Raw genomic sequence first — 57,465 nt, forward strand, 5'->3', positions numbered from 1 at the left:
AAAGAATTTAATTTTAATGTGGAAGGAGCTTCCATCAGCAACACCCTTTCAAAGGACTTAATGGAAGAACCCTTCAGCTATCTGATTGTCAGCAAGGGAAATGAGAAACTGGTAGAGGATATCGACAAGGCGTTAAAAGAAGTGATTGAGGACGGAACTTCTAAGGAAATTAACTTAAAATGGTTTGGATCCGATTACTCCCCATCTTATTAATAAAACCGGAGGAACAAGATGAGCAAAATATTTGACTGGCAGCTGGTGTTCACGGAAATTCCTGCATTGCTGAAATACTTGCCTGTAACACTGCAGCTGACAGGAGTTGCCCTGATAATCGGTTGGGTGATGGGGCTTTTGATTGCCGTAGTAAAGATCCACAATGTCCCGGTCCTGCGGCAATTATGTACTTTATTTGTTTCGGTCGTACGGGGAACTCCGATTATCGTCCAGCTATATCTTACGTACTTTGGAATTCCTATCGCATTGAAATACTATAACTTTTACAATGGAACTTCTTATAACGTAAATGGAATCCCGTCAATTATTTTTGCGATCGTGGCCCTGGGGCTTAATCAATCTGCCTTTGATTCAGAAACCATACGGGCAGCCATACAGTCCGTGGAAAAAGGGCAGGTTGAGGCAGCCAAGGCCCTTGGAATGAACGGGTTCCAGATATTTCGCAGGGTTTTGTTCCCCCAGGCAGTGACAGTAGCCCTCCCCTCCCTGGGAAACTCCCTCATAAGCCTGGTAAAGGGGACCTCACTTGCATTTACCTGCTCGGTCGTTGAGATAACGGCTCAGGGTAAGATTCTTGCTGGAAACAGCTACCGGTATTTTGAAGCATATTGTTCTCTGGCTATCATCTACTGGGTTATGACGATTTTTATTGAGCGGCTGTTTGTATATTTAGAAAAAAAGATGAGCGTTCCGGAAACGGTTTCGGGAGAAGCGTCCTGCAGACATACCTTTACACCCGGTAAAACGGGGTGGGCCCTGTCCAAAAAGCATGGACAGGAACAGGGAAAGGAGGAATAGGTGTGAGCGTCATTGAAATTCGTGGATTAAGTAAAAAATTTGGCAAGAACGTGGTGCTGGATAACATTGATCTGGTCATACACGAAGGTGATGTGGTCGCCATCATCGGACCATCAGGAACCGGTAAGTCCACCCTGCTCCGTTCCATCAATCTGCTTGAAAAACCGGAACAGGGAACTATCAAGATAAACGATCAGGAAATCGACCTTACTACAAGATCAGCCAGGGAAAAACTGGAGTTGCGGAAGAATACGGAAATGGTATTCCAGCAGTTTAATCTTTTCAAGAACCGGACCGCCCTGGAGAATGTAATGGAAGGGCTGATGGTTGTAAAAAAGCTAAAGAAAAACGAGGCCAGAAGCATTGCGGAAAAGCACTTGAAGAAGGTGGGGATGGGGGACCGTTTGTCCCATTATCCCAGGCATTTATCAGGAGGGCAGCAGCAAAGAGTGGCCATCGCAAGGGCGCTGGCCATGGACCCGAAACTGCTTCTTATGGATGAACCGACATCGGCTCTGGACCCGGAGTTGGTGAGCGAAGTTCTGATTACTATAAAAAAGGCAGCCCAGGAGGGCAATACCATACTCCTTGTAACCCATGAGATGAATTTTGTGAGAAACGTGGCCAATCGGATCATCTTCCTGGAAAACGGAAAAATTGTAGCTGACGGAACACCGAAAGAGATCTTTGATAATCCGAAAAACCAACGGTTAAAGGAGTTTTTAGTAAAGATTCACATGTTGGAAAGCGCTGATTATACGATTTAATCGAATCAAGTAAGGCCGCGGATTGTAAATATCCGCTTGACAGGGAGAATGATATGGCAGAAGGAATCGAAGTATTTGAGCGCACATTTCGTCATCAAATTCAGGCGGACGGGGAAATCAAGGTTCAGGATAATTTTTTTAAAAAGAAATTTGGCAAGGAAGAAGGGGAGTGGCCGGTGGAAGCCGGCCGGTACCGACTGCTTTGGATGCCGGCCTGTCCCCATGCGCACAAGGTCATAATAGCCAGAAGGCTTTTGGGACTGGATAAGGTTATCAGCCTTGGAACAACGGGAATTTTCCGTGATCCCAAAGGCTGGGTATTTACAGAGAATCCGGGTGAGAAGGATCCTGTTGTGGAGTATAAGAATTTGTGGCCCTATGCCAGAGATTTATATCAGGTTCCGGATAAAAAATTGAAACTTCAGGAGGTCTCCCATGAATGATATCACCTACAAGATAACAAAGGAAGGGGTTCACTGGCAGGAAGTCGCCGATGTGCTTCGGCGTTCCGGGCTGTCGGACCGGTCTGCAAAGGATCAGGAGACCATTTTTAACAACAGTTATGCTGTAGTGTTTGTCTATGACAAAGAGAGGATCGTGGGGGTTGGAAGAGCCTTATCCGATGGCGTCTGCCAGGCAGCGATCTATAATATTGCTCTTGATGAAGAATATCAGGGATACGGAATCGGCAGAAAACTGATTGAATTGCTGCTTGATCAGGTTAAGGGCCAGAATGTCATCCTATATACCCATCCCAGGACGGTCGCTCTATACGAAAAAATGGGATTTCGCAGGAATAAGACAGCCATGAGCATATTCCGGGGATCAGAAGATTCTTTAAACTGGATGAAAAAAGAAGGATTCCTGCTTCCGGAAAAATACCGCTTTGTTGATGAATACGGCAGAGACGATATGAAACATTAGGCAGGTTTAAAAAAAGAATGAGGTAATTACTATGTCAAAGAAATTTATAAAGGATGAAATCGAAAAAGACGGGAAATTCAACCGGCAGAAAAATCAGTTTACAACGGCATTTGGAACAGAAGAAGGGCAGCTGCCTATAGAAGCAGGAAGATACCGTCTGTTCTGGTCCCCTGCCTGCCCATGGGCCCACCGCTCTGTCATTGTAAGGAGCCTGCTTGGGCTTCAGGATGTAATCAGCCTGGGTACGCTGGATCCTGTAAGACCTGATGTGGAGCGGACCGATTGGGCATTTACTCTGGATGAGAATGAGGAAGATCCGGTGCTAAAGATCCGGTATTTAAGTGAAGCCTATTTAAAGGCAGATCCCGGATATAAGGGAAGGTTTACCGTGCCTGCTGTAGTGGATTTAACGACTGGAAAAGTCGTAAATAACGATTACTTTAACCTGACCAGATACTGGGAGGTGGAGTGGAAGAAGTATCATAAGCCGGGTGCACCGGATTTATATCCGGTAGCATTAAGAGAAGAGATTGATGCATTAAATAATATTCTTTTCCATGAAATTAATAATGGAGTCTACAAAGCAGGTTTTGCCAGAAGTCAGGAAGCTTATAAGGAGGCATATGAACTTGTCTTTCACCGTCTTGACTGGCTGGAAGAGCGCTTAAGTCACAGCCGTTACCTGTTTGGAGATAACATCACGGAATCCGATATTCGTTTGTATGTGACCCTGGCCCGCTTTGATGTGGCCTACTATAATGGCTTTTTATTAAACCGCAGCCTGATTTCCGATTTCCCTAATCTCTGGGGATATGCAAGGGATCTATATGAACAGCCGGGATTTGGCGATACCACGGATCTAGAGGCTATCAAAAAACACTATCATTTATGTGCTGTCTCCACGAATCCATATGGTATCGTACCTAAGGGACCGGACCTTTCCATCTGGAGCACACCACATGGCAGGGATAAAATCAATTTTAATCTCATCAAGTAAGGTCACGGATTGCGAATGTCCGAAGACATAAAGGGAGTGGTGGTTATGAAGGCAGTTCCGTTTTCCCGAGGGAGAAGGAGCGGCTAAAATCGAGCGGGTCAGCGTCCTTAAGGAATACCGGAAAATGGGAGTAGGACGGCTGTTAATCGAAGAGGCCGAACGCTGGATCCGGGAATCCGGGTATAAAAAAGTCTGCATCACCAGCCGGGATGAAGCGGTAGGCTTTTATGAAGCCCTGGGTTATAAAGCGGATTACAGCAGGCAGATGGACACAGGTATTTTTAAGATTATTTATACAGAAAAAATATTGAGCCAATAGGAGGAGATTCATATGTCAAGCTGCAGCATCGGGCAAAAGGTACGCCCAAAGGAAATAGAGAAAGAAATCGATGAAAGAGGAGCATTTATACGTCAGCCCAACCATTTTACAACTCCATTTGGTGATGGTGAAAATGAGTTAAAGGCAGAAAGCGGCCGGTACCGGCTGTTTTGGGCAAAAGGCTGCCATTGGTCCAACCGGGCTTCCATTGTTCGGGAGTTATTAGGGCTTCAAGAGGCGATTGGTATCAATCTGGTTGGCCACAGCAAAGAAAATCGTGCATATGGCTGGGAATTCGTGTATAATGAGGACAGAAAAGACCCGGTCCTCGGCGTTCAGTATTTAAGTGAGCTATACTATCATGCGGACCCGGATTATGAAGGACGCTGCACCGTGCCGGCCCTGGTTGATGTTATTGCAGAAAAGGTAGTAAATAATGATTACCACAGGCTGACCAACTACTTCGAAACCGCGTTCCGTCCATTTCAAAGCCCGGATGCCCCGGATCTGTACCCGGAGGAACTGAGAAAAGAAATCGATGATTACAATGACTGGCTTTTTCCCAATGTAAATAACGGGACCTACCGGATGATGTTTGCGCAGTCCATCACAGCTTATGAAGAGGCATTTGAAGACTTTTATCATGCACTGGACCTCATCGAAGATCGTCTTTCCAAAACCCGTTTCTTATTTGGAGATTATGTGACTGACAGCGATGTGAGACTTTTTGTGACCCTGGCAAGGTTTGATACCCATTATTACAGGAATCTGGGCCCCATTAAGCACAGAATCGCTGATTACGAGAACATCTGGGGATATTGCAGGGACTTATATGAAATTCCTGAATTCAGAAACAATACGTATTTTCGGGATATTGCGGCGCCCCAGTCAGAAAACAAGTCCTTTTTCCAGGATTTTAATTCCCGTTTCGTGAACCAGATTGATTACGAGGGTATCTGGTCTGCTCCGCAGAACCGGAAGGAATTAAGCAAAACACCGGAAGAAAAGTTTAAAAGATATGATAATTAATATATGAACCCATAGGAAAAGAGCAGGTGGCGATATGATTCAAAGAAGCAGGCTGGTTAGCCAATTTAAAAAAATGGTGGAATTCGATTCCGAAACTTATCAGGAAAGGGAAATAGCGGACTATTTAACAGGCGAATTAAAACAGCTTGGATTTGAGATACGGGAAGATGATGCCGGTCACCGGCTGAAAGAAAAGCTGCCGGAATATGGAACCGCTGCTCCCACAGGAAATCTTTACGGATATTTAAAGGGAACCACAGGTTCTGCCCCCATTTTGCTGTCGGCCCATATGGATACGGTAAAGCCTGGCAAGGGGAAACGCGCAGTCCAGGATGCGAAGGGGAAGATTACCTCGGAAGGGGATACGGTGCTTGGTGCCGACGACCTTTCCGGAATCGCCGCCATATTAGAGGCAGTCCGGGTGATTAAGGAAAATAACCTTCCTCATGGAGATATTGAGGTCCTTTTTCCGGTAGCAGAAGAGAACTACGGAAAAGGAAGCCAGCTTATTGATTATTCCAAAATAAGGTCAAAACAGGCTTATGTATTTGATTTAAGCGGGGAGATTGGCCTGGCCGCAACCGCAGCACCCACCCTTCTTTCCTTTGCAATCAAGGTGAAGGGCAAAAATGCCCATGCAGGCTTTTGCCCACAGCTTGGGATCAATGCCATTGAAATCGCAGCTCATGCCATTTCCCAGTTAAAGCAGGGGTGGGTAGACGATGAAACAACCGTGAACATTGGAAAAATAAGCGGTGGAAAGCAGACCAACATTGTTTCCGATGAATGCGTTGTATTAGGAGAGATCCGGAGCTTAAAGGATCATAAGGCTCTGGCTGAATGGAACAGGCTGAAGGAGATCTTTGAAGGTAATGCGGCAGGATATGGCGGAAACCTGGAGATCACTGTGGAAAAGCAGATCGAAGCCTATGAAATAAGTGACAGTGAAGAAGTGGTAGAACGGTTCAAGCGCGTCTGCCGGTCCCTTGGCTTAAAAGGCACCACCCAGTATACTCTGGGCGGCAGTGATAATAACCACTTTGTCAGGGGCGGGATTCGGGGGATCGTAGTGGCCTGCGGAATGAATGAGGTCCATACGCCTGATGAATTTACAACGGAAGATGCGCTTGAAAAAAGTGCCCTCCTGGCCCTGGGTCTGATTACGGAAGGCAATTGACGGGATTCCTGTTAGAATGGGTTTGATAAGTTTTTGTCAATGAGAAGTAATTCTGCTATTTTCAGTTGGAAATCATCATCGATGTCAATGGAATCAAAGGCATTCATCAAATAGGGCAGGGTTTTGCCCTCATAAAAGCTTTTATGCTTCATAAAATAACTGGTCAGAGCCAGGTAAATAGCCCCGTTAATTCTGTATTCCGGCGGCACATCCTGCCTTCTGACCTGTTTTTTATCCGAAAATAAGGCCTTCACCCTTCCTTCCTCCGTAAGCTCTACAGTTAAATAGGAGTGGGAGTCTGACTTGCAGATACTGACGACAGAATCGGCATCATTCTCTAGGAGGATATCAGCGCTTTTCATTATATGTATTTCGTTTCTTAAAGGAGAGGTGGGCTGTAAAAGCATAAAGCAGTCAAACGCTTTTCCAAGCTGCCTCAGCCCATTGATGACATGCAGTATGACATCGTTGGAGGAAGCCTGATCCGCAGCCAGTTCCTTTGGGCGCAGAAAGGGCACGCTGGCCCCGAACCGCTCTGCGATTTCCGCATATTTTACAGAGTCTGTAGATACCACGATATCATCGAATATTCCGGAACGTTTACAGGCTTCCACCGTATATGCCATGAGGGGCTTGTGGTTGATTTCCCGGATGTTTTTATCGATGATTCCTTTTGAGCCGCTCCTGGCAGGTATGATTGCCAAAAAAGTCTTATTTCTATACATTACAGCCTCCATTCCAAATCAAAAAAATGTTTTTCCAGATGAATTCCCTTTTTAAAGGTCTGCTTAATGGTCGAGACGATCTGACTGCTGGTGTCCTGGCCTTCGTAAGGGTTTGGTGCTTCTTCTTTGTACCGGTCAAAGGCCAGGGCTTTCCGGACTGCAGCCACGATTTCGTTTACAGAAGAGCCGCAGCTTATGACAGAGGCAGGTGCTATCCTTCCAGCCTGCCTGTTTCCGATATTCACGGAGGGTACCTTTAAAAAAGGCGCTTCCAGGATTCCGCTGGAAGAATTTCCGATCACAGCCTGGCAGCAGTTCATCAGGCTTAAGTAATGCTTGCTGCCAAGGGAAGGAAACACTGCCGACGTGTCAGGATTCCTGCTTGCGTAAGCATCGATTAATTCGTTGATCCGGTTCCCGCCGGTGTCGGAATTGCTTTTTGTAAAGACAACAAATAAGTCCGGAAAATGCAAAAGCGCATCTTCCAGGGGTTTAAATTGTGCCGAAGGGCTCTCCTGATCCAAAGTGGCAGGGTGAAAGGTGACAAGAGCAATGGGCGGGGCCAGTGAGATCCTTAACTTTTCCTCCAATTCCTGTCTGGTTAATAGCTTCATGGTCTTTATGTTCTCAATACCAAGAGCTCCGACCCAATAGACCCTGTCAGGAGCTTCCCCTAGTTGTATGACCCTTTTCCGGTATTCCATTGTGCTGGTGAAATGAAGATAGCTCATCTTACTGATGGCATGCCTCATGGAGTCGTCGTATGCACCCCTTGTTATTTCCCCGCCGTGTATATGGGCAATGGGAATGTTGCAGATGACGGCGGCGCTTGCTGCAGCAAAGATTTCATACCGGTCCCCAAGAAGCAGAACCATATCCGGTTTTAACCGCTGGTAAGCTTCGGATAAGCTGATCATTTCCAGCCCCATGGATTTGCAAATTCCAAGGGAGGTGTCTGAGGCTAAGTTCATCTCTATTTTTTCATCGATCGTTATGCCGCAGTTTTCCATGTCCTCGCAGCCATGCCCGTATCTGGTATCCAGATGGCTTCCGGTGGCAATGATTTGCAGTTTGAAATCCGGGTCCTGTCTGACACGGTCCAGCACCGGCTTTAATAAGCCGAATTCCGCCCGGTTTCCGGTCACTACGCATAATTTGATCATTGGTCAATCCTTTCGTCTTTCCGATAATCTCTTTGAGCGGCTGTTCCCAACAGGCTGGGTATCTTCATGGGAGATACCCCATATGCGCAGCGTTTTGCGCACAGGTTTTGAAGGGTAAAGGCTTCTCCCTTTTTGATTTCCCTGGAAGCCACCAGGTATTTTCTCACATAATCCCTGTTCTTTTGTTCCGCCTGGGTAGGCATTTTGACCCCATCACCCAGGGCGGCTTCAATATGTCTGATACTGTCCACCATTTGTTGGAATTCATCCGGCTCCAGACTTGCCTTATGATCCGGTCCGGGCATGGTTTTATCCAGGGTCATATGCTTTTCAATGACACAGGCGCCAAGGGCTGCGGCAGCGATGGCAACTTCGATTCCCGGCGTATGGTCGGAATACCCCGCCCGCTTATGGAACTTGTGCTTTAACGAATTCATGGCATTTAAATTCACATCCTCCATCAGAGTAGGATAGGAGCTGGAGCAGTGGAGCAGTATGATTTCCTGTCCGCCTTCCTCCAGGATTTCCAGGGCTTCCCCTACCTCATCCTCTGTGGACATTCCTGTGGACAGAATGACTGGCTTCTTTAATGAAGCTATTTTTTTCAGATAGCCATAATTTGTAATCTCTCCGGAGGGAATCTTTATGAGATCAACCCCAAGCCGGTCAAGAAAAAGGAGGCTTTCCTCATCAAAAGGAGAGGACAGGAACCGAATGCGCCGGAAGGAACAGTACTGAAACAGCTCTTCAAACTCCTGCCAGGATAGTTCCAGGTTTTTTAACATTTCGTATTGTGACATGGTCTGACCGGTATTTTCAATCTGGTAGACCGCTTTCCTCGCATCCGGAACCGCAAGATGCTCAGCCCGAAAGGTCTGGAATTTGATGGCGTCTGCTCCTATGACACTTGCGGCATCCACCAGTTGTTTGGCAATGCTTAAGTCGCCGTTATGGTTTACTCCTGCTTCGGCGATGATCATAACGTTACTCATGGTAAGCTACCTCCTTTGCCGGACTTCCATAAGCCAGCTTATTTGATGATATATTTTTTAATACAAGACTCCCGGCGCCGATTATGGTGTCATTCCCTATGGTCACGCCTTGTATGATGGTGGAATGGGCTCCAATATGGGAATTGGCCCTGACCAGGACATTTCCGCATAAGACGCTTCCGGGTGCGATATGGACAAAGTCTTCAATCCTGCAGCCATGTTCGACGATTGCCCCCGTATTAATAATCGTTCCATTTCCTATGGTAACATTGCAATTAATAAGGACCCCCTTACCGATAAAGTTCCCTTCCCCGATTTTAAGAGTTTCTGAAAGGATGGAGCTTTTATCCAGGATATTGGGAAATTCATAACCTATTTTCTTGCACTGTTCGTATAGAGTCCGCCTTGGTCCCGGATTTCCAATGCTTCCTACGGAGATTACCGCATTCTTAATTCCCCGGTTAAACCAGCCGGCTAAATCCTCATCACTTCCTATGATCTTTATGCCCAGGACCTCTGTACCCGCTTTTTTGCTGCGGTCCAGAATGCCTGTGATCATATATTTTTCCAGTCCTCTGATGGTATCGATGATACTTTCCGCATGACCGCCTCCGCCGATCAGGATCAGTTCCTCTTTCATAATTTCATTTTCTCGGCCATTTTTTTCATTTCGCTGAATTCTCCCATATCCAGCCAGGCGCTATCCATGACCGGATAGGCTCCTACCTGCTCCCCGTTTTTTAAACATTTGCGGATCAAATCTGTCATATCAAAATACTGATCCTGAGGGATGTATTTTAAGATTTCCTCCTCTAATACATAAAGACCGGTACTCACTAACAGCTCATATCTGGGTTTTTCTTTTAAGGCATCAACGGAACCGTTTTCGCCTAAGGTAACCACCCCATAGGGAATCTCATAGCTCTTCATGGCTGTGACAACTGTGATCTTGTTTTTATGGGTTTTGTGATAAATAAGAAGCTTGGTGTAATTGACATCAACTAAAATATCGCAGTTGCTTACAAGAAAACTTCCCTTTATATTCTTTTTGACCAGGTTTAAGGACCCGGCTGTTCCTAAGGGATAATCCTCTTCGATTAGGTGGAGATGATAACGATGGTCATCGTTAAAATAGGCTTTTATAAGCTCTTTTTTATAGTTTATGGTAAGATAGAATTCATAAAACCCATATTCCATCATCTGATTCATAATCCGTTCTACAATGGGGGTATCGCCGATTGGAATCAGAGGCTTTGGAATGATCTTTGTATAAGGATATAGCCGGGAACCCCTGCCTCCAGCCATGATGACTACCGGTGTCTGAGTTTTCTTTTGGCGGCCCGGATTATGATCGTTTAGCTCATTCCAAAACAGGATATCGGTGACCTCATTGTTATCATTTACCAAGGGCAGCCCTTCGATTTGTTTTTCTTTCATGATCTCCAGCGCCAGATGGCTTTTCTCTTTTTTTATAACAACAGGGGCAGTATTCATGATCAGGCGTACCGGCATGGAAATATCCTTATTCTTTAATATCCACCGCCTGATATCCCCGTCTGTGAGAACACCGGCCAGCTTATTATTTTCTTCAACAACAAGGATTTTTCTTGCTGTCTGGTCCAATTGTCTGATTGCCTCCCGAATAGAAACATCCGGAGCAATAATAAATTTACGAACTTCCATGCCTATCCCTCTTTCAGACTGCTATATATAGCTCAATGCTTGAATAACATAATCCATATCCTTTTTTAAAAGACTGGTGCTGCAGGGAATATTGATGACCCGGTTCCAGTAAAACGGAGCCTTTTCGATATAATACGCCTGACAGTTTTCATACATCTTCTGGGTATGGGCGAGCTGCCAGATAGGCCTTGTTTCAATATCCTTTTCCTTTAGCTGCTTTATGACTGCATTCCGGTCCAATCCATCGTTTTTTATGAACAGGGAATAGAACCACCGGTTGTTTCTCGCCTTCTGGTTAAACTTAAGCAGCTCAAAGTTTTCCATTGATGTTATGGCATTATCGTAGTACTCATAATTGTTTTCCTTGATCCGGATAAAGTCCTCCAGGCATTCCAGCTGGCCGACTCCAAGGGCTGCCTGTAAGTTGGTCATGCGGTAGTTATAGCCCACTTCATTGTGAGTATAATGGAAGGGATCATCTTTTGCCTGGGCAGCAAGATACTTAGCTTTTTCCAGGGCCCTGCCATCCTTTGCGGTCAGCAGCCCTCCTCCTCCTGTGGTGATGATCTTATTGCCGTTAAAAGAATAGGTTCCGAAATCGCCTATGGTTCCTGCAAATTGTCCATGGTACGTTCCCTGATTGTAACAGGTCCCCAATGCTTCCGCAGCATCTTCGATCAGCATAAGCCCATATTGTCCGGTCAATGCTTTCAGCCGTTCCATATCCGCCATGTTTCCAAAAACATGGACAACGACGACCGCCGTGATGATCCGGTTTGTACTCTTATTGATCAGCCCTGAAGAGGTTATGACGCATTCCTTTTTCAAAAAATCCTCAAGCTTGTCACAATCTATATTCAGAGAATCATCACAATCCATAAAAATAGGGACAGCACCTATGTAGGCAGCTGGATTGGCTGAGGCAATAAAGGTAAGGGTTGGGACGATCACTTCCTGTCCCGGTTTCACACCGGATAAGAGCATGGCTAAATGGATCGCGGCAGTTCCGCTTTGAACGGCCGCCGCGCCGGAGACATTTAAATAAGAAGCCATGCCCTGTTCCAATTTTGCCACATAGCTGCCTGCTGTTGATATCCAGCCGCTGTCAAGGGCATCTAATATATATTTTTTTTCGTTCCCCGTTAGATTGGGAACCGATAAAGGTATCATATTTGTTCCTCCGCTCCTGATCTGATTCTAAAGGTTATAGATGCCGGTCTTATACTTATCCTGGTTTTTCTCCAACCAGTCAATGGTTTTTTTTAGGCCAAGGGAAAGAGAGTATTCCTGGTTCCAGTCTGTAAGCTCTTTTAACTTTTTATTTGATCCAAGAAGCCTGTTTACCTCGCTTTTTTCAGGGCGCATCCGTTCTGGTTCGCAGACGATCCTGGCCTGGGGATTGATCTGGCGGATCAGCTCCGAAGCAAGTTCGCCGATGGAGATTTCCGTTTGGCTTGCAATGTTGATTTCTTCGCCAATGGTTTTTTCGGATTTTTCTATTTCAATAAAACCGTTTACAGTATCTTTTACATAATTAAAATCCCTGGTGGGAGTCAGACTGCCAAGGCATATCTCTTTGGTCCCAGTCAGCAGCTGGCTGATGATGGACGGTATTACAGCCCTTGCAGACTGCCTGGGGCCATAAGTGTTAAAAGGCCTGACAATGGATACCGGAAGAGAAAAGCTTCTGTAAAAGGATTCTGCCAGACGGTCGGCTCCGATTTTTGTAGCGGAATAGGGCGATTGTCCCTGAAAGGGATGGGATTCGTCAATCGGAACATATTTGGCGCTGCCATAAACCTCAGAAGTAGAGGTGATGAGTACCTTATCCGTACCAAGGCTTCTTGCGGCCTGAAGAACATTTAACGTTCCCTTTATATTGGTATCCACATAGGAATTAGGAGAGTGATAGCTAAAGGGGATGGCGATTAAAGCGGCCAGATGAAAGACCGATTCTATCCCTGTCATGGCGTTCCTTACGCCGTTTGGATCCCGGATATCCCCAGGGTGTATCTCAATTTCCTTCTTTATTTCATCAGGAAGAGAATCCAGCCAGCCCCAGCTATTAAAGGAATTATAAAAGATAAACGCTCTTACATCGTATCCCCGTTCAATAAGTGTTTCTGTTAAATGACTGCCTATAAATCCATCCGCTCCAGTAACCAGAACCTTTTTCATGTTTCCTCCCTTACCTGTGATGATTATCGAAAACCTTTATTTTATAACTGCTCATTTTATCTGAAATAGAAAAGCAGAATTCTCCCTGATCGTTGGTCAGACCATGCTCAAGATAGGTTCCTTCATATTTTTGTTCCTGTACTTCTTCGTTGTATACGGGGACAAGCTTTTCTAAGATAACAATGGCACCTTTAACCGGACAGGAATCTTTATAACGGACCCTCCCTTTTATTAATATACCTTCCATATGATATTCATGATTAATCTGTTCCATAATGCAACCCCGCCTAAGTGTTTAAAAGTGGTTCGAAAATATCCAGCTGGTAACATGCAAATTTGTCTTTTTCCACGGCTATGGCAAACTCTCCGGACTCATTGGTGATCACATAGCCTTTGCTCACCCTCTGGTCATCCCCGGTAATTTTGCTGACCCGGACGACCGCGCCTTCTAAGGCCTCATGGCGTGAATTATAAATAGTGCCTGTTAACAAAACCTTATCTGATTTTTCAATGGTAATGGTTGTTTTTAAAATGTCACGTTTCTTAAAATGCTTTGGTGACAAGATGATCTCTGTATAACCGCTCAATGGGCTTCCTCCTTTCTGCATCAGAGAAGGGGAGCATAGACCGCTAATTCATACTTCATATTGGTCTTTGCTTTCATAGAGAATAAATAATATCCATTCTCATCCGTCAAGGTATAACCCAGCAGGCTACTGGTGTTATCCCTGCAGTCGATCTGGGTGATCCGGACCGCAGCTCCTGCACAAGGCTTCTGGTTCTCACTGTATACGGTCCCATTGATGATCTGGAATTTCTGTTTTTCTAAGTGGATGTCAAAATGATATTCCGGATGGGATTGGAGTTTAGCTCCGTTTATTCTTAAAGAAGACTTTTTGAAGCAGTTCATATAAACTCTTATGCCTCCCTTCGCTTTCCGGGGGTTCCGTAATGCTGCGGGTATATACGGTTACATTTAATTCCTGCCTATCCTTCGTATCCTCAGCATTAATAATGTTTCCCGCCTGTTCCTTCCCATTGACGATCATCTTATTTACTTCCACCTCTTTGTATTTTATATCATTGATTTCTTTACTTCTGCCTTCCATTTCCATAGCCTTATCCCCTTTTTTTATTAAACTATATGCGGTTCATAGAATTCTGTTACCGTTTCCAAAATGGTTTCCTTTACTTCTTCAAGCATTTCTTTCATTTTTTCAAAATATATCTTAAAAGCTCTTGCCTGATGCTGCAGATCAGAAGTCAGCTTCTCATAATCCATAGCAGACATGTTAAACGTTCTTTCCTTCATTTCATAAACGAATTCGCTGAAATATCCTCCTAAATATCCGGTGTCAGCTGCATTTTCAAAATCACTTACAATTTTTAGAATATATAAGATCCGCTGCAGGTCAATATCCGTTTCTTCCATATTGAGCAGACATTTTGTTTGGTTTTCAGAGCATATGATTTCACATAACTCCAGGCCCTGGCTTGCCTTTATCCGGTATTCTTCGATGAAGCAAAGAAGGGAGTCTAAGGTCTTCCTGCTGTCTATCTGGATCTCCTGGTTTGGGAGGCAATTCTTTTTTGGCCTTCCGGAAATTTCTTCCTTAAATACTTCCGAAAGCTCCTTATGGGGTGCGCCTTTTATATCCGATCCATAAGAACAATTGATAAACCGTATTCGTTTCTGGTCTTTATAAATAGCAATATAATGTTCCAGCCTTCTCCTGTAATGATCCAGGGTGACGGTCGTCCCGACCGGATTGCCGTATACATCCTTTACAATGGTTGTGGCCCCATAGAGAAGGCTCTTATCATAATCAAAGACTGCGCTGTCTGCATGATGTTTGTTATAAGTATAAGCGAGATCCTGGCCTAAAAATATGATGGGAGAGCAGCCCATCATGTTTGCAATATCAATACAGGCGTGGGCGACCGAACCTCCGCAGTACACACCCTGATATTGTTCAAAGCCCTTCACTGTTTGAGAAAGCAGGAGCGAAATAAAGACTTTATCTCCCTTATAATTTCCAACCAGATATCGGTTGCTGTATTCATAAAAAGCAAGGGGAACTTCTAAGTTCAGGCAGTTCTTCATCATATCAAAGTTTGCATCAACCGGATCTACGGATACGATCATATCCGGAAGGATCCCATTTTTCGTTAAAGCCTCAGCAGTCCTGCTCCCGGTAATGATAAAATACTGGTCTAACTGATCCTTATGATTGAGCATATCCCTGATGTTTGAATCAAGGGAAGGACCTCCGGATACCACAAGTGCGGGAACATTGAGATTGGTGGACCGGTAGTGGTGAATGGGAGTGCTCTGATTTAAAACCTTCATATTTGCAGTCATGTTTTGGATGAAAATTTTCTTAAATCGTTTTGCAAGCTCCACCTGGGAAGCCGCGTTGATGATGGTCCAATCCAGATGTTCAATCAAACGGTCGTATTCTTCCTTATAAACACTGGAATAGTTGCCGAATGCGTGAAAGTAAATATTATTGATATTTTTAAAATGAATGGTATTGTTAAAAATTTGTCTTACCTGATTTTCCTCAAACGGAACAAGGCTTATATTGTCTGCTAATTTGGAATCGAATTTTTTGCAGATCGCAGGGTTTGGTTCAAAAATGATCACTCTGTTTTTGGCACACAGCAATTTTTTTAAATCTTGAAGGTATTCTCCCGTATCAATTCCGAATAAAAAGATCAGGGAATCAAATTTTAAATCCTCTAATGTATATAACAATTGATTGATTTCTTTTCTGTAATCCAACTGGTCTGCCAGAAAAAAGAACTTCTTATTTTTCTTTATCCGATATACGTGATATCCATCGATTGTTTTATATTTTTTCATGATAATCTCCGTGTTGACTGGTTTTTTATTCCCGTTTAAACGGGCGAATAAGCAATTAATTTGTATTGCTTTTCACTAATCCTGGGAAGTGATATTCCATAAGTACCATCTTGTAGCGTAAAGGTTACGCCTAAGCTTTTTCCCTCAGAAGGGATATGGGAATCATCCACGAGAAGTATTTCAACCGCAGCGTTTGGCAGCGGCTTTCCAGTTGGACTGTATACGGTTCCCGTGATTAATATAAACGCGTTATTTGATAAGGTAATATCTGCTGTCACGATTCCGGAACAAATGATCTGACAACCTGTGAAAAGTATTTTTTGCTGCATTTCTCCCCCTCCTTTGTTTATAAAATCATATTTTTTAAAGAAAGGCGCCTCAAAGGTTCCTTCCCAATCCCATACATGCCAGATATTCTATATATTAGCTTGAATTCGTTCGTATTTGGTGAGCGTGATGTTGGATTTTTAACCTTTGAAGCACCCTTTTTAAATGTTAGTGAGCATAGAACTTAAATATCAGCTTTACCCCGGCTCTGCAGGTAATGCCGTAGATGGCATTTGCATCAGTAAATGTTTCCCGGCTTGGAGCAGCAGTGGTAGGATTTGTACTTTCCCATACCGCTACAGCACCGCTTCTTAGGATTGTATTACTGAATAATGCAGAACCTCTTACTAAAAGTAAACCCCAGCTTGTTGTAGAAAGATTAGCAGGAACCAGTACTCCTGAAATAGCAGAAGCAGCTGAGATTGTTTTCGCGATTGGTTTATAGTTGGCCATAAGGTTGCCCCCTTTTAACAAATTGTAGAAATACGTATTTCTTATATATAGTATGTCCCCAGCTGCAAGAAGTGACTGTCAGGGGGGAGCAGGGGAAAAGAGAGATCAGGACGTTAGAAAGCAAAAAAACATAAGAGAAACAATTACCAGTTTTCACATCTAATTTAAGAATCTTTTATTACTAATGAGACAATTTTTCCCAACAATGGCTTTTATTTCCTAAAAACTATTGTCTTTTATTTTAAATCGGTTATATTACTTTATATGTTATAAATTAATTTTGTAACGATACAAAGGAGGATTTATGAATTTAAAAGGAATTCGGCGGAAGATCATCTTAAATACATTGATTGTCACCATCATTATTTCTGTGGTTACAACCATTGTATTGTCCGTATCCGCCATGTCTCTGACCAATCTCACATTGATGGAAACCCTCATGCCTTTTGCTAAAACTGCTTCAAAAAGCATTGAAAGCAGTCTGCATATCATGGCAGACCGTATATTTATGATTGGGGAAAATCATGAACTGACATCAGAGGAAGCGACTCTTGAGGAAAAACACCAGGTTCTTGACAAGGCCACATCTGGAATAGAATTTGTATGGCTGGCTCTATACACACAGGAAGGCAGACTGTATACGGGCAACGGAAACAGCCCTTCTGATATTTCCGGGGGAGATTTGTTCAAAAAGATGCAGGAAACTCAAAATCTTGTGATCGGGGATACTTCTGTCGGGGAAAATGGACTTGAAGTATATGTGGGAATGCCCATAACCACAGAAAAGAATAACACTTTTTATCTGGTTGGAAGTTATAAGTATGACATGCTTGATGATGTGATCAGCAGTATACATATTGGCTACAGCGGCCACGCTTTTGTTATGAACGAAAGCGGCCAGGTGGTCGCTTACCCTGATACAGATTTAATTAAGAGCGGAGAGAATGTATATTCTCTTTATAAGGATAATGGAAAGCTCCTGGAAGTATTTGATGCAATGAAATCAGGAAGGATCGGATCCGCTTCTGTGTCCTTAGATGGGAAGGATACTCTTGTGGTCTATGCACCTGTACGAGGGGCAAACTGGTATTTAGCCATCATAACGCCAAAATCAGACTTTACGAATATCGTGAACACTGCCGTTATGATCAATATAGGCATTACCATAACCCTTACCCTGCTTGCAATTTTATTTATAGCCCGGTTTGCAGGAAAAATCTCAAAGTCTTTGAGAAGTGTAACAGAGCGGATACAGAAGCTGGCTCAGGGAGATTTGACAAGCCCTGTGGAAGTGATGATGACAAACGATGAGGCCCAGACCCTTTCCAATTCGCTGAAAGAAACAATAGAACAGGTGAGCGGATACATTTCCCAGCTTCAAAATGCCCTGGAACGGCTTTCTGCCGGCAATTTAGACGTCAGCGTCAGCGATCAGTTTGCAGGAGATTTTGTGGTTATGAAAGATTCCGTTCATAATATTACGGATTTCTTAAACCTGTTGATCAATGACCTTCAGCGGTCGGCTGAAACCCTGAACCATGCTGCCCAGGAGGTATCCCAAAGCGCCCGCCTTATGAATGAATCTTCCGGCCATCAGTCCATGTCCATTGACCGGCTCGTGGAGGAGACAGACTCCATCTCAAAAGACATTGTCATTGTGGATGAGCATGCAAGAACCGCCCGTGAACTTATGGAGCAGTCCATGGAAAAGCTGTCAATGGGCGATGAACATATGGAGAATACCCTTCGGGCAATGGAGAATATCAGCCATAATGCGGCCGAAATAACAAAAATCACAAAATTCCTGGAAGAAATAGCATTCCAGACAAACCTTCTTGCCCTGAATGCAAGCGTTGAAGCCGCCCATGCAGGCGAAGCAGGAAAAGGGTTTGCCGTAGTGGCAAATGAAATCCGTGATCTTGCTGAAAAAAGTGCGGAATCTTCAAAGCGTACTGCCGAGATGATCGTACATTCCCAACAGGCGATTGAAGAGGGGGTCAGGTATGCCGATCTTACCGCTCATTTTTTAAATGAGCTGACGGATATCTCCAAGCAGACTTATGAGATAACAGAAGACCTGGAAAAACTTGTGGGAAATGAGAAATTAAGCCTTGAGAATGCGTCTCTTGACATCTCCCAGATATCCCGGCACGCCCGCCAAAACCTTGAATCAAGCGGCGCTGTGGCTTCTTTAAGCGGGGATCTGGCACAACAGGCTCAAAGTCTTGAAGAAATGTCCGGACGTTTCCGTCTTCGTTCCGGTTCCGAAAGGAGGGATGGACAATGATTCAAAGAAAACGCTTTATCATGATCTTCCTGGTTCTTATGACTATGCTTTCCATAAGCGGCTGTAAAAAAGAGGAAAGCAGGCTGGAGGATGGCTTTTACACGGTGGAAATGTCGGATTACATCAATGGCTGGAAGGAATTTGTTACCATCCGGGTCAGCGGCAGTAAAATCGTTACGGTTGAGTACAATGCTAAAAATTCAAGCGGATTCATTAAATCCTGGGACATTCCCTATATGCGCAATATGCTCGATAAAAAAGGGACATACCCTAACCGCTATACACGCACATATGCAGCTAATTTCCTGGCAACACAAAGCGACAAGGGTATCGATGCTGTAAGCGGTGCCTCTGTTTCGGGAGGTAATTTTCAAAAAATGGCCTCTCTTTTGATGGAAAAGGCAAGAAAGGGAGACGACTCTCTCGGTATAGTAGAAACTGACCAATAGATGAAGGGAGAGACCGGCATTATTTTCAAATAAAAAAGACCGCCGCCCATAGATGATTACTCATCGATGTGGCAGCGGTCCTTTTACTGTATTTGATATAAAAGCATCGGAAATAGATGGCAGCAATTCCGGCTCTTATTATTAGGTTGAGCCGGCAAAGAGGCCTTTCAGAGCGACTCTGCCGACTTAGTAAAAACATATATGTAAGCGCCCTGACCGCTTTCTTTTGCTTTTATGTTTATAGTATTATCATACAGGAGAATTGTGAAGGAAATTTGACCAGGTTCTAAAGAAAGTATGAAAGAAATGAAGAAATTCTGACAAAAATTGGAAATGTATCCAAGCCGATGCTGCTTATACTATTCATAACAGAGAAATCCCTGTTATGGGATGTTCCGTAAAGCATGAAAACAGGCGGAGGTATGGATATGCTGCTGGAAAGGAATCTAATTGAATATTGTTCCCCCACACTGGCCTCCATTAAGACGGCAAACTTATTCAGCCATCCCTTTTCCTCGGAGATGGACTTGGAAAGCCAGCTCTCCCTCTTAAACGGCCAGCTGGGAGAGAAGGGAATATCCTTGCTTTTGTTATGCAGGCGAGGGAATAAGGCACTTATCTATGTCTACCGGAAAGCCAATTTGAAGGCTGATTTAAGCCGGCCGGAAGTGGGGAAGTTTCTGCAGGCCTACGGCTATGAGAATATGGAAGTGGAGGCAGCTTTAAAAAGGCTTAAGGAGAGGCTGAATCAGGAAGGGGAATTTCCTCATGAGATCGGGGTCTTTCTCGGCTATCCCCTGGGGGATGTGGTGGGATTTATCCAAAACGGAGGAAAGAACTGCAAATGCACCGGATGCTGGAAAGTGTATTCCGATGAGTGTGAGGCAGTGAAATTATTTGCCAGATACAAAAAGTGCAGGAGAATGTATGTGAACCTGTGGCAGAATGGCAGGACCATCTGGCAGCTCACAGTAGCGTCTTCCGGAAAATAGAGAGAAAAGAAACAAAAAACCCTGATTTTCCTTTTGGAAAAAACCAGGGTTTTTACTTTTTATGACCTATCCGAGAATCGAACTCGGGTTTCCGCCGTGAGAGGGCGGCGTCTTGACCGCTTGACCAATAGGCCGTTTTATGTATGTCATCTCTGACAACTTCATTATGATACCATAGGAATTTCCGTTTGTCTACTCTTTTTTTAATAAAATAAAAAATTTGTCAAAATCGGATTTTATATGCTATACTTTTCTAAACCCAGAGAAAGCAGGGAGGAAAGAGATATGGGGCTTAAAAAGCGGGAAGTGAAATACGATTACTTAAGGACTCTTGCGGTCTTTGCCATCATTATGGTTCATGCGGTTCCTGGGGAGACGCTGAATTTTAAGCAGTGGCTGTTTTCTGCAGCTCTTTCGCCGGTGCTTTTGGCGTTTGTAGGGATTTATTTTATGCTTAGCGGCCTTTTCCTTTTAAAAACCGGAACAGAAGATATTCCGGGATTTTACTGGAGCCGGTTTCAGACAATTGTTCTTCCCTTTGTATGTTACAGCGGGATTTATTACTGGTACTTTGCTATTTATCTGGGAGTGGAGCCCCTTCGGTGGCAGGAACATCTGGCAGCTTTTGGAAAGGGACTTTTTACAGGAACCATTCCCATGACGCCCCATCTGTGGTTTATGTATGTGATCATGGCGCTGTATCTTTGCGCGCCTTTTTTAGCCCGTATGATGAAGGCCATGAGCGACAGGGAATTAAAACTGTTTCTTGCACTTATGGTGGTTGTCCAGGGAATCTGCACCTACCTTCCGGCTTTGGGCCTGGATGTGGGAGAGGGCTTTCAATATATGATATTTAAAGGCTGGCTCATCTATTTTGTCCTGGGTTATGCATTAAAGCGCCTGTACGGCAGCAGCAGCTACCTTCCCTTTGCGGTTCTGGGAATCGCCGGCTTTTGCATCACCATGGTTCAAAAGTGTGTTACGCCATCCTTTACACCGGGAATTCACGACTTAGCTCCTACTATGATAGCAATGGCTGCAGCTATTTTTTTGCTATTTGAACGTTTCGGGGACATCAAGTCGCCTGCCTTTGCAAAGGTTGTTGGCTGTATAAGCAGGTACAGCTATTCCATCTATTTAATTCATTATCTGGTTCTGGGACAGGCAGCCAGAGGGCTGGTGGAAAAGACGTTCTTAAGACATTATTACGTACCCAAAATCGTTTGTGAGACGATCCTTACGTTTGTGATCTCCCTGGCAGCTGCCTGGATCATTGACGGGACCGTAGGAAGGCTGCTGAAAAAAGCAGTGGGTGCGGTTTATGATAGTAGGAAAAAAGGTATGAGGAGAGATTAAAATGGACCAGAAAACGGGTTGTGAATATTGTGTACACTATGATTATAATGAAGAATACGAATGCTATGAGTGTGAGATCAATCTGGATGAGGATGAGATGATACGCTTTCTAAGCAATTCTTTTCAACGCTGTCCTCATTTTAAATTCGGGGATGAATATTCGGTTGTGAGGAAACAGATGTAAGAAGATATGTAAAAAGAAGCCTTAAAAAGGGAGGAGCCGGTATCCCATGGAGGAATACCGGCAATTATGAAAAAAATTTTTATCTCAAAGTATGTTGGCAACATCTTTTTCTGATGTTTTTAGTATATCGATTAAATATGAAGAAAATTTGACCAGGCTGTAAAAAGATTATGACCAGACTGTGAACAATGGACAGACCGGATCAGATCAGTCTCTGAAATGATAGCTTTCTAACAGCTGATTCTTCATATGCCAAAGCTCATTGGATAAGTCTACATGAACCTCGTGAGGATTTACCAGACGGCGGGATTCATCCCAAAGGGTATCCAGTTCCTTTTTACAGTAGGATTGGATGTCCATAACGGCAGGGGTTTCATAAATGCATTTCCCGTCTTTAAATATCTGGACCAGTAGATCCCTGATGGTATAGCTGTTGGGAGCCAGGTGTGTTTTCTTCCATGTTTCAATGGGGTCGAAGAGAAGCAGGGAGTGGTTTTCTTTAAAGATTTCCCCTTCCAGGCAGATTAAGTCCGCAATGATCTTACCGGTCTCCCGGCTATAAATACGTTTGATGGCCTTGTTTCCGGGATTGGTGATCTTTTCCGCATTTTCGGAAAGCTTGATCTTAGGGATAAACTGGCCGGTCTTTTTATCCATAATCGCTGCCAGCTTGTACACGCCGCCAAAGGAAGGACTGTCCTTGGAGGTGATCAAATTGGTTCCAACACCCCAGGAGTTTATGGTAGCCCCCTGGATCTTTAAGCTGTTGATCAGAGTCTCGTCAAGGTCATTGGAGGCGGAGATCACTGCATCAGTAAATCCGGCCTCATCAAGCATCTTCTTGGCCTTTTTGGAAAGGTATGCCAAGTCTCCGCTGTCTAAACGGATTCCATAGGTAGTAAAAGGAATTCCGGCTTCCCGCATTTCCTTAAATACTTTGATGGCATTGGGAACACCGGATTTTAACGTATCATAGGTGTCCACCAGAAGAATGCATGCTGTGGGATAAAGCTTTGCATAGTTGCGGAATGCGGTCAGTTCATCGGGAAAGCTCATGATCCAGCTGTGGGCATGGGTTCCTCTCACCGGAACGTGAAACATTTTTCCTGCAAGTACATTAGAGGTACCGATGCAGCCTGCGATCATGGCAGCTCTGGCACCATAAATTCCGGCATCAGGACCCTGTGCGCGGCGCAGTCCGAATTCCATAACCCCGTCACCGGCGGCAGCGAATACGACGCGGGCCGCTTTTGTGGCAATTAAGCTCTGGTGGTTAATGATGTTAAGCAAAGCGGTTTCAATCAGCTGGGCCTCCATAATGGGGGCAATGACTTTAACTAAGGGTTCGCGAGGGAATATGACAGTGCCCTCTGGAATGGCGTAGATGTCGCCGGAAAATTTAAAATGATGGAGATATTCCAGAAAATCTTCCTCAAACAGTCCGGTGGATCTTAAATAATCCACATCCTCCTGCTCGAAATGCAGCTCGTTTACATATTCAATGACCTGTTCCAAGCCTGCGCAGATCGCGTACCCGTTGCCTCCCGGATTGCTGCGGTAGAATACATCGAATATAACGGTCTCGTTGGCATCTTTCTCTTTAAAATATCCCTGCATCATGGTCAATTCATAAAGGTCTGTTAATAAAGTTAAATTGCGCTGGCTCATAGCTGTTCTCCTTTTTTTTTCCTTTTACTAAACCTTTTCGCACATTATACCATAAGTTTACAAAAAAACAATGGAATTGACAAAAGTTTAACAATGAAATTAACGTCGAAAATATCACACAAGTATTCATAAATGATTAAATAATCTAAATAAAACAATACAATTTGAAAATTAATAATTAACTTATTATTTTTTGTAAAAAAGTCTTGCAAAATATAGAGAGATAGGATATAATAAAGCCATAAACAAAAGAAAATAATTTCAAATCCGACGTTCCAATTTATTTCGGAGAATGACAGAGAAAAGGAGGTTGATTCCGCCGAAAACATAAGTTTCGCCTGAATCAGCAAAGGGCTATTTCAGGCAAAAGGAAAAACCGTTAAACCTTAGCAGAGAACCGTGGCTGAAGCCGGAATGAAAATCTACCAATCTCTTTATATGCCTATAGTTCGTTATAACTGCAGAGAAATATTCATCCGATGGGTAATTTTGATTTGTCCCGATTGAATTTTTATTCGGTAGCTGGATAACAATATAGAAGAATGAAAATAGCAATGCCGAAAATTTAGATTGTAGATGGTTTTATGCGAAAGGAACGGGAAAAAATTCATATAGAGCATCCAGAGAACGCAATGCAAAAAACAAAACGTGAGAGGTATTTAGGAACCAATGGATGAAAGCATGTAGAACGGGTATCGAATTTCATGAAAATGAGTCGGTACCCGTTCCCCTTTATACCTTCCGGACGCCGGCTGAAAATCAAAATAGCCTTGACATTTCTTTTCTTACTCCCTATAATTAAAAAATACGGTAATATTAGTATTATCACATCATAATAGAAAGAAAAACTTTGATGGAGACAGTAGGACCATGGGAAATCCAAAGAGAGCCGGGGAGGGTGGAAGCCTGGCGAAAGTAGCATGGGTTCGAATATCACTCCGGAGTTTCCGGCTGAAGGCATCGGCGGTAGGTCAGGACGTATTTTCTGCGTTAAGGGAAAGCATATGCTGGTATGCGGTAATAGGTGGTACAACGGAGATATAGTGAGGCTTTCGTCCTGATTACGGGATGGGAGCTTTTTTTATATATGGAGAAATGGAGGTCGCTAAAGATGTACAAGAAAGTCCCTACAGACTTGAATTTTGTAGCAAGAGAAAAAGAGGTAGAAAAATTCTGGGAAGACCATGATATTTTCAGAAAGAGCATGGAAAACCGTAAGGGAGGGGAGACATATCCGTTCTATGACGGTCCCCCTACAGCCAATGGAAAACCCCACATCGGGCACGTATTGACCAGAGTTATCAAGGATATGATTCCAAGATACCGGACAATGAAAGGGTATGACGTTCCCCGTAAGGCCGGTTGGGATACCCACGGACTGCCGGTTGAGCTGGAAGTGGAAAAGATGCTGGGCCTTGACGGTAAGGAACAGATCGAGGAGTATGGCCTGGAGCCATTTATCAAGTATTGCAAGGAAAGCGTTTGGAAATACAAGGGCATGTGGGAGGATTTCTCAAAGACCGTAGGCTTTTGGGCCGATATGGATGACCCTTATGTAACGTATGAAAATAATTTTATTGAATCTGAGTGGTGGGCATTAAAGAAAATCTGGGAGAAGGGTCTTTTGTATAAAGGCTTTAAGATCGTTCCCTATTGTCCGCGGTGCGGAACTCCCTTATCCAGCCATGAGGTAGCTCAGGGATATAAGGATGTAAAGGAACGCTCCGCCATCGTCCGGTTTAAGGTAAAGGGAGAAGACGCCTATATTCTGGCATGGACCACAACTCCGTGGACCCTTCCTTCCAACGTAGGCTTATGTGTAAATCCTGAAGAGACCTATGTAAAGGTGCAGACAGGAGACTATACCTATTATATGGCAGAGGCTCTGTGTGAAAAGGTTCTTGGAGAGGAATACACGGTTTTAGAGAAGTACACTGGAAAGGACTTGGAATATAAAGAATACGAGCCTTTATTTGACTTCGTAACACCAAATAAAAAAGCATATTATGTAACCTGTGACACTTATGTTACCCTGACTGATGGTACCGGTGTTGTTCATATCGCTCCGGCCTTTGGTGAGGATGACTCCAAGGTGGGCAAAAAATATGACCTTCCTTTTGTACAGCTGGTCAATGCGGCAGGCGAGATGACAGAGGAAACCAAGTGGGCAGGCACCTTCTGTAAGAAGGCGGATCCAATGATATTAAAGGACTTGGAAGAAAGAGGCCTTTTATTCTCCGCGCCTGTATTCGAACACAGCTATCCTCACTGCTGGAGATGTGACACCCCGTTAATCTACTATGCAAGAGAATCCTGGTTCATTAAGATGACGGATGTAAAGGAAGACTTGATCCGTAATAACAATACGATCAACTGGATTCCGGAAAGCATCGGAAAAGGACGTTTCGGCGACTGGCTGGAAAATGTCCAGGACTGGGGAATCAGCAGAAACCGTTACTGGGGAACTCCTCTTAACGTTTGGGAATGTGAGTGCGGACATCAACATTCCATCGGAAGCATTGAAGAATTAAAGTCCATGTCCCCTAATTGTCCGGAAGACATTGAGCTTCACCGTCCTTACATCGACGCAGTGACCATTACCTGTCCGGAGTGCGGAAAACAGATGAAGAGGGTGCCGGAAGTAATCGACTGCTGGTTTGACTCCGGTTCCATGCCCTTTGCACAGCATCATTATCCTTTTGAAAACCAAGATCTGTTTGAGAAACAGTTCCCGGCTGACTTTATTTCTGAGGCCGTGGATCAGACAAGAGGCTGGTTCTACTCCCTCCTTGCCATCTCTACTTTAATTTTCAACAAGGCGCCATATAAAAATGTAATCGTTCTGGGGCATGTCCAGGATGAGAACGGGCAGAAGATGAGCAAATCCAAGGGAAATGCGGTAGACCCATTTGATGCTCTGGATACCTACGGGGCAGACGCCATCCGCTGGTATTTCTATGTGAACAGCGCACCATGGCTGCCGAACCGTTTCCACGGAAAAGCGGTTATGGAAGGACAGCGCAAATTTATGGGTACCCTGTGGAATACCTATGCATTCTTTGTGCTTTATGCGAATATTGATGAATTTGACCCCACAAAATACAGTCTGGAATACGAAAAGCTTCCTGTCATGGATAAATGGCTTCTCTCCAAGCTGAACACGCTGGTGGACGATGTGGATGCATTCCTTACCGGCTATCAGATACCGGAAGCAGCAAGAGCGCTTCAGGATTTTGTTGACGATATGAGCAACTGGTATGTACGCCGGAGCAGGGAGCGCTTCTGGGCCAAGGGAATGGAGCAGGATAAGATCAACGCTTATATGACACTTTACACAGCCCTTGTCACCGTAAGCAAGGCGGCGGCTCCGCTCATCCCGTTCATGACCGAAGAGATCTATCAGAACATGGTTTGCAGCGTGGATAAGTCTGCACCGGAGAGCATCCATTTGTGCGATTATCCAGTGGCAAATAAAGCCTATATCGATAAGCAGCTGGAAACTGACATGGATGAAGTATTAAAAATCGTAGTCATGGGCCGGGCTGCCAGAAATACTGCCAATTTAAAGAACCGCCAGCCGATTGGCCAGATGTTTGTAAAAGCACCTCATGTACTTCCTGTATTTTACCAGGAAATCATTGAGGAAGAGCTGAACGTAAAAAAAGTGGCATTCACCGATGATGTAAGGGATTTCACATCCTACAGCTTTAAACCCCAGTTAAAGACCGTTGGACCGAAATACGGCAAACAGCTTGGAGCCATTAAAAAGGCCCTTTTAGAGGTCAACGGCAATGAGGCTATGGATACCCTGAATGAAACAGGCGCTCTCACCTTTACTTTTGACGGAACAGAAGTTGTGCTCACCAAGGAAGACCTTCTTATTGATACCGCTCAGACAGAAGGCTACGTATCCGAAGGCGATAACACCATCACAGTTGTACTGGATACCAATTTAACACCTGAGCTTTTGGCAGAGGGATTTGTCCGTGAGCTGATCAGTAAGATCCAGACCATGCGTAAGGAAGCCGGTTTTGAGGTGATGGATCACATTCTGGTGTACAGCAAGGGCAATGAAAAAATTGCCGGTATATTAAAAGACCATGAGGAAGAAGTAAAGAGCGAAGTGCTTGCAAAAGACATCATCCTTGAAACGCCGGCCGGTTATGTGAAAGAATGGAGCATTAACGGTGAAAATGTAACCCTGGGTGTGGAAAAGGTTCAGTAAACGGTTAGGAGGCCTTGTAGAATGAGTATGGGATTTGATAAGGAGATCTTTAAGAAAAGTGTTCTGTTTAACATGAAGAATGTATTCCGCAAGACGGTTGATGAGGCAACTCCGGAGCAGATGTACCAGGCAGTGGCCTATGCAGTAAAAGATGTTATCATAGATGAATGGATCGCAACCCATAAGGCGTATGAAGATCAGGATGTAAAAACCCTTTATTATCTGTCAATGGAATTCCTTATGGGCCGCGCTCTGGGCAATAACATCATAAGCATTATGGCTCAGCCGGAAGTAAAGGAAGTTCTTGAAGAACTGGGCTTTGATTTAAACACCATAGAGGACCAGGAGCCGGATCCGGCTCTTGGAAACGGGGGGCTGGGCCGTCTTGCGGCCTGCTTCCTGGATTCCCTGGCAACCCTCGGGTATCCGGCTTATGGCTGCGGCATCCGATACCGGTACGGCATGTTCAAACAGAAAATAGAAGGCGGATTTCAGGTAGAAGTTCCTGACGACTGGCTGAAAAACGGCTATCCATTTGAGCTGCGCCGCGCCGAATATGCCACTGAGGTAAAATTCGGAGGCTATGTCAATACCATAAGGGAAAATGGAAGGGAACGCTTTATCCAGGAGGGATATCAGTCTGTCCTTGCAGTTCCCTATGATATGCCCATCGTTGGATATGGAAATAATGTAGTGAACACCTTAAGGATCTGGGATGCCCAGGCCATCAATACCTTCAGTCTGGATTCCTTTGACAGGGGTGATTACCAGAAGGCGGTGGAACAGGAAAACCTGGCGAAAACCATCGTAGAGGTCCTTTATCCCAATGACAACCATTATGCAGGAAAAGAACTCCGTTTGAAACAGCAGTACTTCTTTATATCCGCCAGTGTACAGAGGGCGGTTATGAAGTACATGGAAAAGCATGAAGATATACATAAGTTCTTCGAAAAGACGGTTTTCCAGCTGAATGATACCCATCCCACCGTGGCAGTCCCGGAGCTTATGAGAATCCTTCTTGATGATTACAGCTTAAGCTGGGATGAAGCATGGGAGATCACGACAAAGACCTGCGCCTATACCAACCATACCATTATGTCGGAAGCTTTGGAAAAATGGCCCATTGAGCTGTTTTCCAGATTGCTTCCCAGAATCTATCAGATCGTAGAAGAGATAAACCGGAGATTCCAGCAGAAGATCATGGAGATGTATCCGGGCAGCCAGGAAAAGCTTCGGAAAATGTCCATCGTTTACGATGGTCAGGTCCGCATGGCCAATCTGGCCATTGTGGGAGGCTTCTCGGTAAATGGTGTTGCCAGACTTCATACAGAAATTTTAAAGAACCAGGAGCTAAAAGACTTCTATCAGATGATGCCGGAGAAATTCAACAACAAGACAAACGGCATCACCCAGAGGCGGTTCCTTCTGCATGGAAATCCCCTTTTGGCCGAATGGGTGACAAGAAAAATCGGAAACGACTGGATCACCAATCTGCCTCATATACACCGTCTGGCAATCTATGCCGATGACCCCAGGTGCCGGCAGGAGTTTATGGACATCAAATACCAGAACAAGGTGCGCCTGGCAAAATATATAAAAGAGCATAACGGCATTGAAGTGGATCCCAGATCCATGTTTGATGTTCAGGTAAAGCGTCTCCACGAATACAAGCGGCAGCTTATGAACATCCTGCACGTAATGTATTTGTACAATCAGCTAAAGGATAACCCAAACCTTGATATGGTTCCCAGGACCTTTTTGTTCGGCGCAAAGGCTGCGGCAGGCTATGAGCGTGCAAAGCTGACCATTAAGCTGATCAACGCGGTGGCTGATGTGATTAATAACGACAGAAGCATCGGCGGTAAGATCAAGGTTGTGTTTATTGAGGACTATAAGGTTTCCAATGCAGAAATCATCTTTGCTGCGGCAGATGTAAGCGAACAGATATCCACGGCAAGCAAGGAGGCCTCCGGTACGGGAAATATGAAATTCATGTTAAACGGTGCTCTGACCCTTGGAACCATGGATGGAGCCAATGTGGAAATCGTAGAGGAAGTGGGAGCGGAGAATGCCTTTATCTTCGGTATGTCTTCAGACGAGGTGATCCGCTATGAGAACGAGGGCGGATATAATCCCATGGAGATTTTCAACAACAACTACGAGATACGCAGGGTGCTGATGCAGCTGATCAACGGCTATTATTCTCCCCAGAACCCGGAACTGTTCCGCGATATTTATAATTCCTTATTAAATACACAGAGCAGTGACCGTGCGGACACATACTTTATTTTAAAGGATTTCCCATCCTATGCAGAAGCTCAGCGCCGGATCGACCAGGCGTACCGGGATGAAGCGTGGTGGGCGAAGGCTGCCATATTAAATGTTGCAAACAGCGGCAAGTTTACCTCAGACCGAACCATCGAAGAATATGTAAAGGATATCTGGCACTTAGAGAAGGTAAAGGTAGAGCTGGAAGAAGTATAAGATTGTAAAAACGTTCCGGAAGTGATTCCGGAGCGTTTTTTTGCATATATTGAACAAGGGGACAGGAAGATGGAAAGGGTGGTGATTCGGAATGATAAAAAAAGCGGTTATGGCGTGTATTCTTGCGCTGTTGTTTCCATACATAATTACCATGGCATGGACGGGTAAGATCGAGGAGAAGAAGGAGTTCCCCATGATCACCAGCGGTAAGAAGATCATTCTGGACCGGAAAAGCGGAGAATCCTATATGGATGTGGAAGAATATCTGCCCGGCGTGGTGGCTAAGCAGATGCCGGCCGATTATGGCAGGGAGGCTTTAAGGGCCCAGGCGATCATTGCCCGGACATACATCTACGGAAAAATGAACGGGCAAAATGAAGTGAAAGAATCGGAACTTCACATGGAGTATCTGGAGGAACAGCAGATGGAAAAGCTGTGGGGAAGCGAATCCTTTGTTGCCAGCTATCAGGCAGTGGAAAACGCAGTCCGGTCTACCACGAAAATGGTCATGATGTATGACGGGAAGCTGATCGATCCCTTATTCCACCGGGCGAGCACCGGAAAGACCAGAGCAGGAGATGAAAACCATCCGTATTTGCAGGAGGTTGCCTGTTCCAAGGATGTGGAAGCGGAAGGTTTTCTCACTATGGTTGCATATAAGAAAGAAGATTTTGCGGAAAAAATCAATCAGATTTCCGGCGACGTACCTGTGAAGGCAGATCAGATTCCGGGAAGCATTCAGATTGTACTCCGGGATGAGGGGGGATATGTGGGGCAGATCCAGATTGGTACTAAGGTATATACGGGAGAGGAAATTCAGCGGGTTCTGGGACTTCCTTCCGCAGCCTTTAGTTTTGAAGAATATGAAGAGGGAATCCGGGCGGTCTGCCAGGGAATTGGGCACGGATATGGCATGAGCCAGTTTGGAGCCAGGTGCAAAGCAGAGGAAGGCTGGACGGCGGAACAAATTCTTCCTTATTTTTATAAAAATATTGCTTTAAATTCTGAATAAGTAATGGAGGGCATTATTATGCCTCAAGATTTCACAGAGAATCTCCTTTATTGGGTTTGCAAATCAATCGTTGTACCAGCTGCGAAATGGAAACATATTCCAGATGCATGAAAATAATAACAACACTGTGGCAGCAGTTGGAATCATGAAATTTATTGGATAAAATTTGTAATGAGCACTGTAGTTGCAGGGGGTACAGTATCACTACAACAAATTTGAAAATTTTTCTTTTATTTCTGAATAACTCTTTCACTCTTGGTAAGAATATTATCGAGGTGATAAACGTGAAGGAAAAAATAAGTCAATTGTTCAAGGATAAAGTATTCCTTGTCCTGTTGGTTCTAGGCCTGCTGACTATAGTAGCTGCAGCAGGAGTCATTACCATTCAAAGAGGAAATGGTGGAGGAGAAAGCCCTTATCTGCAAGTACCGGATCAGAGCAATATGATTGTTGAAGAATCAGTCCCCCAAGAAACACAAGTGGCAGTTGCAGGAGATTCCAATGCAACAATGGAAGAAGAAATGCAGGTGGCTGATTCCAATAAAGCCTCTGCAGCTCAGGAAACACAGGCTCCGGCAGTAAAGACCGGAACAGACAAAAGCGCGGCAACGTCTCTGGTACTTAATTTTAATGATGCAACCAGAATGACCTGGCCAGTACGCGGAAATGTCATTTTAGACTACAGCATGGATACCACAATCTATTTTCCGACTCTGGACCAGTATAAATGCAATCCAGGGCTTGTGATCCAGGGAGATGTAAGTACTCCTGTTGTGGCTCCTGCCAATGCAAAAGTTGAAAAAGTCGGCTCCAATGAAGAAATCGGAAGCTACGTTGTCTTAAATATGGGCAACAATTATACAGCTATCTGCGGCCAGTTAAAAGAGCTGCAAGTTGTAGAAAATGAATATGTCAAAGAAGGTCAGGTCTTAGGCTATGTAAACGAACCTACCAAATATTATTCCGTGGAAGGCGCCAACGTATACTTTGAATTAACTCATAATGATAAGGCTATTGATCCCCTGGATCAAATGCAGTAAGCCGAAAAGAGGAAATCTCAGGAAAAAGTTATAAAAAAATAATAAAATGTTCATACGTGATTAAGAGTCATCTGCTATACTATAACCGATCAGTCAAATACCCGCAGCAAACTGTGGAATATTTGACCCCGTGGGCAGCCGCCAAAGTCAGGTTCGCTTGACCTTGGCTTGTTGCCTTCACGAGAATCAACGGGGAGTGTGGCTATGAACATTTTATTTTTTTTAACACCTAAGAATGAGGTGGCTTATATTTTTGAGGATGATTCTCTGCGCCAGGCGCTAGAGAAGATGGAGTATCACAAATACTCTGCAGTGCCCGTTATAAACAGACGGGGGAAATATGTAGGAACAATCACGGAAGGGGACATGCTTTGGGGAATCAAGAACAAATTCAATCTTAACTTAAAGGAAGCGGAGCAGGTAACGGTGGCTGCCCTTGACAGAAGGTCAGATAACCGTCCCGTATATGCCGATTCCAATATGGAAGATTTGATTGATAAGGCATTAAACCAAAATTTTGTGCCTGTTGTAGATGACCAAAAGAATTTTATCGGGATCATTACCCGCAAGGATGTCATTCGTTATTTTTATAACAAGTCCCTGGAGGTGCAGCAGCCGGTGACAAACTGTCAGACTGCAGCTATTCAATAAAAATAAAAAAGCATTTTCCGCCAAATTCCGGCAGAAAGTGCTTTTTTTAATTTAAAAACACCTTTTGAATCCTCGAATTTTGAAATCTATTGAAACTCATCGCATTTCTTGCTATAAGAAAAAAGTGAAAAATAAGAACCTTAAGGACAAAATAAATATAGAAAGTAATAAAAATAGAGCTTAATAATTATAAATACACAAAAAAATTACATTGTATAAAAAAATACCTCCATAAACTAAAACAATAATTTCATGCCAAAAAGCAATTTCTGTACATTAAAAAGCAAGATTTGTAAGGCGAAAAGACATCTTGTATGATACACTGAATTTACAAGTCAACACAGAAAGTTTTTTGCAGATTATGAAAAGGAGGAGGAATAAACATGAAAAAACGGTTTATTATGCTGGCAGGTGCGTGTGTGCTGGCAGGAGTGTTATCGGGATGCAGCGGCGGTGCAAAGAGCGGATCCGCGGAAACGGGGGCAAAGAACGAATCTACAGAAACAGCAGCAAAGAGCGAATCCACGGAAAAGGCAGAAACGTCGGAACCTGGAAAAAAGGTGATCAATGTCTGGGCATTTACGGATGAAGTGCCTAAAATGATCGAAAAATACAAAGAATTGCATCCGGATTTTGATTATGAAATCAATCCTACGATCATTGCCACAACGGACGGCGCTTATCAGCCGGCACTGGATCAGGCACTGGCGGCAGGCGGGACCAATGCACCGGATCTGTATTGTGCAGAAGCCGCATTTGTACTTAAATACACGCAGGGAGATGCCGGCCAATATGCGGCTCCCTACGAGGACCTGGGAATTGACGTAGCCGCAAAAGTGAAGGAAGCGGATATCGCCAAGTATACCATGGACATAGGAACCAATCAGGATAACAAGCTGGTTGCCTTAGGATACCAGGCGACTGGCGGTGCATTTATCTATCGCCGTTCCATTGCAAAGGATACTTGGGGAACCGATGATCCGAAGGAAGTCGGTGCTAAATTGGGAGCGGGAAGCAATAGCTGGGATTCATTTTTCAATGCTGCAAATGATTTAAAAGCCAAAGGCTACGGGATCATATCCGGTGACGGTGATCTGTGGCACGCAGTGGAAAACAGTTCTGATACAGGCTGGATTGTGGATGGCAAGCTGAATATTGACCCGAAGCGGGAAGAGTTTTTGGATCTGTCTAAGAAGCTGATGGATGGAGGACTTCACAATGATACCAGAGACTGGCAGGATGCCTGGTTTGCGGACATGAAGGGCCAGGGCTCTAAACCGGTTTTAGGCTTCTTTGGTCCGGCATGGCTGATCAACTATGTGATGGCTCCTAACTCAGGCGGCGAGAAAATCGGAGAAGGAACCTTTGGTGACTGGGCAGTATGCGAATCTCCTATCGGCTTTTTCTGGGGCGGCACATGGGTAATGGCAAATAAAGATTCTGAGGTGAAAAAAGCAGTTGGTGATATTATCCAGTGGATCACTCTGGAAACTTCCGAAAACGGCTTGCAGTACATGTGGGCAAACGGTACTATGAATGATGCGGGAACAAAGGACACCGTAGCTTCCGGTACAGTTATGGCCAAATCCGACGGCTCTATTGACTTCTTAAACGGACAGAATATGTTTGACGTATTTGTTCCGGCAAATAAATATGCAAAGGGTACGAACCTGACACAGTACGATGAAACCATTAACATGTATTGGAGAGATCAGGTACGGGAATACACCGCAGGAAACAAGAGCAGAGAACAGGCGATTAAGGATTTCAAACAGCAGGTAGCAGATAATCTGGATATCACCGTTGAATAAATAATTTTGAGCGGGCAGGAGGGGAGGATCTTTCTTCTTGTCCGCCCAATTGCGTTGAATGGAGGAACTTACATGAAACGAAAACATTCTGGTTATGCGAAATGGGGATACATTTTCTGTCTGCCCTTTACCATTGCATTTCTTATTTTCACTTTATATCCGATTATTTTTACTACTGTTATTGGATTTACGGATTGTAAGGGATTGGGTACGGTAAAGTTTCATTTTCTGGCGGACGATCCATTTTTAAACTTTAAGAACATTTTAGCAAATCCCTCGTTCCAGAAGTCATTTCGGAACACTTTAGGCATGTGGATATGCAACTTTATCCCTCAGATAGGTCTGGCCCTGCTTTTAACGGCGTGGTTTACGGATAACCGGAATCACATCAAAGGAAAAGGACTGTTTAAGGTATTGTTTTATATGCCCAACATTATTACTGCAGCTACCGTCGCCATTCTGTTCAACGCCCTTATCGGCTATCCCATGGGACCGGTCAATGATATTTTAATGACCTTAGGGATTACGGACCAACCAATTAATTTTCAGGTCAACAAAGCCGTGGCAAGGGGAAGCGTATCATTTATTCAGTTCTGGACGTGGTATGGCTATACCATGATTATTTTGATATCCGGCGTACTGGGAATCAGTCCTGAAATCTTTGAATCCGCAGAGGTAGATGGGGCAAACCGGATTCAGACCTTTTTCTATATCACGATCCCCAACTTAAAAACCATTCTGCTGTTTACATTGGTAACCAGTTTGATTGGCGGTTTACAGATGTTCGATATTCCAAAGCTGTTTTTACTTGGCGGACCGGACAATGCCACCTTAACCACCAGCGTATTTATCTATAATCAGGCCTTTAGCGGCAGTTACTTATACAATCGGGCTTCCGCCGCCAGTATGATCATGTTTGTGATCATTTGCGCTGCATCTGCAATTTTGTTTTTTGCAATGAGGGATAAGGACGAAGCAGAATTGGAGAAGCTGACCAAACAGCAGGAACGGGAATATAGGAAAATGCAGAAGGAACGGAGGAAATCACATGAATAAAAAGCGCAGCTCATTGATATTGAAAGTCATTATTTACGTGGTATGTGTTTTCCTTGCAATTTTAAGCATTGCCCCGTTTTACATTATGGTGATCAATGCCACCCGTTCTACGGTACAGATACAGCAACACGCAATTTCGCTTCTTCCTTCTACTTATATGATGAAGAATATAGCTATTTTGTTGGGAAAAAGTTTTAATCCTGCCAATGGTTTTTTGAATTCCCTTATCATTTCCACAGGAGCAACTCTTTGTGCGGTGTATTTTTCCAACATGACCGCATACGGGCTGGTGGTGTACAACTGGAGATTCCGTAAACCATTTTTCAGCTTTATCATGGCAATTATGATGGTTCCGGCCCAGATTACGATGATCGGTTTCTACCAGATGGTTTACCGGATTCATATGACGAACAATTTCCTCATGCTCATATTACCGGCCATTGCCTCTCCTGCTATGGTGTTCTTTATGAGGCAGTATATGCTGCCTTCTTTGTCACTGGAAATCATTCAGGCTGCCCGCATTGATGGGGCAGGGGAGTTCTATATCTTTAACCGGATTGCTATGCCAATTATGAAACCGGCCATTGCAACACAGGCGATCTTCTGCTTTGTGTCCAGCTGGAACAATTTGTTTACCCCTCTGGTGCTTTTGACGGATCAGAAGAAGTATACCATGCCCATTATGGTAAGCCTGCTTCGCGGGGATATTTATAAGACAGAATATGGCTCTGTTTATATGGGGCTGGCTTTGACGGTGTTGCCCCTGATTGTGGTTTATCTGCTTCTTTCCCGTTACATAATTTCCGGTGTTGCGTTAGGTGGCGTTAAGGGATAGACGAAAGGGAAAATTGGCTGCGAAACTCGGTAGGATTGTATTTTGTATACTTCTTAAAGCACCGGCTAAAGGAAGCCGGATTGTTGAACCCGGTTTGGAAGGCGATTGAGGTGATCGATTCGCCAGCCAATAACATTTCCTGAGCCGCCTGAATGCGTTTGCGGCTTAAATAGTCATAAAAAGTAGAGTTGGTATGTTCTTTAAACAGGCGGGAAAAATGGTATTTGGAAAAGCCTATGTGGGCGGCCATTTTTTCTAACGTTAAGTTCTCCCCGTAATGGGCGTCAATGTAGGACAAAAGGCCTGTGAACTTCTGGTAATACTCATAATGTTTTTCTTGAGAGGTTTGTGAATTGGCGGAGAGGGCATGATAGTACTCTCCGCCGATTGTCGTTAAGAGGTTGATCAGGATCGCATAAATAGAATATTCCCAAAAGATCCCGCCTGGAAAATAGATGTCGTTGATCTCCATGAAACCGGAATAGATCCGTTCATAAATCCGGCTATGGTTTTGCTTGTTCATAAGGCAAGGTTCTAACAGAACCACATCCAAAAAGGAGGAATCGTAAAAACTGGACAGTGGTTCCATGTTGAACATATAAATGAAGCGGGAACCGCTGGTAGCCGGAAGGATCTCATGGATGGAAAAGCGGGGGATAAAGAGAATGTCGCCCGGATGTAAGGTGAAGGATTTTTTGTTGATGATGACGGTATAGTCACATTCCACGGGTATGAGAATTTCCAATGCACTGTGCTGGTGAGGTGCGTAGCCTTCCATTTGAATGTTATGCCAGATACGGATATTGGAATTAAGGGAATATTCAACGTTTTCTAACAGGCCTTCCACTTGTCTGCCCTGGAAGGAACGGTCTTCGGGACGTTGGTAGTATGCGGATTTGGTCATATGGGGGTCCTCCTTCCTGTATGCCGCTGTTTATGTAATGATACTTAATTTTTTTCTGAGTTTCTACTGGAAGATTAGCTTAGTTTCCCCATTTTTTCCTTTTCCTCTGCTAAGAGCTGATGAGATTCTGTTAAGGAAGTGCCGAGGATTTTTAACAGAGTGTCTTTTTCCAGGGTAGGAGAATAGTAAAACCCCTGCTGGTAATTGCAGCCGGCTTCCGAAAGTATTTGGTTCTGGTTTTCCGTTTCCACGCCTTCGGCAATGATGGTCATATCAAGATCTCTTGCCATTCGGACCAGCCCTTCAATGACGGACCGGGACCTTGGATTCGTCTCAAGCTGCCATACGAACAGGCGCTCAAGCTTTAAGGTATCCACTGGAAGCTCCAGGATTGAGGAGATTCCGGAGTGGCCGGAACCGAATTCATTGAGGATGATCTCTACGCCCATTTCCTGCAATTGCTGAAGGGACACGTTGATGTTTAAATAAGCCATGGTCAGGGCACTTTCCTGGATCTCCAGGGCAAGCTTTCCCTCAGGTATGTGATAGATATCCATCATGCGCTTCACTTCGTCAAGGAAATCTTCCTGTAAAAAAAGAACGGGAGAAATGGGAAGAGCAATGGATTCAAAATCGCAGCCAGCTTCAAGCAGCCCGTGGATGCATTGGGCTGCTTTTTCCAGTGCATAGTATTCAATGGCCCGGATCTGCCCGGAATCCTCTGCAACAGGAAGAAATTCGCTGGCTCCGATCATCCCAAGGCCTTTAATAAAGATGCGCATATAAAGCTCTGCCCGGGTAAAGGTCCCCGTATCAATTTGAAGAGTAGGGCGGTAACGAACCTCCACCTCTTCTTTTTCCAGGGCTGTCTTTAGATAAAGAACAATGGTCTGGCGCCGCTGCAGCTGTTTCTGCAAAACGCTGTCAAAGACGACCGCCTGATTGGGACCTCCGTCTTCTGCCTTTATAACGGCCAGATCCAGACACTTTAACATCTGGTCCGGAGAATCGGCGTGTCCGGGATAGGTGCAGATGCCCATCTGTGCGGAACATAAGCAGTCGGTCCCGCTGACTTTCCAGACATGGTCAAACCTGCCGGCAATCATCTCAGCAAGCTCATAAGCCTGTCCCTGGGTATATTGTTCCAGTATGATGATATATTCCACACCAATATAATGGTAGACGTCTTTTCCTGTCACTTCTTTTAAATAGGTAAGGATCTGTTCAAGAAGGTATTCGCAGTATTCATAACCAAATACCTGGTTTAGCCGTTTAAAATTCTCTATGTGGAGCTTTAGCACAGTGCCCCGTTCCATAGAGCTCATTACCAGGCTCAGATGCTTTAAACAGGCTTCTCGTTCCGGTTTGCTCTCTAATAAAGGATCTTCTAATACCTGGCTTTTGGTCTCTGTCTCTGTCTGAAGGGGCAGAGCTGTTTTTTTTCTAAACCAATTCATATGGATTTCCTCCCTTTTATCGGCCATTTGATTTTATTGTATTATAAAAGCATAGTGAAATCAAGAAATAATTGGAAGAGTGAAAACAGGCATTAAACTGGAAATAGAGAGAATAATAAGGATAAGAAAAACTTTTTTTTAAAATGTTAGCTATAAAGGCAAGAGGTGGAAAGAATGAAATCAATCTGGACAGAATCAGCCAGAATTCCTGGCAGGAATCCATTGACAGGAAACAAACGGACAGAGGTGGTAGTAATAGGAGCTGGAATGGCAGGAATCCTTACTGCCTTTTATTTGCAAAGGCACGGGCTTCACGTGGTGGTGCTGGAGGCAGACCGCATAGGAAGCGGGCAAACGGGATATACAACGGCGAAAATCACTTCCCAGCATAATCTGATTTATGAAAAGCTGGCACGAACGACTGGAGAAGAAACGGCAAGGCTGTATGGAAAGGCAAACCAGCTGGCAGTGGAAGAGTACGGAAAACTCATTAGACGTTATTCCATACAGTGCCATTATGAGCAAACGGATGCATATCTATATTCGGTTCAGGAGTCAGAGGTGCTTTCAAGAGAGGCGGAGTGGGCTGCAAGGTTTGGGCTTCCGGCTTCTTTTGTCAGGGAGACCGGACTTCCGTTTTCTGTGCATGGAGCGGTTCGTTTTACCGGACAGGCCCAGTTTCATCCTCTGGAATTTCTTAGAGATATATCTGCAGGGCTTACGATTTTTGAGCGGACAAAGGTTCTCAAGGTTCAAGGGCATGAAGTCGTGACGGATAAAGGGGTGGTAAAGGCAGAAAAAGTAGTATTTGCCTCTCATTATCCTTTTGTTAATATCCCTGGATTTTATTTTGCCAAAATGTATCAGGAGAAAAGCTACGTTCTGGAGCTTGAGCCTGTTGCATCTTTAAAAGGCATGTATATTGGAATTGACGAAAGGGCATATTCCTTTCGGAATGCCGGTGATAAGCTTTTATTGGGTTATGGAAGCCACAGGACCGGAAAGGCGCCAAAGGAAAATCCCTTTACCACGATGAAACGGGCAGGGGAACATCTGTTTCCAGAAGCAAAGGAAATCAGAAGATGGACGGCCCAGGATTGTATGACTTTAGACGGAATTCCCTATATCGGGCCGTTTTCTGCCCTAAGGCCGGATTGGTATGTTGCTACAGGCTTTGGAAAATGGGGCATGAGTTCCTCCATGGTGGCAGCAAAGATACTGAGTACACAGATAACAGGAAGGAAAACACCCTATGATGAAGTGTTTTCTCCCAGAAGGCATCATCTGAAGGCAGCCGCGGGCACACTGGTTTCCCATGGTATGCAATCAGTGAAGGGACTTTCAGCCGGAACCATGCCTGGAGCCGTAAACTGTCCCCACATGGGATGCCGTCTGGTATGGAACCGGTTTGACAAGCGCTGGGAATGTCCATGCCATGGATCTTCTTTTGAAATTAATGGAAAAATTTCAGCAGGCCCTGCACAACAGGGTATTCCTTTCATAGATTGATATTAGAAACTTTCAATAGCGAAAGGAGTCATACATCCTATGGATTTTTATACGAAGCAATGGTGTCCTGAATATATGACCGGCACCGGTTCAGCCGGCTGGGAATATGCCATGGGGCTTGACATGTCTGTAAGTCCTGGTACGGTAATTCGCCCTGACATGCCGCTTGGTTCGGGTCCGGCAAAGTCCGCAGAAAATGGGACTGATCCCATACTTATGAAACAGCAGGATATGGCCTCAGGTTCCGGCCCTTGGATGCCGCCAAAAAGACCAAGATGTTCGGAAACAAGAGGTAAATCTGAGGCAGCACCTATGCCGATGAATTGCCAGCCAATGCTGTTATGCCCAATGCCGGAAAGAAGCAGGGAGATGCCAGCCCATACGATGCCGGAGAAATGCATGCCGGAAAAATGCAGAGTGATGCCAACCTGCCCGATGCCGGAGAAATGCATGCCGGAAAAATGCAGAGAGATGCCAGCTTGCCCAATGCCAGAAAAATGTATGCCGGAAAAATGCAGAGTGATGCCAACCTGCCCAATGCCAGAAAAATGTATGCCGGAAAAATGCAGAGTGATGCCAACCTGCCCAATGCCAGAAAAATGTATGCCGGAAAAATGCAGAGTGATGCCAGCTTGCCCAATGCCAGAAAAATGTATGCCGGAAAAATGCAGAGTGATGCCAACCTGCCCAATGCCAGAAAAATGTATGCCGGAAAAATGCAGAGTGATGCCAGCTTGCCCGATGCCGGAGAAATGCATGCCGGAGAAATGCATGCCAGAGAAATGCATGCCGGAGAAATGCATGCCGGAGAAATGCATGCCGGAGAAATGCATGCCAGAGAAATGCATGCCAGAGAAATGCATGCCAGAGAGATGCATGCCAGAGAAATGCATGCCAGGGAAATGGAGGGAGATGCCAGCCCGCACAATGCCAGAGAGATGCATGCCAGAGAAGTGCAGAGTGATGCCAAGCTGCCCGATGCCGGAGAAATGCATGCCAGAGAAATGCTGGGAGATGCCAACCCGTACAATGCCAGCCCATACAATGCCAGCCCATACAATGCCAGCCCATACAATGCCAGCCCATACAATGCCAGAGAATTGTATACCAGTATGTGTCATGCCGGTACAATGCCCAGAAAAAGAGAAGGAAGCTATGGCGCCTATGAAATGTCCGAATATGGCAACAAGTCCCGCATTTGTGAAGTGCCCTGAAATGCCGACATGCACAGCACCGGCCATGCGTCCCAGCAAGCCCGCACCGGCTCCTTGCCCAGCCGAAAATATTGACCAGTTTCCAGTTGGAATGGCATATGTACCATGGCAGTGCTGGCAGGAATTGTATCCGTTAGATACTGCCATGAACATGGGAACCATCTTCCCGGATCTGTTTAAACCATTTATTATGGGGGGGTGCCAGTGATGATGGGTTATAATGTTGATTGCGATATGCTGTTAAAACAGGTATATGAATCCAGCTTTGCAATGGATGATGTGGTTTTGTATCTTGACACTCATCCAGATGATCAGGAAGCATTAAACTATTACTTTTATGTAGCAGATATGCGGCAGCAGGCAATGCAGGCTTATGAAGAGCAGTGCGGCCCTCTGATGGTTGATGGAGTCATGGATGAGAATTACTGGACCTGGATCAATGATCCATGGCCATGGGAAGGAGAGTGCGGCTAATGTGGAGGTATGAAAAGAGATTACAGTATCCGGTAAATATAACGACTCCCAACCCCAAGATTGCTTCCTTTATTATCAGCCAGTATGGCGGCCCAGATGGAGAAATGGGAGCTTCCATGCGTTATCTTTCCCAACGCTATTCCATGCCTTATAAGGAATGTAAAGGTGTTCTTACGGATATCGGAACGGAGGAGTTAGCACATCTTGAGATCGTAGCAACCATTGTTCACCAGCTGACAAGAAATTTAACACCGGAACAGGTTGTAGAATCAGGGTTTGGTCCTTACTACATTGACCATACAACAGGCATCTGGCCTCAGTCTGCCGGTGGAGTCCCGTTTACTGCCAACCAATTCCAGTCAAAGGGAGATCCAATTACCGATCTTGTGGAGGATATGGCAGCAGAGCAGAAAGCAAGGAGTACTTACGATAACATTCTTCGTGTTATTACTGATCCAGAAATCTGTGATCCGATTCGATTCTTGAGAGAACGGGAAATCGTTCATTTCCAGAGGTTTGGGGAAGCTTTAAGAATTACCCAGGATAATCTGGACAGCAGGAATTTCTATGCATTCAATCCAAGCTTTGATATTAGAGATCAGTGCTGATAAAAACAGGCCGCAGCGTAAGTCCTTAAGCTGCGGCCTGTTTTATTGTGTCAATTTACATGCTTTTACTCCAAAATTTTCCTTTATTCGATTGACGGAGGCTGTTTATACTAGTAGAATAAAAGACAAATATACAAGAGAATGGGGCATTATTTATGGATAACAGACATAGTATTTTGACAGACACACTTCCGGATCAGGCTGTTTTCGCTCTGGATATTGGAACCCGGAGCATCATCGGTATGGTGGGCATGCCTGACGGGGACAGAATTCATATCGTTGCCATAGAGAGAGCCGAGCACACAAAACGGGCGATGATTGACGGCCAGATCGAGGATATCGATCAGGTGGCAAAGATCGCAGGCCAGGTCAAGGACAGGCTGGAAAAAAAGCTTGGGTGCAGGCTTGACAAGGTCTCTGTAGCTGCCGCCGGAAGAGCGCTGAGGACAGAAAGCGTGACATATGAGATGGAGCTTTCCAGACCTCAGAAGATCGATATAGAATCCGTCAGCCGCTTAGAGGCAGGTGCAATCAGTGAAGCAGAAAAATTATTTATGAATAGAGAAGACAAGGATTCGGACCGGCAGTTTTACCTGGTTGGCTATACGGTAAGCCGCTATTACCTGGATAACTACATGATATCCAATCTGATCGATCATCATGGACGGGTTCTGAAAGCCGATATTATAGCAACCTTTCTTCCTACAGAGGTGGTGGAAAGCCTTTATGCGGCCATGAATAAAATCGGCCTGGAGGTAGCGAGCCTTACTTTGGAGCCCATTGCCGCCATCAATGCTGCAATACCTCAAAATATCCGCCTGCTGAACCTGGCAATGGTAGATATAGGAGCAGGAACTTCAGACATTGCAGTCTGCAGGGATGGCTGCGTGACCGGCTATACCATGGCCATACTTGCCGGAGACGAGATCACAGAAACCATTATGAAGGAGTATCTGGTTGATTTTGATACCGCGGAAAAGATCAAGTCAGAGATTGACGAAGGGGCTGAGCTTCATTTTACGGATATCCTGGGATTTGAACAAGTAATCACGCGGGAATCCATCTTTGAGTGCATCAAAGAAGCGTCTTCCAGGCTTTGCGAGGAAATATCAGCAAAAATCCTGGAGGTAAACGGAGGGATGCCGTCGGCCGTATTCCTGGCAGGGGGAGGAAGCAGGCTATCCGGTTTAAAAGAGGGGATTGTAGAGCATTTAAAGATTGACCCCAAACGGGTTGCCATTGCAGGAAACAATTTTAAAATCAATGCCTATTCCGATGAGTATGACCTTGAGAATCCGGAATTTGCAACTCCTCTCGGTATCGTTATTTCTGCAGGCTTCAGCATTGTCAATGACAGCTTCCGCGTCATATTAAATGACAGGCCGGCCAAGCTCTTTCGAAACGGCAGCTTTACTGTTATGGATGTGCTGATGATGAACGGATATAATTATCAGGATATGATCGGGCGTTCCGGTCAGAATCTGGTGGTGAGTGTCAATGGAAAAAGAACAGTCTTTTATGGAGAGAAAGCAGAGCCGTCTGTCTTAACGCTCAATGGAGAAAAAACTCAGCTTTCTGATCCGGTACATACAGAGGACTGGATCGTATTCATACCTGCCACCCGCGGAAAAAACGCTTCCGCTATGCTCTCCGACGTGGCAGAGCTTGGAAAAGGAAACAATGTTCTGGTAAACGGCGAGGAGGCGAAGGCAGATGCGCCCCTGGAATCCGGTGACAGCATTGTAATAGAAACAACGGCAGCTGAAATAAAGGAAGAGCCGGAGGAAGCCGATTCCAGCCTTCATAAGTCGTCCTCCGGTACAGATCAAGACCGTCAGACAGGTAATAAACAGGGAGAAAAGAGCCGTGAGAGTAAGGGGAAAATCACGTTTTTTCTGAATAACAACCCCCTGACTCTTCCCTTAAAGCCGGATCACCGGCCCTATTATCTGATGGACATGCTGGAATATTCCGGACTGGATTTTAAAAACGTAACCGGACAGGTGGTATTAGAGGTAAATGGGGAAAGTGGATATTTTCAGCAGGAATTACATAGCAGGGACCAAATCATGATCTATCAGGTCAAATAGGATTTAAAGGAGAAGGATTAACATGTTAATGGTTATGAAAAGGGATGGCGCGGAAGCGGACTTTGATTTATCAAAGGTCAAGGAAGCCATGAAAAAGGCATTTACTGCAACCGAAAAGTATTATACGGATAGCATTGTGGAATTGCTGGCCTTAAGGGTTGCCTCTGATTTTAAGGATAAGATGAAGGAGGGGCTGATTGCTGTGGAGGATATCCAGGATAGCGTGGAAAAGGTGCTGGAAGAGACTGGATATACAGATGTGGCAAAGGCCTATATCCTGTACCGGAAGCAGAGAGAAAAGATCAGGAGCCTGGGAGCAACCACTCTTGATTATAAGGATGTGGTGGATAACTACGTAAAGGTAGAGGATTGGCATGTAAAGGAGAATTCCACGGTCACCTATTCTGTGGGAGGCTTGATCCTTAACAATTCCGGAGCGGTGACGGCAAACTACTGGCTTTCTGAAATTTACGATAAAGAGATCGCGGATGCTTACCACAGAGGTGATATCCATATCCATGACCTTTCCATGTTAACAGGATACAGCTGCGGCTGGTCTTTAAAAAAGCTTCTGCTGGACGGGCTTGGAGGGATTACCGGAAAGATTACAGCCTCTCCGGCAAAACATTTGGCTACTCTTTGCAATCAGATGGTTAATTTTCTCGGAATTATGCAAAATGAATGGGCTGCTTCCCAGTCCTTTTCATCCTTTGATACATACCTGGCGCCTTTTGTCAGGGCTGATGGTCTTTCTTATGACAAGGTTAAAAAATGCATGGAGGCTTTTGTGTTTGGAGTCAATACGCCAAGCCGCTGGGGAACCCAGGCACCGTTTTCCCATATTTCCCTGGATTTAACGGTTCCTGAGGATATGAGAGAGGAAAAGGCCATTGTCGGGGGGCGGCGAATGGACTTTACCTATGGGGACTGCCAGACCGAAATAGATATGGTAAACCGGGCGTTTTTAGAAACCATGCTGGCCGGAGATGCAGGCGGTATGGGATTTCAGTATCCGATTCCGGTTTATGGACTGTCTGAGGATTTTGACTGGTCCGACACTGAGAATAGCCGACTTTTGTTTACTTTAGCATCTCATTATGGAACGCCTTACTTTTCCAACTATATCAGGGGCGGCCAGGTACCGGGGGATGTGAGGATCTCCTATCATGGCGTGACTCCGGATTTTACGAAGCTGCGCAATAAGGCAGGGGGGTTCTTCGGATATGGAGAGAATACCGGATCCATTGGTGTGGTCACCATAAATCTTTCCCGAATCGGATATTTAGCCACCGATGAAGCAGATTTTTACAAACGTCTGGATCAGGTGGCGGATATTGCGGCCAGATCCTTGAAGATTAAACGGGATGTCATCGGCAGACTTTTAAAGAATGGGCTTTATCCATACACGGCTTGTTATCTGGAAAACTTAGAAAACCATTTTTCTTCCATGGGCGTGATTGGAATGAACGAGGCAGGGCTTAACGCTTCCTGGCTTAAATCCGGATTGCAATCTCAAAGGACAAGAGATTTCGCGGCGGATGTGCTGATGCATTTAAAAAAGAAGCTGATCGGTTATCAGCTGGAGTATGGAGATTTGTACTGCCTGGAAGCGACTCCGGCGGAATCGGCAGCCTACCGTCTGGCAATGATCGACAGGAAGGAATTTCCGGAGATTAAGACAGGCGGAATGGCAGGAGATGTTCCTTATTATACCAACAGCACCAAGCTTCCCTCTGATTTTGGAGGTACACTTAAAGAAGTTCTTGAAAACCAGAATACTGTCCAGCCTCTTTATACGGCCGGCAACGTATTTTCCGTCTACATGGAACAGGAAGCAGAAGATTGGAAAAAGATTCGGGACTCTTTGAGGAAGATGGCGGAGAATTACGATATTCCATATATGACCTTTACACCGGTGTATTCCATCTGCCAGACCTGCGGATATCTTTCCGGAAGAGAGGAAACCTGTCCGAAATGCGGGAAACAGACAGACGTATACAGCAGGATCGCCGGATATTACCGTCCCGTACATGACTGGAATGAAGGAAAACTCCAGGAGTTTAAAAATCGGAAAATGATGAAGTTGGAAGACTGAAATCAGAAGCCGAACCTACATAATGAGCAGGATTTCATGATCAAAATCCCGGTTTTTTTTAGGAAAGCCGGGATTTTCTTCGTTGTCAAAGGGGATGATAGGCCGGTGCCTGGAAAAGAAAGTGGTGCTTGGAAAATTATAGATAAATAAAAGTGTCATTGTTTGTTAAATATGTACATTGAAAAAAGAGTAGGGATATGCTAGCATATATACAAGGTGTTAGGTTTGTATACAAATTTTATAGTTTGGATACATATCGAAACACAGATAAGATGAAATAACTGACCCCAAATAATAAGTAAAGGAGAGATTGAATCATGAATTTAGCAAACCAGTTTTCCCTTGATGGAAAAGTTGCATTAGTTACAGGTGCTTCCTATGGCATTGGATTTGCCATTGCAAAAGGTCTTGCAGCAGCAGGCGCAACTATTGTTTTTAATGATATCAAGCAGGAATTAGTTGATAAGGGAATTGCCGCATACAAGGAAGAGGGAATTAAGGCTCATGGTTATGTATGTGACGTTACCGATGAAAATGGCGTAAATGCTATGGTAGCTCAGATCGAGAAGGAGGTCGGCGTGATCGACATCCTGGTAAACAATGCAGGCATTATCAAGCGTATCCCTATGTGCGATATGACCGCCGAACAGTTCAGACAGGTAATTGACGTTGATTTGAACGCTCCATTTATCGTTGCCAAGGCTGTTATTCCGTCCATGATTAAAAAAGGCCACGGAAAGATCATCAACATCTGCTCTATGATGTCCGAGCTTGGCCGTGAGACCGTATCCGCATATGCAGCTGCAAAGGGCGGACTTAAGATGCTGACAAAGAACATTGCATCTGAGTACGGTGAATTCAACATTCAGTGTAACGGCATTGGACCTGGTTACATCGCAACTCCTCAGACAGCACCGCTGCGCGAGACTCAGGCTGATGGTTCCAGACATCCATTTGACCAGTTCATTATTTCTAAGACTCCGGCAGGACGCTGGGGAGAAGCAGAGGATCTTTCAGGTCCTGCAGTATTCCTTTCCTCTGACGCTTCCAACTTTGTCAACGGACATATCCTGTACGTGGACGGCGGTATCTTAGCTTACATTGGCAAACAGCCACAGTAATAGTCAGTTTTCAGTAATCAGATCCGGCCCTTTTTCCCCGGCCGGCTCTGGAGTTAAAAATATGACCATGATGTCTGCTTTCAGGGCGGAGGTCATGGCATATTTTTTAACAGGCCTAATATAGAGGACGGAGAGGGTTCAATGGAAGGAAAGACCAAAACCTATAAAAACCGCGGTGAGTTGGTGTTTGAAACGTTAAAGCAGGAGATTCTGGACCTGGAATTAAAGCCCGGACAGATCATAAGCGAAAATGAAATCTGTGAACGGTTTGGCGTATCCCGGACGCCTGTCAGGGAAGCAGTAAGAAGGCTTCAGGAACAGGGCTTTGTCAATTCGGTTCCATATTCCGGCACACAGGTAACGCTTTTGAATCTGGATACGATTAAGCAGATGATATACATGCGTGTTGCGGTGGAAACCATGGTCATGCGGGATTTTGTGAATATGGCGACGCCTCTCTGGATGGAAGAAGTCAGGTATCTGATCCGCAAGCAGCAGGCTCTGATTCAGGAAAAGGGATTTGAACCGGAGCAGTTTTACCGTATGGATGCGCAGATGCATGCCATTTGGTATCAGGCTACCGGCAAACAAAAACTTTGGGATATGATACAGGCCCAACAGTTACATTATACAAGGTTCCGTATGCTTGACTTTGTAACTGAGACGGATTTTACCAGAATCATCAGGGAGCACACAGAGCTTTTTGAACTGCTGGAGAAAAAAGACATCGATGGCCTGGAGCGGTCCCTCAGAGAACATCTGTATTACAGTATGAAGAGAATGAAGTATCAGATAGAAGTAGAATATAAAGACTATTTTGAGCAGGAAGAGCAGGAGGACTGATCATGGCGAATGTATCAATAGCTATAAGAAACCAGAATGGTGAAGTAAAGGCAACCGTATTGGGAGAGGATCAGGCAATCCTCGTGTTTGAAGGAGAATACGTAGAAGGAGATGCCATCGTATTCAAAACAGATAAAACAGGCGCACATTATGTAGTACGCATTGATGACTGCATGGATGAATCCTTTGTTTATCTGACAAAGGAGGAAGTAGTTTATACCATACCTTTTGGTGAGAAAAAGATTTCCTATAACCCGGAAGCCTTTACAGGGGAGCGTCATTATCTGACCATTCGGGAAGCCTTTGACTATGAGGCAGACATTTACAGGAACCTGGCAAAGAATGTCATGGACCAGCACGGAGATACAGGCTGTTTCCCTCATGCTTTTGCCAATGTGGAAACCAGAGGAGAAGCGGTGTTTGCGGCACGCAATGCCATTGACGGCGTTCTCGCCAACGAATCCCATGGTGCATGGCCTTATGAATCATGGGGAATCAACCGTCAGGATGATGCGGAAATGACCCTGGACTTTGGCCGCCCTGTAGATTTTGATAAGATTGCTTTGTATACACGCGCAGATTTCCCGCATGATAACTGGTGGGTAAAAGCGAAGCTAACGTTTTCCGATGGAACGGAAGAGGTAGTGGAAATGGAAAAGAGCGTGAAGCCTCATCTGTTTTCTTTGGAAAGAAAGAATATCACATGGGTGAAGTTAAGCGAACTGATAAAAGCAGATGATCCTTCCCCATTTCCAGCCCTTACTCAGATTGAGGTTTACGGAAAAGATTCTAAATAAGAATGTAAGAATGGAAGGAAAAGTGTCAGAATGAATCCGGATGACGGTCATTCCGGCACTTTTTTTCATAAGCTGAACATTCCCTTATAGCTTTGCAGATTCTTTGTTTCTAATTTTGGCATTCTTGAGAAAAAATAGAAATACCTCTTTTCCTTTTCCATTTATTCAGGTAAAATATAGGCAGTGTTCATTAATCACTCATAAGGAGGAAAACAGATGGAACTTTTGTTTCTGGAGCCTGTGTTTATGGAGGCCATCTGGGGAGGTACCAGACTTCGGGATGTATTTGGCTATGAGATACCAAGCGATACTACCGGAGAATGCTGGGCGATCAGCGCCCATGAGAACGGGGAATGTAAAATTGCAGGAGGCATCTATGACGGCAGGCGGCTTAGCGACCTGTGGAAGGAGAAACCGGAGATATTCGGGAATTATCCCGGAGACAAGTTTCCCCTTTTGGTTAAGATTATTGATGCGAAAAAAGATTTAAGTATCCAGGTTCATCCCGATGATTTATATGCCAAAATCCATGAAAACGGCTCCCTTGGAAAAACAGAGTGCTGGTATATTCTGGATTGTGAGCCGGGAACTGAGATTGCGATCGGCCATCATGCCAGGGACCGGGAAGAGATGGAAGCCATGATACGGGATCACCGGTGGAAGGAATTTATCCGGACTGTTCCAATCAAAAAAGGAGACTTTTTCCAGATCGAGCCTGGCTGTCTGCATGCCATCAAGGGTGGGACTCTGGTATTGGAGACTCAGCAGAGCAGTGATATCACGTACCGTGTATATGATTATGACCGTTTATCCAATGGAAAACCAAGGCAGCTTCATGTGGAACAGAGCATTGCTAATATAAGAGCGCCTTTTGAGGAAGAACAGGCTGTTCCGAAAACAGAGAAAGTACCAGGCGCAGTGCACACGCATTTAGTGACCTGCAAGTTTTACTCCGTAGATAAATATGATATTGACGGTGTCTTTACAAAAGAGTTCGGAAATTATTTTACCAATGTAAGCGTGATAAGCGGAAAAGGGTCGGTAAACGGGATTCCTTTGGAGGCAGGACAGCATTTCATCGTACCGGAAAAAAGCGGAGAGTGCAGATTTGAGGGAAAGATGTCTATCATCTGTTCCAATCCAGAGTAAAAGGAGGCAAATGAATATGAGACTTGGAGCATTAGAGGCAGGCGGAACAAAGATGGTTTGTGCCATAGGTAACGAAAACGGTGAGATTATTGAGCGTGTTTCCATACCTACTGAGACACCGGAGATCACCATGCCGAAGCTTATTGAGTATTTTAAAGATAAGGAAATAGAAGCCCTGGGAATCGGCTGTTTCGGCCCAATTGACTTAAACCGGAATTCGGAGACCTATGGCTATATCACTACCACCCCAAAGCTTGCCTGGGCCAACTATAACATTGTAGGAGTCTTAAAAGAAGCCCTAAATGTCCCGGTTGGATTTGACACAGATGTGAATGGCTCTGCTTTGGGGGAAGCTACCTGGGGGATTACAAAGGGCCTGGAAAACAGTATGTATATCACCATCGGAACCGGTGTCGGGGCAGGAATCATCACCAATGGAATGCTGCTTCACGGCATGCTGCATCCGGAAGGAGGGCATTTGCTGCTGGCAAAGCATCCGGATGATGATTATGAGGGAAAATGTCCTTATCACAAGACATGTATGGAAGGCCTGGCCTCAGGACCTGCCATAGAAGCCCGATGGGGAAAGAAGGGCGCAGAGCTGGCTGACCGAAAAGAAGTGTGGGAATTAGAAGCATATTACATCGCTCAGGCTCTGGTGGATTATATTATGATTCTTTCTCCTCAGCGCATTATTCTGGGCGGAGGAGTCATGCATCAGGAACATATAATGCCTTTGGTAAGAGAAGAAGTGAAGCGCCAGCTGGCCGGATATATCAAGACAAAAGAGCTTGAGGACATCGAGCATTACATCGTTTTTCCCAGCTTAAATGATAATCAGGGAATCATGGGAGCCCTAAAGCTGGCTATCAATGAATATCAGCTGGAAAATAGAGGATAATTGCCAATTTTCTCCTAGTGAAATTCCATTTCCTGTATGTTAAGATACATTTTGTAACAGAAATGTAATAATTACGTAACAAATAAGGAGGATATTACCATGAGAAAATTACCAGTATTCGTTTTAGCAGCAGCAACCGTACTTACTGTAGCAGGTGTACCTATGACCGCTCAGGCAGCAACCTGCTCGGTGTCAACAAGCAATTGCATTAACCTTTCAAACTGTTTTGGACAGTCTGGGGATCTTAACAGCATCTTAAGCAAGCTTGGCTGCAACAGCGGCAACGGTAATAGCTGCAGCAACGGTACGGACTGTACTACTGGTTCCAACTGCGCCAATGGTTCCAACTGCTCCAACGGTTCCACTTGCACAAAGGGAGCTACCTGCTCTGGCGGTAACTGTTCCAACAGCAAGAACAGCAGCTCTTGTTCTAAGACTAAGGGTGCAACCACAAACAATAGCCGTCAGTGCAAGTCATCTTACGGATATTGGAGATAATTATTTTTACGTTTTTTAATGGGTCGGATCCTATGTGTCCGGCCCCTTTTCTATGAATCTTTGGATTTTGCATTAAAAAAACAGCCATAAGGCCAATTCCGGCTTGTGACTGTTTTTCTTGAATAATAATCAACTTCCTTCGTTTACAATTTCCTCCAAAATATGGATCAAATCGTAAATGGTGTTAATTTGTACGTTTCGCTCCAGGATTTCATTTTTTAAGTCGATAGAAAGAGTCTCGAATTTGGCCTGGACTGCAGGAGCTATATATGACATATTCATCACCTCATTTTATGATGCGCAGCAGTGGATTGTATTATGCGTAAGAACGCTGTTTTTACATAAATCTTATATCGGCAGACCATACTATTGGTGAGGTGATGGAAATGGAGAAGAATAACCAGGAAAAGCTTTCCCAGAAAAATAAAAGTGAAATGAATCACGGCATGTCAGAAAAGGGCAAGCCGGAAAATCAGAATCAGACACATAATTCCCGCCGGGAAGGCATGGGACCAAATACAAAAAGAAGGTCGGATTAATCTTAAAAGGGGTGGAAACCAGATGCCATGGTTTCCTCCCCTTTGAGGTTTCATATTTATGATCGGGCAGTTTTACAGGACTCCTATCAGAAGCATTAGAAAAGAAGACATAACCAAAATGAGTTATCTGTCATTGGTAGGGCGGCGGCTGAGAGTTGTTATTGCCTCTTTCTGCTGCTGCTTTGATAAGTCGTTCTGTAATATTAATATATGTACTTATACCGATTATGTGAACAAGCTGAAAGTGCACGTAAAAAGGGAAGGGCGGAAGCAGAGCAAAGGAGAACTTCCGCCCCATGATGTTACATATATACTAACGGAAACAAATTTGTTTTGTGACGCAAATTAAAGAATTTTGTATATTACCATAAAGTTGTGACCAGCCGGAGCCGGAATTTGATGATCGTCTGCAGAAGATAACTGATTCCTGGTCTTTGGCAAAGGGAGTCTTTTTGCATAATAAGTGCTTTATCATACCACGTTCAGCAGCATGACGCAAGGTGGTTGGAAGAGCTGTAAAGATTGCAGAAAACAGTTAGATCAAGTGGAACGGATGGTACAAGCCATCAAATGAGACAACGGAGAAAATTATTGAATTTTGCTATATGTAATTTAATGTTTTTGAAAGTAGCTTTTGCGAAATAATAAGCTTAAAGATATCCCCATGATTAACCCTATTCCCAAATTGTTTATAACAGCAGCGAATATCAGGCCCAGACTGAGTCCCAGCGTCAGACAGTCTTGATAGGAACTGTCCCTATTATTTGAATTTAGCATCGTATGTACCTCTTTAGCATTTTTAAATATCTTACATCAGTTTTTGTATGAAGTACACTGGTATTTTATGAGAATGCAAAGACAGAACACCTGGCGAAAGCCGGTTATATCTAAAAGGAAAGCAGGGATTTAAGGAGGTGAAATAGCCGTAGAAGGGCTATTTCACCAAATCATTATATTCAGGATGTTTTTCGAACCATTTAATCGCATAGGAGCATGTCAGGATGGCTTTTTTATTTTCGGACCGTAATTGTTTTGCTACGGCCTCCATAAGTTGTCCTGCCACACCCTGGCCTCTGAGAGAATCATCTACATAGGTATGATTGATATTTACGGTATTCTGGTCAACTGCTGGAAAAGTAACCTCAGCAAGTAAGTTGTTATCGGAATGATAGAGATCGATTTTGTTTGAATCGTAAGTGAATTCCATATGCGCTACCTCCTGTTTTTGTAATAAAGCCATTATATCATTTACAATATGTGACATCAAGGATAACAAAGAATTAATAGGTGAAGCCCAAAGAGAGCCCTAAAGATACTACGGATTTCAGGGGGGAGAGTAAAATAAATAGGTGGGCTTCGGATTTCCGGGCCCACCTTTTATACCTTACATTCTATGGCTGGCTTATCATCTCGTATACCTTTGAATACAGGCTGCCTAAAGCCTTCTTTTTCAGTAGGCATTGATTCCACGATACAAACGAGTTCCGGGGCCAGCCAAACACAATCATCGTTTCCTGGTGGTACATAACCGAAAGGGGAGTAATCGATCACTTTATATTTATGCTCTTTTAATACTCTTAAGCTTACACCGAGTGTAACATGACCCTTATATACAAGTACATCATCATCGTATTGGCCAAGAACCATGCTGGTCATATTATTTTCTTTCGGAATGTATCCGCAGATCACACAATCGTCTGTGGACATTATTTTACATTTTACCCAGTCTTTGGTTCGTTTACCTTGCCAATAAAGACTGTCTTTTCTTTTTGCAACGGTTCCTTCGAGACCTTTTTCTTTAACAAGTTCAAATAATTTTATTCCATCATTTTCTATAAATCTTGAAACGGAGATTAAATGATTTTCAATTACAACATCAGTAAGATATTTTTTTCTCTCCATTAAGGGGAGCATAGTAATATCCTTATCTTTATAGTATAAGATGTCATAAGCGATGACACTGGCCGGATATTTATCGGCGGCTAATTTTATTTTAAATGAATTACTCATCAACGCTCGTTTTTGCACCTCATAGAAATCAGGGATGCCATTTTTGAGTACAAGCAACTCGTGGTCAATGATGCATTTCGTTTTAACCTGTCTATAAAGACTTTCCAGCTCTGGGAATATGGGAATCATTAGTTTGTTTCTCTTGTTTCTCATATCTGTTTTTGTGTCCAAAAAAGACAAAGTCCTGATCCCGTCCCATTTTATCTCGTAGATAAAATTTGGAGAATCAAATGGTTCTACCATTTCCGAAATCAGCATCGGGCTTATATTCCTGCTTTCAAAAATATCCATTATGCCAGCCCTTTGTTACTCTTTGTCATTTCAACTGTCTTCTTCATCGCTTCCATCAAATCGATGATGTTGTTTGGACTCTCTTTGTCAACATTTACTATCTCTTTTCCGGCAATTTTAGATTCAATTGCTTGCCGAAGTTTTTCCTGATATTCATCATGATATAAACCTGGGTCAAAAGCAGATGTCATAGAGTCAATCATTGTCTTTGCCATTTCAACTTCTGGATCACTGACCTCTACTTTTGCTGATGCTACGGGCACCGCCTGTATTTCGGCCTGATAATAAAGAGTTTTTGCAATGATTCCTTCGTTTGTCGGATATAATACGATAAGGCTTTCTGTTGTACCCAGGACGGTTTTTGCAATTCCCACTTTTTCCTGGGCTAACATTGCCTGTCTTAATAGTTCGAATGCTTTTTCTGCTCCCGGTTCCGGGACAACATAATAGTTTTTTTCATAAAATATTTGATCTACATCAGACAACATCGCAAAATGTTCTATGTGTATTGTCTTGTCTTTCTTTGTTTTTATTTTTTCCAGTTCATCTTCCGTGAAAGTCACATATTTACCCTTTTCGTATTCATACCCCTTTATAATTTCATTGCTTGTTACTTCTTTATTGCATGAAGGACATATTTTCTTTTGTCTTACTCGTTCGTGGGTATCTTTACAGAGTTGATTGAAACTTACTGATATATCTTTTGTTGTTTTGTATAATCCCACCGGTATATAAAGTAAACCTACGCTTATTGCACTTTTATGAGCTATGGCCATGATATCGCCTCCTTTTTGCTATTGTTTGAAAAAACGAGGATATTATGCAATGGTTATTTAAAATTAACCATTGCACTATTGATCGTTAGCCGGAGGAAGGGTATGATTAGATATACCGCTTAACCTTACTCATGTAGTTTACATACTCTTTCCCAAATTTGTTGATGCACCATCTTTCTTCGGAAAGTATAATCCAGTGTGCAGATATTTGAAAAACAAGCAGGGATATAAGCAGCAGAATAGAATGTGTTAACAATACACAGCTTAAGAAATATATGAAATAACCGATATACATAGGGTTACGGGAAATTTTATATATTCCGTTTGTATTTATTCCGCTTTGCCCAGGTTTTGCAAAGTTAACAGTGGCAATTATTAGAACACTGATACCTAAGAGATAGATATACAAGGCGATAAAAAACAATGGCGGTTTGGTCTGGATTTTTAAAAAAAGTGAATATAAGATAATAAAAGCGTTTGAAAACTGGTAAAAGAGGTAGGCAGCCTTTTCTCTGCCCTCTAATGGGGCAAAGAATGCGGCACGGCTTAACGCGTCTTTATTCATCATTTTTAACAAGCCGAACCTTATGAGAAAGATAGGTATTATTAATAGAAATGCATTCATTTTAAGCGCCTCCCTCTACCTGCTGCTATCGTGTAACATTTTAGAACTTAACTTTTTACTAAATTATATCATAGCTGCTAGAAACGGTCTATTAAACACGGCCGGCTCGCAGCGCAATCAATTCCCTTACATCACACAATATGTTTTCACTTGTTACGTTTATCGCCAATGATTTACCGCTTGTACCAGATTTGGTCTGAATATATAAATCTTGTGTGTATTCGTCGCAAAGGGGAATTAGCAGGTCAGCTTCGGGGGATTCTTTTGCTCCCACATTCACGAGGGCTACGAAATACCCTTTCTTTGGGTAAAGTGAACACAATGCTTTTCCGCTTTTTTTGTATTTTACATTCCAGCCTTTCCAAAAACCTTTATCCATAGAGCAACAGCTATAAAATAATTTCGATTTTGCATTGTATGTCTGCTGTAAATGATCAGCCAGACTATCCCATAAAGGAGTATCGACAAATTCCCTTATTTCTTTATCTAATGGTTCATGTCCGCTATTGAACAATTCACTCCACAACATATAATCACCTACTTTTTTTGATCAATATCTGATATGGGTATCACCCATAATTCCATTTTGCACATTTGGGGATTTACACTTATATATTTTTCTGCTGAAAATGGCTGCGTTGATAAATTGTGTTTTGGAAGCCAAACGAGAAACAAATAATTCATGCTTTTATCTAATGCCGAAGTTATCAATTCTTCGAAACTCTCCGCTTCAAAAGAACACACGATATATTCGGCGGCAGGAAGTTCCCAAGTCACTAAATCACTATATGCAGTTGTGCCAGGAATTGCAGAAGCACCCACAAAATAGGTAAAAGTACCATCTTCATTTTCACCGAAAGAAGAAGCGGCAAACTCTATGCC

60 protein-coding genes, 1 tRNA gene and 1 pseudogene (2 of these 62 running past the window's edge) are annotated in these 57,465 nt (G+C 44.1%); 37 read left to right on the forward strand and 25 right to left on the reverse strand.

Annotated elements, in window-relative coordinates; genetic code table 11:
• The 9 genes and pseudogenes from BMW45_RS14360 to BMW45_RS14400 all read left to right on the forward strand — a co-directional run.
• A protein-coding gene (locus BMW45_RS14360) for a transporter substrate-binding domain-containing protein (protein ID WP_092244849.1) crosses the window boundary here: on the forward strand, positions 1–213 show its 3' end. Its footprint begins 717 nt before the window's first position; only the last 213 of its 930 coding nucleotides appear in the window; the start codon falls outside the window, past its left edge; the stop codon is at positions 211–213.
• Between the two features lie 18 nt (positions 214–231).
• Complete coding sequence (locus BMW45_RS14365; protein ID WP_092244852.1) at positions 232–1,032, forward strand: amino acid ABC transporter permease; 801 nt, start codon at positions 232–234, stop codon at positions 1,030–1,032.
• A 2-nt stretch (positions 1,033–1,034) separates the two neighbouring features.
• Entirely contained in the window at positions 1,035–1,799 is a 765-nt protein-coding gene (locus BMW45_RS14370) for an amino acid ABC transporter ATP-binding protein (protein WP_092244855.1), read from the forward strand.
• A gap of 53 nt (positions 1,800–1,852) precedes the next feature.
• Positions 1,853–2,242, forward strand: coding sequence for a glutathione S-transferase family protein (locus tag BMW45_RS14375; protein ID WP_092244858.1), 390 nt, complete (start codon positions 1,853–1,855; stop codon positions 2,240–2,242).
• On the forward strand, positions 2,235–2,723 hold the full coding sequence (locus tag BMW45_RS14380) for a GNAT family N-acetyltransferase (protein ID WP_092244861.1): 489 nt from the start codon (positions 2,235–2,237) through the stop codon (positions 2,721–2,723). Before BMW45_RS14375 ends, BMW45_RS14380 begins: the two co-directional genes overlap by 8 nt.
• Before the next feature lie 31 nt (positions 2,724–2,754).
• Positions 2,755–3,720 carry a glutathione S-transferase family protein gene (locus tag BMW45_RS14385; protein ID WP_092244863.1) on the forward strand — a complete coding sequence of 322 codons (966 nt, stop codon included), beginning with the start codon at positions 2,755–2,757 and terminating at the stop codon, positions 3,718–3,720.
• A gap of 82 nt (positions 3,721–3,802) precedes the next feature.
• Positions 3,803–4,039: pseudogene (locus tag BMW45_RS14390) on the forward strand (GNAT family N-acetyltransferase); the annotation flags it as partial.
• Positions 4,040–4,051: 12 nt separating this feature from the next.
• Entirely contained in the window at positions 4,052–5,068 is a 1,017-nt protein-coding gene (locus BMW45_RS14395) for a glutathione S-transferase C-terminal domain-containing protein (RefSeq protein ID WP_092244868.1), read from the forward strand.
• 34 nt (positions 5,069–5,102) lie between these two features.
• A complete protein-coding gene (locus tag BMW45_RS14400) occupies positions 5,103–6,245 on the forward strand; it encodes a M20/M25/M40 family metallo-hydrolase (protein ID WP_242883030.1) in 1,143 nt (380 codons plus the stop codon).
• Between the two features lie 11 nt (positions 6,246–6,256).
• Here the strand turns inward: BMW45_RS14400 and BMW45_RS14405 are convergent, their stop codons facing one another.
• From BMW45_RS14405 to BMW45_RS14470, 14 genes are all read right to left on the reverse strand, one after another.
• Complete coding sequence (locus tag BMW45_RS14405) at positions 6,257–6,970, reverse strand: acylneuraminate cytidylyltransferase family protein (protein ID WP_092244871.1); 714 nt, start codon at positions 6,968–6,970, stop codon at positions 6,257–6,259.
• The gene (gene neuC / locus BMW45_RS14410) at positions 6,970–8,133 is read right to left on the reverse strand and encodes a UDP-N-acetylglucosamine 2-epimerase (RefSeq protein ID WP_092244873.1); all 1,164 of its coding nucleotides are present in this window, start codon (positions 8,131–8,133) and stop codon (positions 6,970–6,972) included. The genes BMW45_RS14405 and neuC overlap by 1 nt, the downstream gene beginning before the upstream one ends.
• The gene (gene neuB, locus BMW45_RS14415) at positions 8,130–9,125 is read right to left on the reverse strand and encodes an N-acetylneuraminate synthase (RefSeq protein WP_092244876.1); all 996 of its coding nucleotides are present in this window, start codon (positions 9,123–9,125) and stop codon (positions 8,130–8,132) included. The genes neuC and neuB overlap by 4 nt, the downstream gene beginning before the upstream one ends.
• A complete protein-coding gene (locus tag BMW45_RS14420) occupies positions 9,118–9,765 on the reverse strand; it encodes an acetyltransferase (RefSeq protein ID WP_092244879.1) in 648 nt (215 codons plus the stop codon). The genes neuB and BMW45_RS14420 overlap by 8 nt, the downstream gene beginning before the upstream one ends.
• Positions 9,762–10,808, reverse strand: coding sequence for a nucleotidyltransferase family protein (locus BMW45_RS14425; protein ID WP_092244881.1), 1,047 nt, complete (start codon positions 10,806–10,808; stop codon positions 9,762–9,764). Before BMW45_RS14425 ends, BMW45_RS14420 begins: the two co-directional genes overlap by 4 nt.
• A gap of 21 nt (positions 10,809–10,829) precedes the next feature.
• Positions 10,830–11,978 (reverse strand): LegC family aminotransferase, encoded by a 1,149-nt coding sequence (locus BMW45_RS14430; RefSeq protein WP_092244884.1) that lies wholly within the window; start codon positions 11,976–11,978, stop codon positions 10,830–10,832.
• Positions 11,979–12,005: 27 nt separating this feature from the next.
• Positions 12,006–12,986, reverse strand: a complete 981-nt coding sequence (locus BMW45_RS14435) for an NAD-dependent 4,6-dehydratase LegB (protein ID WP_092244887.1) — start codon at positions 12,984–12,986, stop codon at positions 12,006–12,008.
• Positions 12,987–12,996: 10 nt separating this feature from the next.
• The gene (locus BMW45_RS14440) at positions 12,997–13,260 is read right to left on the reverse strand and encodes a hypothetical protein (protein WP_092244890.1); all 264 of its coding nucleotides are present in this window, start codon (positions 13,258–13,260) and stop codon (positions 12,997–12,999) included.
• Between the two features lie 13 nt (positions 13,261–13,273).
• The gene (locus BMW45_RS14445) at positions 13,274–13,573 is read right to left on the reverse strand and encodes a hypothetical protein (RefSeq protein WP_092244893.1); all 300 of its coding nucleotides are present in this window, start codon (positions 13,571–13,573) and stop codon (positions 13,274–13,276) included.
• A 20-nt stretch (positions 13,574–13,593) separates the two neighbouring features.
• The gene (locus BMW45_RS14450) at positions 13,594–13,896 is read right to left on the reverse strand and encodes a carboxypeptidase-like regulatory domain-containing protein (RefSeq protein ID WP_092244896.1); all 303 of its coding nucleotides are present in this window, start codon (positions 13,894–13,896) and stop codon (positions 13,594–13,596) included.
• Positions 13,853–14,101 (reverse strand): hypothetical protein, encoded by a 249-nt coding sequence (locus BMW45_RS14455; RefSeq protein WP_092244899.1) that lies wholly within the window; start codon positions 14,099–14,101, stop codon positions 13,853–13,855. Before BMW45_RS14455 ends, BMW45_RS14450 begins: the two co-directional genes overlap by 44 nt.
• A 20-nt stretch (positions 14,102–14,121) precedes the next feature.
• Complete coding sequence (locus tag BMW45_RS14460; RefSeq protein WP_092244902.1) at positions 14,122–15,852, reverse strand: motility associated factor glycosyltransferase family protein; 1,731 nt, start codon at positions 15,850–15,852, stop codon at positions 14,122–14,124.
• A gap of 35 nt (positions 15,853–15,887) precedes the next feature.
• Positions 15,888–16,181, reverse strand: coding sequence for a peptidase associated/transthyretin-like domain-containing protein (locus tag BMW45_RS14465; RefSeq protein WP_092244905.1), 294 nt, complete (start codon positions 16,179–16,181; stop codon positions 15,888–15,890).
• Positions 16,182–16,347: 166 nt separating this feature from the next.
• Positions 16,348–16,632: a hypothetical protein gene (locus BMW45_RS14470; RefSeq protein ID WP_025234255.1), complete on the reverse strand. Its 285-nt coding sequence runs from the start codon at positions 16,630–16,632 to the stop codon at positions 16,348–16,350.
• A 304-nt stretch (positions 16,633–16,936) separates the two neighbouring features.
• On the opposite strand from BMW45_RS14470, the gene BMW45_RS14475 reads away from it, so the two are divergent.
• The 3 genes from BMW45_RS14475 (at position 16,937) to BMW45_RS14485 (ending at position 20,360) form a co-directional block, all read left to right on the forward strand.
• Positions 16,937–18,919, forward strand: a complete 1,983-nt coding sequence (locus BMW45_RS14475) for a methyl-accepting chemotaxis protein (RefSeq protein ID WP_092244908.1) — start codon at positions 16,937–16,939, stop codon at positions 18,917–18,919.
• Entirely contained in the window at positions 18,916–19,368 is a 453-nt protein-coding gene (locus tag BMW45_RS14480) for a hypothetical protein (protein WP_029701981.1), read from the forward strand. Before BMW45_RS14475 ends, BMW45_RS14480 begins: the two co-directional genes overlap by 4 nt.
• A gap of 404 nt (positions 19,369–19,772) precedes the next feature.
• Positions 19,773–20,360 (forward strand): DUF3793 family protein, encoded by a 588-nt coding sequence (locus BMW45_RS14485; RefSeq protein WP_242883032.1) that lies wholly within the window; start codon positions 19,773–19,775, stop codon positions 20,358–20,360.
• A gap of 62 nt (positions 20,361–20,422) precedes the next feature.
• Here BMW45_RS14485 and BMW45_RS14490 read toward each other — a convergent pair.
• Positions 20,423–20,494, reverse strand: a tRNA-Glu gene (locus BMW45_RS14490).
• A 151-nt stretch (positions 20,495–20,645) separates the two neighbouring features.
• Here BMW45_RS14490 and BMW45_RS14495 point away from each other — a divergent pair.
• Positions 20,646–21,716, forward strand: coding sequence for an acyltransferase (locus BMW45_RS14495; protein ID WP_092244911.1), 1,071 nt, complete (start codon positions 20,646–20,648; stop codon positions 21,714–21,716).
• A gap of 1 nt (position 21,717) precedes the next feature.
• Positions 21,718–21,900: a DUF6472 family protein gene (locus tag BMW45_RS14500; RefSeq protein WP_025234250.1), complete on the forward strand. Its 183-nt coding sequence runs from the start codon at positions 21,718–21,720 to the stop codon at positions 21,898–21,900.
• A 207-nt stretch (positions 21,901–22,107) separates the two neighbouring features.
• On the opposite strand, the gene BMW45_RS14505 is transcribed toward BMW45_RS14500, so the two are convergent.
• Complete coding sequence (locus BMW45_RS14505; RefSeq protein WP_092244913.1) at positions 22,108–23,568, reverse strand: nicotinate phosphoribosyltransferase; 1,461 nt, start codon at positions 23,566–23,568, stop codon at positions 22,108–22,110.
• 870 nt (positions 23,569–24,438) lie between these two features.
• Between BMW45_RS14505 and BMW45_RS27840 the strand changes: the two genes are divergently transcribed.
• From BMW45_RS27840 to BMW45_RS14550, 9 genes are all read left to right on the forward strand, one after another.
• Complete coding sequence (locus tag BMW45_RS27840; RefSeq protein ID WP_157724412.1) at positions 24,439–24,612, forward strand: hypothetical protein; 174 nt, start codon at positions 24,439–24,441, stop codon at positions 24,610–24,612.
• 67 nt (positions 24,613–24,679) lie between these two features.
• On the forward strand, positions 24,680–27,793 hold the full coding sequence (ileS, locus tag BMW45_RS14515) for an isoleucine--tRNA ligase (RefSeq protein ID WP_092244918.1): 3,114 nt from the start codon (positions 24,680–24,682) through the stop codon (positions 27,791–27,793).
• Between the two features lie 21 nt (positions 27,794–27,814).
• Complete coding sequence (locus tag BMW45_RS14520; protein WP_025234247.1) at positions 27,815–30,277, forward strand: glycogen/starch/alpha-glucan phosphorylase; 2,463 nt, start codon at positions 27,815–27,817, stop codon at positions 30,275–30,277.
• 91 nt (positions 30,278–30,368) lie between these two features.
• The gene (locus BMW45_RS14525) at positions 30,369–31,289 is read left to right on the forward strand and encodes a SpoIID/LytB domain-containing protein (protein ID WP_092244921.1); all 921 of its coding nucleotides are present in this window, start codon (positions 30,369–30,371) and stop codon (positions 31,287–31,289) included.
• A gap of 284 nt (positions 31,290–31,573) precedes the next feature.
• Positions 31,574–32,329, forward strand: coding sequence for a M23 family metallopeptidase (locus BMW45_RS14530; protein WP_092246521.1), 756 nt, complete (start codon positions 31,574–31,576; stop codon positions 32,327–32,329).
• A 204-nt stretch (positions 32,330–32,533) separates the two neighbouring features.
• Positions 32,534–32,980: a CBS domain-containing protein gene (locus BMW45_RS14535; RefSeq protein ID WP_025234243.1), complete on the forward strand. Its 447-nt coding sequence runs from the start codon at positions 32,534–32,536 to the stop codon at positions 32,978–32,980.
• 383 nt (positions 32,981–33,363) lie between these two features.
• Entirely contained in the window at positions 33,364–34,791 is a 1,428-nt protein-coding gene (locus BMW45_RS14540; protein WP_092244924.1) for an ABC transporter substrate-binding protein, read from the forward strand.
• A 72-nt stretch (positions 34,792–34,863) separates the two neighbouring features.
• On the forward strand, positions 34,864–35,847 hold the full coding sequence (locus tag BMW45_RS14545) for a carbohydrate ABC transporter permease (RefSeq protein ID WP_092244927.1): 984 nt from the start codon (positions 34,864–34,866) through the stop codon (positions 35,845–35,847).
• Complete coding sequence (locus tag BMW45_RS14550; protein ID WP_092244930.1) at positions 35,840–36,682, forward strand: carbohydrate ABC transporter permease; 843 nt, start codon at positions 35,840–35,842, stop codon at positions 36,680–36,682. Before BMW45_RS14545 ends, BMW45_RS14550 begins: the two co-directional genes overlap by 8 nt.
• On the opposite strand, the gene BMW45_RS14555 is transcribed toward BMW45_RS14550, so the two are convergent.
• Both BMW45_RS14555 and BMW45_RS14560 read right to left on the reverse strand, forming a co-directional pair.
• The gene (locus tag BMW45_RS14555; protein WP_092244933.1) at positions 36,672–37,586 is read right to left on the reverse strand and encodes an AraC family transcriptional regulator; all 915 of its coding nucleotides are present in this window, start codon (positions 37,584–37,586) and stop codon (positions 36,672–36,674) included. The genes BMW45_RS14550 and BMW45_RS14555 overlap by 11 nt on opposite strands.
• 74 nt (positions 37,587–37,660) lie before the next feature.
• Entirely contained in the window at positions 37,661–39,043 is a 1,383-nt protein-coding gene (locus BMW45_RS14560; RefSeq protein ID WP_092244936.1) for a bifunctional diguanylate cyclase/phosphodiesterase, read from the reverse strand.
• A 174-nt stretch (positions 39,044–39,217) separates the two neighbouring features.
• On the opposite strand from BMW45_RS14560, the gene BMW45_RS14565 reads away from it, so the two are divergent.
• The 13 genes from BMW45_RS14565 (at position 39,218) to BMW45_RS14620 (ending at position 52,342) form a co-directional block, all read left to right on the forward strand.
• On the forward strand, positions 39,218–40,552 hold the full coding sequence (locus tag BMW45_RS14565; RefSeq protein ID WP_092244939.1) for an FAD-dependent oxidoreductase: 1,335 nt from the start codon (positions 39,218–39,220) through the stop codon (positions 40,550–40,552).
• 341 nt (positions 40,553–40,893) lie between these two features.
• Positions 40,894–41,766, forward strand: coding sequence for a hypothetical protein (locus BMW45_RS28495; protein ID WP_242883034.1), 873 nt, complete (start codon positions 40,894–40,896; stop codon positions 41,764–41,766).
• Between the two features lies 1 nt (position 41,767).
• Entirely contained in the window at positions 41,768–41,974 is a 207-nt protein-coding gene (locus BMW45_RS28500) for a spore coat associated protein CotJA (protein ID WP_051515358.1), read from the forward strand.
• Positions 41,974–42,240 (forward strand): spore coat protein CotJB, encoded by a 267-nt coding sequence (locus BMW45_RS14575; RefSeq protein WP_092244941.1) that lies wholly within the window; start codon positions 41,974–41,976, stop codon positions 42,238–42,240. The genes BMW45_RS28500 and BMW45_RS14575 overlap by 1 nt, the downstream gene beginning before the upstream one ends.
• The gene (locus BMW45_RS14580) at positions 42,240–42,848 is read left to right on the forward strand and encodes a manganese catalase family protein (protein WP_025234233.1); all 609 of its coding nucleotides are present in this window, start codon (positions 42,240–42,242) and stop codon (positions 42,846–42,848) included. Before BMW45_RS14575 ends, BMW45_RS14580 begins: the two co-directional genes overlap by 1 nt.
• Before the next feature lie 155 nt (positions 42,849–43,003).
• Positions 43,004–44,938, forward strand: a complete 1,935-nt coding sequence (locus BMW45_RS14585) for a cell division protein FtsA (protein ID WP_092244944.1) — start codon at positions 43,004–43,006, stop codon at positions 44,936–44,938.
• Positions 44,939–44,960: 22 nt separating this feature from the next.
• Complete coding sequence (locus tag BMW45_RS14590; RefSeq protein ID WP_092244947.1) at positions 44,961–47,033, forward strand: ribonucleoside triphosphate reductase; 2,073 nt, start codon at positions 44,961–44,963, stop codon at positions 47,031–47,033.
• A 317-nt stretch (positions 47,034–47,350) separates the two neighbouring features.
• Entirely contained in the window at positions 47,351–48,154 is an 804-nt protein-coding gene (locus BMW45_RS14595; RefSeq protein WP_029701973.1) for a gluconate 5-dehydrogenase, read from the forward strand.
• Positions 48,155–48,295: 141 nt separating this feature from the next.
• Positions 48,296–48,997 carry a GntR family transcriptional regulator gene (locus tag BMW45_RS14600; RefSeq protein WP_025234212.1) on the forward strand — a complete coding sequence of 234 codons (702 nt, stop codon included), beginning with the start codon at positions 48,296–48,298 and terminating at the stop codon, positions 48,995–48,997.
• A gap of 2 nt (positions 48,998–48,999) precedes the next feature.
• Positions 49,000–49,794, forward strand: a complete 795-nt coding sequence (locus BMW45_RS14605) for a carbohydrate-binding protein (RefSeq protein ID WP_092244950.1) — start codon at positions 49,000–49,002, stop codon at positions 49,792–49,794.
• 216 nt (positions 49,795–50,010) lie between these two features.
• Positions 50,011–50,943, forward strand: a complete 933-nt coding sequence (locus BMW45_RS14610; protein ID WP_092244953.1) for a type I phosphomannose isomerase catalytic subunit — start codon at positions 50,011–50,013, stop codon at positions 50,941–50,943.
• A gap of 16 nt (positions 50,944–50,959) precedes the next feature.
• Complete coding sequence (locus BMW45_RS14615) at positions 50,960–51,844, forward strand: ROK family protein (protein ID WP_092244956.1); 885 nt, start codon at positions 50,960–50,962, stop codon at positions 51,842–51,844.
• Between the two features lie 99 nt (positions 51,845–51,943).
• A complete protein-coding gene (locus tag BMW45_RS14620; RefSeq protein WP_054791646.1) occupies positions 51,944–52,342 on the forward strand; it encodes a hypothetical protein in 399 nt (132 codons plus the stop codon).
• A 129-nt stretch (positions 52,343–52,471) separates the two neighbouring features.
• On the opposite strand, the gene BMW45_RS27845 is transcribed toward BMW45_RS14620, so the two are convergent.
• Positions 52,472–52,618, reverse strand: coding sequence for a hypothetical protein (locus tag BMW45_RS27845; protein ID WP_038279905.1), 147 nt, complete (start codon positions 52,616–52,618; stop codon positions 52,472–52,474).
• A 110-nt stretch (positions 52,619–52,728) separates the two neighbouring features.
• On the opposite strand from BMW45_RS27845, the gene BMW45_RS27850 reads away from it, so the two are divergent.
• The gene (locus BMW45_RS27850; RefSeq protein WP_166433193.1) at positions 52,729–52,881 is read left to right on the forward strand and encodes a hypothetical protein; all 153 of its coding nucleotides are present in this window, start codon (positions 52,729–52,731) and stop codon (positions 52,879–52,881) included.
• Between the two features lie 934 nt (positions 52,882–53,815).
• Here BMW45_RS27850 and BMW45_RS14630 read toward each other — a convergent pair.
• From BMW45_RS14630 to BMW45_RS14655, 6 genes are all read right to left on the reverse strand, one after another.
• The gene (locus BMW45_RS14630) at positions 53,816–54,088 is read right to left on the reverse strand and encodes a GNAT family N-acetyltransferase (protein ID WP_092244962.1); all 273 of its coding nucleotides are present in this window, start codon (positions 54,086–54,088) and stop codon (positions 53,816–53,818) included.
• Positions 54,089–54,258: 170 nt separating this feature from the next.
• Positions 54,259–55,182, reverse strand: a complete 924-nt coding sequence (locus tag BMW45_RS14635) for an ATP-dependent DNA ligase (protein WP_092244965.1) — start codon at positions 55,180–55,182, stop codon at positions 54,259–54,261.
• Positions 55,182–55,958 carry a non-homologous end joining protein Ku gene (gene ku, locus BMW45_RS14640; protein ID WP_025234203.1) on the reverse strand — a complete coding sequence of 259 codons (777 nt, stop codon included), beginning with the start codon at positions 55,956–55,958 and terminating at the stop codon, positions 55,182–55,184. Before ku ends, BMW45_RS14635 begins: the two co-directional genes overlap by 1 nt.
• 106 nt (positions 55,959–56,064) lie before the next feature.
• Positions 56,065–56,583 carry a methyltransferase family protein gene (locus BMW45_RS14645; protein ID WP_092244968.1) on the reverse strand — a complete coding sequence of 173 codons (519 nt, stop codon included), beginning with the start codon at positions 56,581–56,583 and terminating at the stop codon, positions 56,065–56,067.
• 91 nt (positions 56,584–56,674) lie between these two features.
• On the reverse strand, positions 56,675–57,112 hold the full coding sequence (locus BMW45_RS14650) for a DUF3788 domain-containing protein (protein ID WP_092244970.1): 438 nt from the start codon (positions 57,110–57,112) through the stop codon (positions 56,675–56,677).
• An 8-nt stretch (positions 57,113–57,120) separates the two neighbouring features.
• Positions 57,121–57,465, reverse strand: the 3' end of a protein-coding gene (locus BMW45_RS14655) for an AraC family transcriptional regulator (RefSeq protein ID WP_092244973.1). 585 nt of this gene lie beyond the right edge of the window; the window shows 345 of its 930 coding nt (coding positions 586–930); its start codon lies beyond the right edge, outside the window; its stop codon occupies positions 57,121–57,123.

The sequence above is a fragment of the Lacrimispora sphenoides genome, from assembly GCF_900105215.1.
Lineage (GTDB): Bacteria > Bacillota > Clostridia > Lachnospirales > Lachnospiraceae > Lacrimispora > Lacrimispora sphenoides_A.

Coding starts and splice junctions, on each gene's coding strand:
- BMW45_RS14615 (WP_092244956.1), top strand. CDS start 50,960: ATGAGACTTGGAGCATTAGAGGCAGGCGGAACAAAGATGGTTTGTGCC.
- ileS (WP_092244918.1), top strand. CDS start 24,680: ATGTACAAGAAAGTCCCTACAGACTTGAATTTTGTAGCAAGAGAAAAA.
- neuC (WP_092244873.1), bottom strand. CDS start 8,133: ATGATCAAATTATGCGTAGTGACCGGAAACCGGGCGGAATTCGGCTTA.
- BMW45_RS28500 (WP_051515358.1), top strand. CDS start 41,768: ATGCCGACATGCACAGCACCGGCCATGCGTCCCAGCAAGCCCGCACCG.
- BMW45_RS14485 (WP_242883032.1), top strand. CDS start 19,773: ATGAAAACAGGCGGAGGTATGGATATGCTGCTGGAAAGGAATCTAATT.
- BMW45_RS14365 (WP_092244852.1), top strand. CDS start 232: ATGAGCAAAATATTTGACTGGCAGCTGGTGTTCACGGAAATTCCTGCA.
- BMW45_RS14525 (WP_092244921.1), top strand. CDS start 30,369: ATGATAAAAAAAGCGGTTATGGCGTGTATTCTTGCGCTGTTGTTTCCA.
- BMW45_RS14440 (WP_092244890.1), bottom strand. CDS start 13,260: ATGGAACAGATTAATCATGAATATCATATGGAAGGTATATTAATAAAA.
- BMW45_RS14555 (WP_092244933.1), bottom strand. CDS start 37,586: ATGACCAAATCCGCATACTACCAACGTCCCGAAGACCGTTCCTTCCAG.
- BMW45_RS14455 (WP_092244899.1), bottom strand. CDS start 14,101: ATGGAAATGGAAGGCAGAAGTAAAGAAATCAATGATATAAAATACAAA.
- BMW45_RS14610 (WP_092244953.1), top strand. CDS start 50,011: ATGGAACTTTTGTTTCTGGAGCCTGTGTTTATGGAGGCCATCTGGGGA.
- ku (WP_025234203.1), bottom strand. CDS start 55,958: ATGGCCATAGCTCATAAAAGTGCAATAAGCGTAGGTTTACTTTATATA.
- BMW45_RS14605 (WP_092244950.1), top strand. CDS start 49,000: ATGGCGAATGTATCAATAGCTATAAGAAACCAGAATGGTGAAGTAAAG.
- BMW45_RS14460 (WP_092244902.1), bottom strand. CDS start 15,852: ATGAAAAAATATAAAACAATCGATGGATATCACGTATATCGGATAAAG.
- BMW45_RS14560 (WP_092244936.1), bottom strand. CDS start 39,043: ATGAATTGGTTTAGAAAAAAAACAGCTCTGCCCCTTCAGACAGAGACA.
- BMW45_RS14595 (WP_029701973.1), top strand. CDS start 47,351: ATGAATTTAGCAAACCAGTTTTCCCTTGATGGAAAAGTTGCATTAGTT.
- BMW45_RS14565 (WP_092244939.1), top strand. CDS start 39,218: ATGAAATCAATCTGGACAGAATCAGCCAGAATTCCTGGCAGGAATCCA.
- BMW45_RS14520 (WP_025234247.1), top strand. CDS start 27,815: ATGAGTATGGGATTTGATAAGGAGATCTTTAAGAAAAGTGTTCTGTTT.
- BMW45_RS14635 (WP_092244965.1), bottom strand. CDS start 55,182: ATGGATATTTTTGAAAGCAGGAATATAAGCCCGATGCTGATTTCGGAA.
- BMW45_RS28495 (WP_242883034.1), top strand. CDS start 40,894: ATGCCCAATGCCGGAAAGAAGCAGGGAGATGCCAGCCCATACGATGCC.
- BMW45_RS14480 (WP_029701981.1), top strand. CDS start 18,916: ATGATTCAAAGAAAACGCTTTATCATGATCTTCCTGGTTCTTATGACT.
- BMW45_RS14425 (WP_092244881.1), bottom strand. CDS start 10,808: ATGGAAGTTCGTAAATTTATTATTGCTCCGGATGTTTCTATTCGGGAG.
- BMW45_RS14470 (WP_025234255.1), bottom strand. CDS start 16,632: ATGGCCAACTATAAACCAATCGCGAAAACAATCTCAGCTGCTTCTGCT.
- BMW45_RS14395 (WP_092244868.1), top strand. CDS start 4,052: ATGTCAAGCTGCAGCATCGGGCAAAAGGTACGCCCAAAGGAAATAGAG.
- BMW45_RS14545 (WP_092244927.1), top strand. CDS start 34,864: ATGAAACGAAAACATTCTGGTTATGCGAAATGGGGATACATTTTCTGT.
- BMW45_RS14385 (WP_092244863.1), top strand. CDS start 2,755: ATGTCAAAGAAATTTATAAAGGATGAAATCGAAAAAGACGGGAAATTC.
- BMW45_RS14645 (WP_092244968.1), bottom strand. CDS start 56,583: ATGAATGCATTTCTATTAATAATACCTATCTTTCTCATAAGGTTCGGC.
- BMW45_RS14380 (WP_092244861.1), top strand. CDS start 2,235: ATGAATGATATCACCTACAAGATAACAAAGGAAGGGGTTCACTGGCAG.
- BMW45_RS27850 (WP_166433193.1), top strand. CDS start 52,729: ATGGAGAAGAATAACCAGGAAAAGCTTTCCCAGAAAAATAAAAGTGAA.
- neuB (WP_092244876.1), bottom strand. CDS start 9,125: ATGAGTAACGTTATGATCATCGCCGAAGCAGGAGTAAACCATAACGGC.
- BMW45_RS14550 (WP_092244930.1), top strand. CDS start 35,840: ATGAATAAAAAGCGCAGCTCATTGATATTGAAAGTCATTATTTACGTG.
- BMW45_RS14500 (WP_025234250.1), top strand. CDS start 21,718: ATGGACCAGAAAACGGGTTGTGAATATTGTGTACACTATGATTATAAT.
- BMW45_RS14540 (WP_092244924.1), top strand. CDS start 33,364: ATGAAAAAACGGTTTATTATGCTGGCAGGTGCGTGTGTGCTGGCAGGA.
- BMW45_RS14650 (WP_092244970.1), bottom strand. CDS start 57,112: ATGTTGTGGAGTGAATTGTTCAATAGCGGACATGAACCATTAGATAAA.
- BMW45_RS14580 (WP_025234233.1), top strand. CDS start 42,240: ATGTGGAGGTATGAAAAGAGATTACAGTATCCGGTAAATATAACGACT.
- BMW45_RS14450 (WP_092244896.1), bottom strand. CDS start 13,896: ATGAACTGCTTCAAAAAGTCTTCTTTAAGAATAAACGGAGCTAAACTC.
- BMW45_RS14465 (WP_092244905.1), bottom strand. CDS start 16,181: ATGCAGCAAAAAATACTTTTCACAGGTTGTCAGATCATTTGTTCCGGA.
- BMW45_RS14535 (WP_025234243.1), top strand. CDS start 32,534: ATGAACATTTTATTTTTTTTAACACCTAAGAATGAGGTGGCTTATATT.
- BMW45_RS14495 (WP_092244911.1), top strand. CDS start 20,646: ATGGGGCTTAAAAAGCGGGAAGTGAAATACGATTACTTAAGGACTCTT.
- BMW45_RS14400 (WP_242883030.1), top strand. CDS start 5,103: ATGATTCAAAGAAGCAGGCTGGTTAGCCAATTTAAAAAAATGGTGGAA.
- BMW45_RS14375 (WP_092244858.1), top strand. CDS start 1,853: ATGGCAGAAGGAATCGAAGTATTTGAGCGCACATTTCGTCATCAAATT.
- BMW45_RS14430 (WP_092244884.1), bottom strand. CDS start 11,978: ATGATACCTTTATCGGTTCCCAATCTAACGGGGAACGAAAAAAAATAT.
- BMW45_RS14505 (WP_092244913.1), bottom strand. CDS start 23,568: ATGAGCCAGCGCAATTTAACTTTATTAACAGACCTTTATGAATTGACC.
- BMW45_RS14575 (WP_092244941.1), top strand. CDS start 41,974: ATGATGGGTTATAATGTTGATTGCGATATGCTGTTAAAACAGGTATAT.
- BMW45_RS14585 (WP_092244944.1), top strand. CDS start 43,004: ATGGATAACAGACATAGTATTTTGACAGACACACTTCCGGATCAGGCT.
- BMW45_RS14435 (WP_092244887.1), bottom strand. CDS start 12,986: ATGAAAAAGGTTCTGGTTACTGGAGCGGATGGATTTATAGGCAGTCAT.
- BMW45_RS14420 (WP_092244879.1), bottom strand. CDS start 9,765: ATGAAAGAGGAACTGATCCTGATCGGCGGAGGCGGTCATGCGGAAAGT.
- BMW45_RS14590 (WP_092244947.1), top strand. CDS start 44,961: ATGTTAATGGTTATGAAAAGGGATGGCGCGGAAGCGGACTTTGATTTA.
- BMW45_RS14620 (WP_054791646.1), top strand. CDS start 51,944: ATGAGAAAATTACCAGTATTCGTTTTAGCAGCAGCAACCGTACTTACT.
- BMW45_RS27840 (WP_157724412.1), top strand. CDS start 24,439: ATGGGAAATCCAAAGAGAGCCGGGGAGGGTGGAAGCCTGGCGAAAGTA.
- BMW45_RS14630 (WP_092244962.1), bottom strand. CDS start 54,088: ATGGAATTCACTTACGATTCAAACAAAATCGATCTCTATCATTCCGAT.
- BMW45_RS14405 (WP_092244871.1), bottom strand. CDS start 6,970: ATGTATAGAAATAAGACTTTTTTGGCAATCATACCTGCCAGGAGCGGC.
- BMW45_RS14475 (WP_092244908.1), top strand. CDS start 16,937: ATGAATTTAAAAGGAATTCGGCGGAAGATCATCTTAAATACATTGATT.
- BMW45_RS27845 (WP_038279905.1), bottom strand. CDS start 52,618: ATGTCATATATAGCTCCTGCAGTCCAGGCCAAATTCGAGACTCTTTCT.
- BMW45_RS14600 (WP_025234212.1), top strand. CDS start 48,296: ATGGAAGGAAAGACCAAAACCTATAAAAACCGCGGTGAGTTGGTGTTT.